This is a genomic window from Candidatus Pantoea symbiotica (assembly GCF_056491525.1).
In genome coordinates, this window is the sequence record NZ_JBSZHR010000002.1 from 1,779,938 (window position 1) to 1,836,976 (window position 57,039).

At 54.0% G+C, this 57,039-nt stretch carries 55 protein-coding genes (2 of these 55 only partly in view); 29 read left to right on the forward strand and 26 right to left on the reverse strand.

Going from position 1 to position 57,039, the window contains the following annotated elements; translation table 11 throughout:
• Positions 1-262, reverse strand: partial view of an HPP family protein gene (locus ACXIZX_RS08860; protein WP_479403989.1) — the 5' end (the start) only. Its footprint begins 476 nt before the window's first position; 262 of the gene's 738 nt are visible here — the first part of the coding sequence; the start codon lies at positions 260-262; its stop codon lies beyond the left edge, outside the window.
• Positions 263-441: 179 nt separating this feature from the next.
• On the opposite strand from ACXIZX_RS08860, the gene rluF reads away from it, so the two are divergent.
• Positions 442-1,320 (forward strand): 23S rRNA pseudouridine(2604) synthase RluF, encoded by an 879-nt coding sequence (gene rluF / locus ACXIZX_RS08865; RefSeq protein WP_008104077.1) that lies wholly within the window; start codon positions 442-444, stop codon positions 1,318-1,320.
• A gap of 38 nt (positions 1,321-1,358) precedes the next feature.
• Here rluF and ACXIZX_RS08870 read toward each other — a convergent pair whose 3' ends face one another.
• The 3 genes from ACXIZX_RS08870 to ACXIZX_RS08880 all read right to left on the reverse strand — a co-directional run bounded on the left by ACXIZX_RS08870 (position 1,359) and on the right by ACXIZX_RS08880 (position 4,173).
• A complete protein-coding gene (locus ACXIZX_RS08870) occupies positions 1,359-2,099 on the reverse strand; it encodes a nitroreductase family protein (RefSeq protein ID WP_179450928.1) in 741 nt (246 codons plus the stop codon).
• A gap of 141 nt (positions 2,100-2,240) precedes the next feature.
• Positions 2,241-3,005: a hypothetical protein gene (locus ACXIZX_RS08875; protein ID WP_179450926.1), complete on the reverse strand. Its 765-nt coding sequence runs from the start codon at positions 3,003-3,005 to the stop codon at positions 2,241-2,243.
• 142 nt (positions 3,006-3,147) lie between these two features.
• Entirely contained in the window at positions 3,148-4,173 is a 1,026-nt protein-coding gene (locus tag ACXIZX_RS08880) for an NADP-dependent oxidoreductase (protein ID WP_179450924.1), read from the reverse strand.
• Here ACXIZX_RS08880 and ACXIZX_RS08885 point away from each other — a divergent pair.
• The 4 genes from ACXIZX_RS08885 to ACXIZX_RS08900 all read left to right on the forward strand — a co-directional run bounded on the left by ACXIZX_RS08885 (position 4,077) and on the right by ACXIZX_RS08900 (position 9,101).
• The gene (locus tag ACXIZX_RS08885; RefSeq protein WP_479403990.1) at positions 4,077-4,571 is read left to right on the forward strand and encodes a helix-turn-helix domain-containing protein; all 495 of its coding nucleotides are present in this window, start codon (positions 4,077-4,079) and stop codon (positions 4,569-4,571) included. The two genes, ACXIZX_RS08880 and ACXIZX_RS08885, sit on opposite strands and share 97 nt — an antisense overlap.
• A 728-nt stretch (positions 4,572-5,299) precedes the next feature.
• Entirely contained in the window at positions 5,300-6,652 is a 1,353-nt protein-coding gene (locus ACXIZX_RS08890) for an MFS transporter (RefSeq protein WP_479403991.1), read from the forward strand.
• On the forward strand, positions 6,630-7,973 hold the full coding sequence (locus ACXIZX_RS08895; RefSeq protein ID WP_479403992.1) for an enolase C-terminal domain-like protein: 1,344 nt from the start codon (positions 6,630-6,632) through the stop codon (positions 7,971-7,973). Before ACXIZX_RS08890 ends, ACXIZX_RS08895 begins: the two co-directional genes overlap by 23 nt.
• Before the next feature lie 9 nt (positions 7,974-7,982).
• A complete protein-coding gene (locus tag ACXIZX_RS08900; RefSeq protein ID WP_479403993.1) occupies positions 7,983-9,101 on the forward strand; it encodes a lactonase family protein in 1,119 nt (372 codons plus the stop codon).
• A gap of 46 nt (positions 9,102-9,147) precedes the next feature.
• Here ACXIZX_RS08900 and ACXIZX_RS08905 read toward each other — a convergent pair whose 3' ends face one another.
• The 4 genes from ACXIZX_RS08905 to ACXIZX_RS08920 form a co-directional block, all read right to left on the reverse strand.
• Complete coding sequence (locus tag ACXIZX_RS08905) at positions 9,148-9,552, reverse strand: cupin domain-containing protein (RefSeq protein ID WP_154156110.1); 405 nt, start codon at positions 9,550-9,552, stop codon at positions 9,148-9,150.
• A 123-nt stretch (positions 9,553-9,675) separates the two neighbouring features.
• The gene (locus ACXIZX_RS08910; RefSeq protein WP_479403994.1) at positions 9,676-11,103 is read right to left on the reverse strand and encodes a purine-cytosine permease family protein; all 1,428 of its coding nucleotides are present in this window, start codon (positions 11,101-11,103) and stop codon (positions 9,676-9,678) included.
• A 217-nt stretch (positions 11,104-11,320) separates the two neighbouring features.
• On the reverse strand, positions 11,321-11,788 hold the full coding sequence (locus tag ACXIZX_RS08915; RefSeq protein WP_179450914.1) for a DoxX family protein: 468 nt from the start codon (positions 11,786-11,788) through the stop codon (positions 11,321-11,323).
• Positions 11,789-11,951: 163 nt separating this feature from the next.
• Complete coding sequence (locus ACXIZX_RS08920; RefSeq protein WP_479403995.1) at positions 11,952-12,233, reverse strand: VF530 family protein; 282 nt, start codon at positions 12,231-12,233, stop codon at positions 11,952-11,954.
• Between the two features lie 125 nt (positions 12,234-12,358).
• Here ACXIZX_RS08920 and ACXIZX_RS08925 point away from each other — a divergent pair, with 125 nt between their 5' ends.
• Both ACXIZX_RS08925 and ACXIZX_RS08930 read left to right on the forward strand, forming a co-directional pair.
• Complete coding sequence (locus ACXIZX_RS08925; protein WP_061718882.1) at positions 12,359-12,667, forward strand: hypothetical protein; 309 nt, start codon at positions 12,359-12,361, stop codon at positions 12,665-12,667.
• Positions 12,668-12,926: 259 nt separating this feature from the next.
• Positions 12,927-14,267 carry an ISNCY family transposase gene (locus ACXIZX_RS08930; protein ID WP_479404860.1) on the forward strand — a complete coding sequence of 447 codons (1,341 nt, stop codon included), beginning with the start codon at positions 12,927-12,929 and terminating at the stop codon, positions 14,265-14,267.
• A 339-nt stretch (positions 14,268-14,606) separates the two neighbouring features.
• Here ACXIZX_RS08930 and ACXIZX_RS08935 read toward each other — a convergent pair whose 3' ends face one another.
• The 4 genes from ACXIZX_RS08935 to ACXIZX_RS08950 all read right to left on the reverse strand — a co-directional run bounded on the left by ACXIZX_RS08935 (position 14,607) and on the right by ACXIZX_RS08950 (position 19,873).
• Positions 14,607-15,380: an autotransporter outer membrane beta-barrel domain-containing protein gene (locus ACXIZX_RS08935; RefSeq protein WP_479404861.1), complete on the reverse strand. Its 774-nt coding sequence runs from the start codon at positions 15,378-15,380 to the stop codon at positions 14,607-14,609.
• Positions 15,377-17,593: an autotransporter outer membrane beta-barrel domain-containing protein gene (locus ACXIZX_RS08940; protein ID WP_479403996.1), complete on the reverse strand. Its 2,217-nt coding sequence runs from the start codon at positions 17,591-17,593 to the stop codon at positions 15,377-15,379. The genes ACXIZX_RS08935 and ACXIZX_RS08940 overlap by 4 nt, the downstream gene beginning before the upstream one ends.
• Positions 17,594-17,829: 236 nt before the next feature.
• On the reverse strand, positions 17,830-19,083 hold the full coding sequence (locus ACXIZX_RS08945) for an enolase C-terminal domain-like protein (RefSeq protein WP_008104104.1): 1,254 nt from the start codon (positions 19,081-19,083) through the stop codon (positions 17,830-17,832).
• A gap of 88 nt (positions 19,084-19,171) precedes the next feature.
• Positions 19,172-19,873: a FadR/GntR family transcriptional regulator gene (locus ACXIZX_RS08950; protein WP_008104106.1), complete on the reverse strand. Its 702-nt coding sequence runs from the start codon at positions 19,871-19,873 to the stop codon at positions 19,172-19,174.
• 286 nt (positions 19,874-20,159) lie between these two features.
• Between ACXIZX_RS08950 and ACXIZX_RS08955 the strand changes: the two genes are divergently transcribed.
• The 4 genes from ACXIZX_RS08955 to idnD all read left to right on the forward strand — a co-directional run bounded on the left by ACXIZX_RS08955 (position 20,160) and on the right by idnD (position 24,708).
• Positions 20,160-20,927 carry an SDR family oxidoreductase gene (locus ACXIZX_RS08955; protein WP_479403997.1) on the forward strand — a complete coding sequence of 256 codons (768 nt, stop codon included), beginning with the start codon at positions 20,160-20,162 and terminating at the stop codon, positions 20,925-20,927.
• 63 nt (positions 20,928-20,990) lie between these two features.
• A complete protein-coding gene (locus ACXIZX_RS08960) occupies positions 20,991-22,280 on the forward strand; it encodes an MFS transporter (RefSeq protein ID WP_479403998.1) in 1,290 nt (429 codons plus the stop codon).
• A 20-nt stretch (positions 22,281-22,300) separates the two neighbouring features.
• Complete coding sequence (locus ACXIZX_RS08965; protein ID WP_479404862.1) at positions 22,301-23,656, forward strand: MFS transporter; 1,356 nt, start codon at positions 22,301-22,303, stop codon at positions 23,654-23,656.
• 11 nt (positions 23,657-23,667) lie between these two features.
• Positions 23,668-24,708, forward strand: coding sequence for an L-idonate 5-dehydrogenase (gene idnD / locus ACXIZX_RS08970; protein ID WP_479403999.1), 1,041 nt, complete (start codon positions 23,668-23,670; stop codon positions 24,706-24,708).
• A gap of 60 nt (positions 24,709-24,768) precedes the next feature.
• Here the strand turns inward: idnD and ACXIZX_RS08975 are convergent, their stop codons facing one another.
• Positions 24,769-27,129 (reverse strand): membrane-bound PQQ-dependent dehydrogenase, glucose/quinate/shikimate family, encoded by a 2,361-nt coding sequence (locus tag ACXIZX_RS08975; RefSeq protein ID WP_479404000.1) that lies wholly within the window; start codon positions 27,127-27,129, stop codon positions 24,769-24,771.
• Between the two features lie 367 nt (positions 27,130-27,496).
• On the opposite strand from ACXIZX_RS08975, the gene ACXIZX_RS08980 reads away from it, so the two are divergent.
• The 4 genes from ACXIZX_RS08980 (at position 27,497) to ACXIZX_RS08995 (ending at position 30,968) form a co-directional block, all read left to right on the forward strand.
• Entirely contained in the window at positions 27,497-28,024 is a 528-nt protein-coding gene (locus tag ACXIZX_RS08980) for an ABC transporter substrate-binding protein (protein ID WP_479404001.1), read from the forward strand.
• Positions 28,025-28,426, forward strand: coding sequence for a type 2 periplasmic-binding domain-containing protein (locus ACXIZX_RS08985; RefSeq protein WP_479404002.1), 402 nt, complete (start codon positions 28,025-28,027; stop codon positions 28,424-28,426).
• Entirely contained in the window at positions 28,423-29,745 is a 1,323-nt protein-coding gene (locus ACXIZX_RS08990; protein WP_479404003.1) for an LLM class flavin-dependent oxidoreductase, read from the forward strand. Before ACXIZX_RS08985 ends, ACXIZX_RS08990 begins: the two co-directional genes overlap by 4 nt.
• A 257-nt stretch (positions 29,746-30,002) precedes the next feature.
• Complete coding sequence (locus ACXIZX_RS08995; protein WP_479404863.1) at positions 30,003-30,968, forward strand: GT-D fold domain-containing glycosyltransferase; 966 nt, start codon at positions 30,003-30,005, stop codon at positions 30,966-30,968.
• A 58-nt stretch (positions 30,969-31,026) separates the two neighbouring features.
• Here ACXIZX_RS08995 and ACXIZX_RS09000 read toward each other — a convergent pair whose 3' ends face one another.
• The gene (locus ACXIZX_RS09000) at positions 31,027-32,325 is read right to left on the reverse strand and encodes a Fic family protein (RefSeq protein ID WP_479404004.1); all 1,299 of its coding nucleotides are present in this window, start codon (positions 32,323-32,325) and stop codon (positions 31,027-31,029) included.
• A 77-nt stretch (positions 32,326-32,402) separates the two neighbouring features.
• Positions 32,403-33,035 (reverse strand): DapH/DapD/GlmU-related protein, encoded by a 633-nt coding sequence (locus tag ACXIZX_RS09005; RefSeq protein ID WP_479404005.1) that lies wholly within the window; start codon positions 33,033-33,035, stop codon positions 32,403-32,405.
• 132 nt (positions 33,036-33,167) lie between these two features.
• Between ACXIZX_RS09005 and ACXIZX_RS09010 the strand changes: the two genes are divergently transcribed.
• Positions 33,168-34,070 carry a ParB/Srx family N-terminal domain-containing protein gene (locus ACXIZX_RS09010; RefSeq protein WP_061720088.1) on the forward strand — a complete coding sequence of 301 codons (903 nt, stop codon included), beginning with the start codon at positions 33,168-33,170 and terminating at the stop codon, positions 34,068-34,070.
• 26 nt (positions 34,071-34,096) lie between these two features.
• Here the strand turns inward: ACXIZX_RS09010 and ACXIZX_RS09015 are convergent, their stop codons facing one another.
• On the reverse strand, positions 34,097-34,231 hold the full coding sequence (locus ACXIZX_RS09015; protein ID WP_479404006.1) for a hypothetical protein: 135 nt from the start codon (positions 34,229-34,231) through the stop codon (positions 34,097-34,099).
• A 17-nt stretch (positions 34,232-34,248) separates the two neighbouring features.
• Here ACXIZX_RS09015 and ACXIZX_RS09020 point away from each other — a divergent pair, with 17 nt between their 5' ends.
• Positions 34,249-34,944, forward strand: coding sequence for an ADP-ribose pyrophosphatase (locus ACXIZX_RS09020; RefSeq protein ID WP_479404007.1), 696 nt, complete (start codon positions 34,249-34,251; stop codon positions 34,942-34,944).
• Between the two features lie 49 nt (positions 34,945-34,993).
• Here ACXIZX_RS09020 and ACXIZX_RS09025 read toward each other — a convergent pair whose 3' ends face one another.
• The 6 genes from ACXIZX_RS09025 to ACXIZX_RS09050 form a co-directional block, all read right to left on the reverse strand.
• Entirely contained in the window at positions 34,994-35,749 is a 756-nt protein-coding gene (locus tag ACXIZX_RS09025; protein ID WP_479404864.1) for a YoaK family protein, read from the reverse strand.
• A gap of 200 nt (positions 35,750-35,949) precedes the next feature.
• Positions 35,950-36,810: a DeoR/GlpR family DNA-binding transcription regulator gene (locus ACXIZX_RS09030; RefSeq protein WP_008104138.1), complete on the reverse strand. Its 861-nt coding sequence runs from the start codon at positions 36,808-36,810 to the stop codon at positions 35,950-35,952.
• Between the two features lie 152 nt (positions 36,811-36,962).
• A complete protein-coding gene (locus ACXIZX_RS09035; protein ID WP_007888383.1) occupies positions 36,963-37,910 on the reverse strand; it encodes a D-ribose ABC transporter substrate-binding protein in 948 nt (315 codons plus the stop codon).
• A 73-nt stretch (positions 37,911-37,983) separates the two neighbouring features.
• A complete protein-coding gene (locus tag ACXIZX_RS09040; RefSeq protein ID WP_479404008.1) occupies positions 37,984-39,039 on the reverse strand; it encodes an ABC transporter permease in 1,056 nt (351 codons plus the stop codon).
• Between the two features lie 22 nt (positions 39,040-39,061).
• The gene (locus ACXIZX_RS09045; RefSeq protein WP_479404009.1) at positions 39,062-40,600 is read right to left on the reverse strand and encodes a sugar ABC transporter ATP-binding protein; all 1,539 of its coding nucleotides are present in this window, start codon (positions 40,598-40,600) and stop codon (positions 39,062-39,064) included.
• Positions 40,597-41,250, reverse strand: a complete 654-nt coding sequence (locus ACXIZX_RS09050) for a DUF2291 domain-containing protein (protein ID WP_479404010.1) — start codon at positions 41,248-41,250, stop codon at positions 40,597-40,599. Before ACXIZX_RS09050 ends, ACXIZX_RS09045 begins: the two co-directional genes overlap by 4 nt.
• A 424-nt stretch (positions 41,251-41,674) precedes the next feature.
• On the opposite strand from ACXIZX_RS09050, the gene ACXIZX_RS09055 reads away from it, so the two are divergent.
• The 6 genes from ACXIZX_RS09055 (at position 41,675) to ACXIZX_RS09080 (ending at position 48,427) form a co-directional block, all read left to right on the forward strand.
• A complete protein-coding gene (locus ACXIZX_RS09055; protein ID WP_479404011.1) occupies positions 41,675-43,222 on the forward strand; it encodes an FGGY family carbohydrate kinase in 1,548 nt (515 codons plus the stop codon).
• Positions 43,223-43,232: 10 nt separating this feature from the next.
• Complete coding sequence (locus ACXIZX_RS09060) at positions 43,233-44,759, forward strand: glycerol-3-phosphate dehydrogenase (protein ID WP_479404012.1); 1,527 nt, start codon at positions 43,233-43,235, stop codon at positions 44,757-44,759.
• A 10-nt stretch (positions 44,760-44,769) separates the two neighbouring features.
• On the forward strand, positions 44,770-45,708 hold the full coding sequence (locus tag ACXIZX_RS09065; protein WP_479404013.1) for a sugar phosphate isomerase/epimerase family protein: 939 nt from the start codon (positions 44,770-44,772) through the stop codon (positions 45,706-45,708).
• Between the two features lie 15 nt (positions 45,709-45,723).
• On the forward strand, positions 45,724-46,677 hold the full coding sequence (locus ACXIZX_RS09070) for a sugar-binding transcriptional regulator (RefSeq protein WP_479404014.1): 954 nt from the start codon (positions 45,724-45,726) through the stop codon (positions 46,675-46,677).
• A 165-nt stretch (positions 46,678-46,842) separates the two neighbouring features.
• Positions 46,843-47,190, forward strand: a complete 348-nt coding sequence (locus ACXIZX_RS09075; RefSeq protein ID WP_479404015.1) for a helix-turn-helix domain-containing protein — start codon at positions 46,843-46,845, stop codon at positions 47,188-47,190.
• Positions 47,180-48,427 carry a type II toxin-antitoxin system HipA family toxin gene (locus ACXIZX_RS09080; protein ID WP_479404016.1) on the forward strand — a complete coding sequence of 416 codons (1,248 nt, stop codon included), beginning with the start codon at positions 47,180-47,182 and terminating at the stop codon, positions 48,425-48,427. Before ACXIZX_RS09075 ends, ACXIZX_RS09080 begins: the two co-directional genes overlap by 11 nt.
• A gap of 13 nt (positions 48,428-48,440) precedes the next feature.
• Here the strand turns inward: ACXIZX_RS09080 and ACXIZX_RS09085 are convergent, their stop codons facing one another.
• The 4 genes from ACXIZX_RS09085 to ACXIZX_RS09100 form a co-directional block, all read right to left on the reverse strand.
• Positions 48,441-49,181, reverse strand: a complete 741-nt coding sequence (locus ACXIZX_RS09085) for a DeoR/GlpR family DNA-binding transcription regulator (RefSeq protein ID WP_061718867.1) — start codon at positions 49,179-49,181, stop codon at positions 48,441-48,443.
• 42 nt (positions 49,182-49,223) lie between these two features.
• Positions 49,224-50,486, reverse strand: a complete 1,263-nt coding sequence (locus tag ACXIZX_RS09090) for a DUF1479 domain-containing protein (protein WP_479404017.1) — start codon at positions 50,484-50,486, stop codon at positions 49,224-49,226.
• A 178-nt stretch (positions 50,487-50,664) separates the two neighbouring features.
• Positions 50,665-51,177: a P-loop nucleotide/nucleoside kinase family protein gene (locus ACXIZX_RS09095; protein ID WP_179450818.1), complete on the reverse strand. Its 513-nt coding sequence runs from the start codon at positions 51,175-51,177 to the stop codon at positions 50,665-50,667.
• A 32-nt stretch (positions 51,178-51,209) separates the two neighbouring features.
• A complete protein-coding gene (locus ACXIZX_RS09100) occupies positions 51,210-51,605 on the reverse strand; it encodes a VOC family protein (RefSeq protein WP_179450816.1) in 396 nt (131 codons plus the stop codon).
• A 217-nt stretch (positions 51,606-51,822) separates the two neighbouring features.
• Between ACXIZX_RS09100 and ACXIZX_RS09105 the strand changes: the two genes are divergently transcribed.
• From ACXIZX_RS09105 to ACXIZX_RS09130, 6 genes are all read left to right on the forward strand, one after another.
• Entirely contained in the window at positions 51,823-53,577 is a 1,755-nt protein-coding gene (locus ACXIZX_RS09105) for a glycerol-3-phosphate dehydrogenase/oxidase (RefSeq protein WP_479404018.1), read from the forward strand.
• The gene (locus ACXIZX_RS09110; RefSeq protein ID WP_061718863.1) at positions 53,561-54,400 is read left to right on the forward strand and encodes a class I fructose-bisphosphate aldolase; all 840 of its coding nucleotides are present in this window, start codon (positions 53,561-53,563) and stop codon (positions 54,398-54,400) included. The genes ACXIZX_RS09105 and ACXIZX_RS09110 overlap by 17 nt, the downstream gene beginning before the upstream one ends.
• A 60-nt stretch (positions 54,401-54,460) precedes the next feature.
• Positions 54,461-55,945 (forward strand): FGGY-family carbohydrate kinase, encoded by a 1,485-nt coding sequence (locus ACXIZX_RS09115; RefSeq protein ID WP_479404019.1) that lies wholly within the window; start codon positions 54,461-54,463, stop codon positions 55,943-55,945.
• 65 nt (positions 55,946-56,010) lie between these two features.
• A complete protein-coding gene (locus tag ACXIZX_RS09120; RefSeq protein ID WP_179450810.1) occupies positions 56,011-56,340 on the forward strand; it encodes a DHCW motif cupin fold protein in 330 nt (109 codons plus the stop codon).
• Between the two features lie 103 nt (positions 56,341-56,443).
• The gene (locus ACXIZX_RS09125) at positions 56,444-56,926 is read left to right on the forward strand and encodes an antitoxin Xre/MbcA/ParS toxin-binding domain-containing protein (RefSeq protein WP_154193487.1); all 483 of its coding nucleotides are present in this window, start codon (positions 56,444-56,446) and stop codon (positions 56,924-56,926) included.
• Positions 56,926-57,039: the 5' end (the start) of an RES family NAD+ phosphorylase gene (locus tag ACXIZX_RS09130; RefSeq protein WP_179450809.1), read on the forward strand. Its footprint extends 387 nt past the window's final position; only the first 114 of its 501 coding nucleotides appear in the window; its start codon is at positions 56,926-56,928; its stop codon lies beyond the right edge, outside the window. Before ACXIZX_RS09125 ends, ACXIZX_RS09130 begins: the two co-directional genes overlap by 1 nt.

Genomic DNA, 57,039 nt, shown 5'->3' on the forward strand with positions numbered 1-57,039 from the left:
CGACAATTGACCACGGCTGCGCCAGCGGACTGTTCGGCAAACCAAACAGCAACACCGCCGAAGCGCCCATTGGCGCGACAAACCACAGATTCACTTCGCCCAGCAGCCAGTGACTGGTCAGGCTGGTTATCATTAAACCCAATCCCGCGCCAACACTGGCGATGACCATCTGCTTTTTGCCTCCCGGTAACGGATGAGGCCAAAGGCGGGCCAGAAAGGTGCGCACGGAGGTTATCCACGTCACCAATGGCTGATTTGTCATGAGGGAATCACTCTGTCATAAGAAAAAACGATGGGTGCGAATTGTCGCTGATCGATCCGCTGACAACAACCACATTGTTAGTGTGCTGTTATATCGTGGTGAGAGAAATGCTGATGATTGTCGCGATGCTTAACCAACGCCTAAGGTTGCTGTATAGTCCGTTTTTTTTCGGAGGAACCATGCTGCCTAACTCATCCACACGCCTGAACAAATACATCAGCGAGAGCGGTATCTGCTCACGCCGCGATGCCGATCGTTACATCGAGCAAGGCAACGTTTTCATTAACGGTAAACGCGCTGCCGTCGGTGCGCAGGTGTTTGCGGGGGATGAAGTCAAAGTGAACGGGCAGCTGATTGAGCCGCGTGACGAAGAAGATTTAGTGCTGATTGCGCTGAACAAACCGGTTGGCATCATCACCACCATGGAAGAGGGTGAGCGTGACAACATTGGTGATTTCGTCAATCACAGTAAACGCGTGTTCCCGATTGGTCGTCTGGATAAAGATTCGCAGGGACTGATTTTTCTCACCAACCACGGCGATCTGGTGAATAAAATCCTGCGTGCCGGTAATAACCACGAAAAAGAGTATGTAGTTACCGTCGATAAGCCGATCACCGATGAATTTATTGCCGGAATGGGCGCGGGCGTGCCGATGCTCGGCACCGTCACCAAAAAGTGCAAAGTTAAAAAAGAGTCGACCTTTGTCTTCCGCATTATTCTGGTTCAGGGGCTGAATCGTCAGATTCGTCGTATGACCAAGCACTTCGGCTTTGAAGTCACCAAGCTTGAACGTACGCGCATCATGAACGTCAGTTTGAAAGGGATTCCGCTCGGCGAATGGCGTGATTTAACCGATGACGAGCTGATCGACCTGTTCAAACTGATTGAAGACTCTTCATCGGAAGATCAAAAAACGCAGAAGACGCAGGCGAAGAAGAAACCGGCCAGCCCCGCGAAAAAGCCCGCTGCCGGAGCTAAGCCGGGTGAGAAAGCGGGTGCAAAACCAGCGAATCGCCAGCGTTTCGCGCAGCCGGGTCGTAAGAAGAAAGGGCGTTAATTTTTCATTCCCCGCGCAGAGTGCGCGGGGAAAAGCCGTTACTTGTCGTTACCAAATCCTTGCTTCTTCAGCGCGTCCAGCACGTGCGGGAAGTAAATCTTGTGATAATAACCGCTGACGCTTTCGCTCCAGCTCTCGCCATCATCACGACCGGTATTTTTCCAGTGCTGCACCATCTCCTGATTGTAGGCGGCGATGTGCTGCTCCAGTCCATCACGCTGATAGCGCTCTTCATGACGGAAGGTTGCCAGCGGCAGACGCGGCTTCTGATGCGCAGGCTGATCGACATGGCCAATCACCACGCCCGCCACCGGGAAAGTGTATTCCGGCAAATCCAACAAGCTAATTAACGCCTGTGGATCGCGACGAATACCGCCAATCGGCACAATGCCCAAACCTTCTGCGCGCGCCGCTGCCATGATCGAACCCAGCGCAATACCGACGTCGGTTGAGCCCGACACAATGCTTTCGATGCTCTGCTGGGCGATTTGCTCGCGGTCGATCGCATTCATCGCCAGGCGCGATTTATGCATATCCAGCACCAGGGTAATAAACACCGGCGCTTTGGCAATCCACGGTTGGCCGCCGGCAATCTGTGAGATTTGTGCGCGTTTCTCAGCATCGCGCGTCACCACCAAAGAGACCTGCTGCGAGTTCACCGAGGTTGGCGCGCGATACGCGGCCGAAATGATGCGATCCAGCACCGCATCCTCAACGGGAAGGTCGGTAAAATTGCGATCGCTTTTATGACTGGTGAAAATATCGATTAATGAACTCATGGATCCTCCTGATTGGGAGGCGAGAGCGTAACAGAAGAGGGATAGATCGGACTTAACCGTTGTTGCCTTGGCTAACTACTTCTTTTGAATAAGCAAAGTGCGGAATGCGATAAACGGTGAGACCGGTGCATAATGCACCGGCTAAGCAACTTTGGCTGCAGCGACAGCCGGATGAATGCTGCGATCTGGCCCGCTGAGCATCACCGGTTTACCGGAACGTAATCCGCGCTGGAATTGGGTCATGCGTTCTTGGCTGATTCCGGCACCGCACCACAGCAGGTGATGATCGTGACGGCTTTCTGATCCGTACAGCATCGGTTGTGAGGTTTGATCGACATCAACGCAGAATCCTTGTCCGCTAAGGCGAATGGCTTCCAGCCACACTTCAGTTTCATCGCCGGTGCTGACCACTTCAAGCAACAGTGGCATCTGCTGCTGACGGGCTGACGCGCGTTTTACGCAGTCGCTATGATGCACGATCGCCTCATGGAAGCGCGTTAACCGACGCGATGCGCCACGACGTGTATCATCACGCAGCCAGCGATTAAGCGGTTTCATCAGCACGTTGACGAAATCATCGCTGCTATAATCGCCCGCCAGATTGCGCACGGTACGCGCCAGTTCGCGGTCAGAACCTAGCTCCAGTTGTCGTAACAGATCGCCACGGCGTGCCACCCAGCCAGACGAAGAGTACTCAAGCCCGCAGTGTCTGCCTTGATAGATTTGCCACAGCGTGGCGCCACCGGCGGTCAATGCCATCATGGCGAGCACTTCATCAACCTGATGTCGGCTCCAATCCTTATTGACGTGATTCTCAGAAATTAATCCACCGCGCAACCAGCGACGAAGATTGGCGCGGTTGGCACCGGTAATGGCGCAAACGGTTTCAGTTGAGTAAAAGTACATAACGTGCCCTCAGATTGAGGGTGAATTGCCGTGGGTGCTAATCCAGGATGAGCGACCATCCTGAACCTTATCTGTATAAATTACCAGTATCTTTACTTAACTCGTCATAAACGGGCGAAGATCGCTTTCGCCACGAAAAGCGTTAACTGACTTTAACCACGGTTTTACCGAAGTTTTTGCCTTTCAGCATATCGAAAAACGCCTGAGGTGCGTTTTCCAGCCCGTCGATCATGTGCTCGCGGTAGTGGATTTTTTGCTGCTCCACCAGCGGCGTCATCGCTTTGAGGAATTCAGGGTAACGATCACCGTAATCCTGGAAGATGATAAAGCCCTGCATGCGAATACGACGTTTGAGAATGCCGCCCATGATTTGCGGGGTGCGATCCGGGCCCGGCGGTAATTCGCGGCTGCTGTAGCCAGAAACCAGACCACATACCGGCACGCGCGCAGCAGTATTCAGCAGCGGGAATACGGCATCAAACACCTTGCCGCCGACGTTTTCGAAGTAGATATCAATGCCGTCCGGGCAGGCCGCCGCAAGCTGTTCTGCAAAGTCGTCACGATGGTGATCGATACAGGCAGAGAAACCGAGTTTCTCAATCGCATAGCGGCATTTCTCTTCGCCACCGGCGACACCCACAACATGGCAGCCTTGAAGTTTGCCAAGCTGACCCACCGTGGCACCGACCGGGCCGGTAGCTGCTGCAACCACTAAGGTTTCGCCCTGTTTCGGCTGGCCGATATCCATCAAGCCCATATAGGCGGTAAAGCCCGGCATCCCGAGAATGCCCAGCGCCCAGGAAGGATGGGGCAGATCGCCCAGTTTCGCCACGCCGTTTCCGTCCGAAACCGCATAGCTTTGCCAGCCGCTCTGCGCGAGGACCACATCGCCTTGTTTGAAATCCGCATGTTGAGATTCAACCACTTCGCTCACCGTGCCGCCGACCATCGGTTGGTCGAGTTCTGCTGGCGCAGCATAGGATTTGCTGTCATCCATGCGCCCGCGCATATACGGGTCGAGCGACAAATAGAGCGTGCGCAGCAGGATTTGGCCATCCTTCACCTCAGGAATTGGCTGCTCCACAAGGCGAAAGTTCTCTTTTACCGGTTCGCCATGCGGGCGTGAGGCTAATAGCCAAGCTTGATTACGTTGATTTGATTGCGACATTTTTACCTCTATTAGCGTTTTCACGTGAGGCAAGTGTAGACGAGGAAAAGATAATGGATCGCTTATGCAGAAGTGAAATGTTGCTATATACTCACATTTTAGTGAAAATACAGAAATTGTTATTATATACCAACAATGGAGGTTTTATGTTGCCTGGTTTGCAAGCAATAGGAGCCAAATGCCAGGAAAGGCGGAAGGCTAACCGTTGGACTCAAGCCGACGCCGCGACACGTGCAGGTATTCATCGCACGGTTATTTCACAGATTGAAAACGGCCATTACGCGGGATCATTGAAAGCATTTACTCTTTATTTGACGTCACTGGGATTGAAACTTTCAGCCGTTGATTTCTCATTTCCCCAGCTTGAAGAACTGGACAATTTATTTATTGAGGATTGACCTCATCCTTCTATGAATTTCCAATATGTAGTTTTTGAAGTTACGTGCTTTATCGTGGCAGATTTGTCCCTCAAGTAAATCAATTATTTACATCATCTTAGTTTTTCATAGCCGTCATTACTCAAATAGCTTCAAACAACAACGCCTGAAAAAGCCCATTATGAAAATTCGACCATTGATGTGCCAGGTCACCATAAATGGCGACCCTACAGGATTAATAGCGATAGGGAGCCGGGAAAATGCATTGTTGCTGAAGCGGGGGTGTTGAGGCGACATCCCAAACCGCTGAGGGAATGAGGGATTCCAGGATGAGCCGCATGGATGCGGCGAGAGGCGGCGCTGAGCAGGAGCGAATCGCCGCCGGTCCGTCAGGAATCGTGAATGAGTGAGGGTACCGCAAAGCGGCGGGTTGGGCTGGCGCAAGGCCCGGGAGTGCAGAGGGCGCGGCCAGGCGCCCTTTGCTCGGTCGCCGCACGGCAAAACTGAAACAATCTGATCTTATGGCGAACGAAAGTTGCTCAATTTGAAATAAGGTGTGCTCAGGCACGGGGCTCGTCGTGAGCCAGCGCACAAACCAAGCGTAAACTTTTCGACGCGAATTAATATAACACCATGAATTTTAACATTCATAGGGCATTTGCCTAAGCGGTCTCGGGCAATGCCACATACACCAGAGCCAACTCTGCTGCGTATACCTATAGCGATGCTTTTCTCCCTACAGGTGACGCATGACACAACAACAATACGCACTATCGCCCGATCATGACGCTCATATCGCCTCAGCCATCGGCAAGTTCTTCCGCCGCATCATTCCAATGCTGGCGCTGATGTTAGTTGTGAACCAGATTGACCGGGCAAACATTGGCTTCGTTAAAGCCGAACTGCAAACGGATGCGGGCATCAGCGCCGCCGCCTTCGGTTTAGGCGCGGGCCTGTTCTTTATCGGTTATGCGCTGTTTGAAGTGCCGAGCAATATGATGCTGAAGAAACTCGGCGCACGCGTGTGGCTGACCCGCATCATGATTACGTGGGGCATGGTGGTGGTGCTTACCGGTTTTGTCAGCACGCCGCTGCATTTCTATCTGCTGCGTTTCCTGCTCGGCGTGGCGGAAGCCGGCTTCTTCCCAGGCGTGCTGTTCTATTTCCGTCAATGGGTGCCGAACGCCTGGCGAGGACGCGCCACCGCGATGGTGTTGAGCGCCACCGCCAGCGCCTTTCTGTTCTCCGGTCCGCTCACCGGCGCGATTTTGATGATGCATGATGTTGGCGGCATCGCGGGCTGGAAATGGGTGATGTTTATGGAAGGTGGCGGATCGATTGTGATCGGTTTGCTGGCTGCCTTTGTGTTGGTATCCAAACCGGAAGGCGCAAAGTGGCTCAGCGACGCGGAGAAACAGGCGCTGGCGCAGCAGTTAGCGCTGGAAGATGACGCTCGCGAAGAGCACGCGGTGACACACGGTCGCTGGGGCTTGATCACCGATCGCAGCCTTTTATCTTACTGCCTGATCTTCTTCACCATGACCATGACCGGCTACACATTAGTGTTTTGGCTTCCGCAGATCATTCAGCGTATTCAGGGCTTCAACAGTTTTGAAACCGGATTGCTGACCGCCGTTCCGTGGTTGTTCGCCATTGTCGCGCTATTTCTGCTCGGCAAAGCCACCGACCGTTATCGCGATAAGCTGGATAGAGGGCTCGGCATCGCCATGCTGATCGCTGCGTGCGGCACCTTTATGGCCACGCTGGGTACGCCGTGGTTTGGATTTGTGGCGATGATTGTGGCCTGTATCGGCTCCAAAGTCAGTGCGGCATTCTTCTGGCCGATGCCACAAAGTGAATTACCGGCCTCGATTGCCGCACCCGGCATTGCGCTGATCAACTCGATTGGCAACCTGGGCGGCTTCTTTGCGCCTACGGTATTCGGCTACCTCGAAATGCACACCGGCAGCACCACCGGCGGACTTTACGCGCTGACCAGCGTGTCCGTGGTTACCGGACTCTATTTGCTGCTGCGTCACAAGCCTGTTCCACCCGCATTCGGTCACACGGAGAGAAACCATGTCAGACAGTCCAGTCATTAAATCGATGCGCATCGTGCCGGTTGCCGGTTACGACAGCATGTTATTGAACATTGGCGGCGCCCATAACTGCTACTTCACGCGCATCATCGTGATATTGACCGATTCGGCCGGGCATACCGGCGTCGGCGAAACGCCGTGTCATGCGTCCACCTTGCAGCTGCTGGAGCAGTTTCGTCCGCTGATCGAAGGCAGTTCGCTGCTGCGCCTCAACGCGATGCTAAGCCAGTTGTTTAGCAGCGAGGCACGTCAGCAACAAACTTCGCACACCAATGACATTCATATCCCGCAGATGAATCCGGAAAAGTTCTACAACGCCGCCGCCGCGATTGAAGCGGCGCTTCTGGATCTGCAAGGCAAGCTTTTCAATCTGCCGGTAGCGGATCTGCTCGCCAGCGGCAAACAGCGCGACCGCATTCCGGTGCTCGGCTATTTGTTCTACATCGCCGATCGCCAGCGCACCAATATGAACTATCGATCGGGAGAGCATGAGCAAGATGGTTGGTTCCGTCTGCGTCATGAAGCGGCGATGGACAGCGATGCTGTGGTGCGGCTCGCCGAAGCGGCGGTTGAGCAATACGGCTTCCGCGATTTCAAGCTAAAAGGCGGCGTGCAGCCAGGCGAAGTGGAAGTGGCAACGGTTGAAGCGCTGCTGGCACGATTCCCTGACGCGCGCGTCACCGTCGATCCTAATGCCAGCTGGTCGCTGGATGAGGCGATTCGCTTTGGTAAGCAGCTGGCCGGGAAAGTGCCGTATCTGGAAGATCCTTGCGGCGCTGAACAGGGCTATTCCGGCCGGGAAACGCTGGCCGAGTTTCGCCGCGCCACCGGCGTGCTGGTCGCGACTAACATGATCGCCAACGACTGGCGCCAGCTGCATCATGCGCTGCAGCTGAATGCTATCGATATCCCGCTCGCCGATCCGCACTTCTGGACGATGCGTAACGCCAACGTGGTGGCGCAGTTGTGCAACGAATGGGGGCTGACAACCGGCTGCCACTCCAATAATCATTTTGATGTTTCGCTGGCGATGGTCGCGCACCTTGGCGCCGCGGCACCGGGCGATCGTCAAACCGCTTTTGATACGCACTGGATTTGGCAGGATGGTCAGCAGCTTACGCGTCAACCGCCGCAGATCCGTGACGGCTATCTGGAGTTGCCGCCGGGACCAGGATTGGGCATTGAGCTGGATATGGATCGCGTCGAACAAGCGCATGCGCTCTACAACGCGCTGCCAGATAAAAATCGCAACGATGCGCTGGGGATGCAGTTTTTGATCGATAACTGGCGCTATGACGCCAAACGTCCGTCATTGGTACGCTAAGGAAGCAGCATGAAAAAGATATTACGCGCGGCGACGCTGTTAGCGTCGTTAGCCGCCAGCGCGCCGTTACTGGCGCAAACTTTTGTCTACGTTTCAGAAGCCGATGATGGCACCATCGCGCGCTACGCGCTGAACGAGCAAACCGGTGCGCTACAACTGTTGGGACGCACGCAAGCCGGTGGCAAAGTGATGCCGATGGCGTTAAGCGCCGATCATAAACATCTGTACGCCGCAATTCGCAGCAAACCGCTGCAACTTGTCAGCTGGAATATCGACAGCAAATCGGGCGATCTCAGCCCATTGAACGCCGTATCCGCTGCGGCCAGTTATCCCTACATTCGCACGGACCCGCAAGGGCGTTTTCTGCTGGGCGCGTCCTATGATGGCGATGTGGTGCACGTTTACAAACTCAATAACGATGGCAAGCTTATTGCGCCTCCAGTCGGCAGCTACAAAACCGGACATGCCGCACACTCGGTGATTGTTGATACGAGCGGAAAACACGCTTATGTCGGCAATCTCGGCACCGATCGCGTGCTGCAATTGAAGCTGAGCGCCGAAGGCGAACTGTCGGGCTTAGGCAACGGCTATGTCAAAACGGCGACAGAAAATGGACCGCGCCATTCGGTGTTGTCGCCAGATAATCGCTATCTCTACAACATCGGTGAAATGGGCGGCATCATCACGCAGTTTCGGCGCGAAGCTAGCGGCGAGCTAGTGAAAGTGGCGGAGACGCCGAATGCTGTAGCGGAAAAATATAAACTGCAGCACGGCAAAGAGCGACCTCCGGGCTACAGCGACACCACACCGCGCATCTGGGCGGCCGATATTCGTCTGACGCCAGACGGCCGTTTTCTGTATGTTAGCGAGCGGACCAGCAGCACCATCAGCGGATACCGGATCAATAAAGATGACGGCAAACTGACGCTGATTGATAGCTGGCAAATCGAGAAGCAGCCGCGCGGTATCGCGATTACCGCTGACGGACGTTGGCTGATTGCCAGCGGCGAGAAGAGTGCGGTTACCGGCAGCTATGCCATTGATCAGGAAAGCGGGGCGCTGAAACGCGTTGGCGAGGCACCGGCCGGCGGAGACGCCAATTGGGTGACGGTAGTGAGTTACAAATAATCCCGTAGGGTCGCCATTCATGGCGACCGCTATCAAAATGCGCACCTTACAGTTGCTGATATTCCTCGTCAGAAACAGGTTCCAGCCACTCGTTAGAAGCACCTTCAGCCGGTACTGCGATAGCAATGTGTGCGAACCAGCTATCGGCCGACGCGCCATGCCAATGCTTCAATCCCGCCGGAATGTTTACAACATCGCCAGCTACTAACTGACGCGCCGGCTGATTCCACTCCTGATACCAACCGGTTCCGCCAGTCACCAGCAAAATCTGCCCGCCGCCATGATGGATATGCCAGTTATTACGGCAGCCGGGTTCAAACACCACGTTGCCGATGTTGACGCCTTCTGTCGTCAGCATGCTCAGATAGCTGGTACCGGTAAAGTATTGTGCAAAAGCGTCGTTTTTAGGCCCTTTCGGGAAGATACCATTGCCATCAAATTGGTCGTTCATCTTTATCTCCATGTAAGTGCAGCATGGTTAAAGTGTAGCGGCGGGATGGCTGAATGATAATGCGCTCAAAGCTGCAAGCACTTGTGAGCGCAATTCATTAATGCAGGGTGCGTGACATTGTCACTAATTGGGGTAAACAGATTGCGCTAACATTCCGCGACGATCGAACTTTCTTGCGGCTAACCACAGCAGCGCGGTGACAAACCAACCAATAATCCGCGAAACATCGTTACCGGCAAAAATCCAGGTTAACGAACCGTGATGCAGCGGATTATCAATGAACGGCAACTGAACCAGCACGCCGCAAAAGTAGACAACAATCCCCGCCCAGTTCCAGCGCCCGTAACGTCCGTTGGGTTGGGAAAGCGCCGGCACATCGACTTTACCTTTGGTGATCAGGTAGAAATCCGTCAAGCTGATGGCGCTCCAGGGCACAAAAAAGGCCAGTAAAAACAGCAGGAAATGGGTGAAAGATTTCAGGAACGCGGGTTCGCTAATCAGCGCAATCACACAGGAGATCGTCACCATCAACACCACAAACAGAATGCGGCCGCCACGGCTTAACGCGGTTTTCTGACGAAAACCAGAAACGATGGTGGTAAGCGACATAAAACTGCCGTAAGCATTCAGCGTGGTGAAGGTGATTTTGCCGAAGCAGATCGCGAAGTAAATCACCATCGCCATCGTGGCGCTGCTGCCTAAACTGACGATATAGCCAACCTCGTTGCCAGAAAAAGCCTTACCGGCAATCGCCGCGACAATCACACCCAATGTCATTGAAGCTTGTGTGCCTAAAACGGTACCGAAGAAAACGCAGTTAAAGAGTTTTTTCGCTGAGACGTTGGCCGGTAAATAGCGTGAGTAGTCAGAGACATACGGACAGAATGCAATCTGCCATGATGACGACAACGAAACGGCCAGCAGGAAGTTAGCGACGGTGAAATGCTGGTTTTGCCACACCGAAGAAAGGTCATGTGTTGAGAGCAGCGTGATAAACAGGTAAACAAAGGCGAGCACGCCAATCACGCTGGCCACTTTACCCAGCTTGTGAATCACGCGATATCCCAGCACCGCGATGACGACGATAATCGCGCTGAACAGAATCATGCCTGATGCATTGCTGGTATTGATCAGTTTGGCGAGCGCCTGGCCGGCCAACACCGTGCCGCTGGCAGAAAATCCGACATACATGATGCACACCAACACTAACGGAATCACCGCACCATAAACGCCAAACTGCATGCGGCTGGTGATCATTTGCGGCAATCCGAGGCGCGGTCCCTGAATCGCGTGCAGCGACATGATCGCCGCACCGACAACTTGCCCAACCAGCAATCCGATAATCGACCACACCACATCGCCGCCCAACACCACCGCCAGTGCGCCAGTCACGATAGCGGTGATCTGCAGATTGCCGCCAAACCATAAGGTGAACTGGCTAAAAGGGTGTCCGTGGCGTTCGCTCGGAGGAATGTAATCAATGGATCGCGTTTCTGACAGGCGCTGTTTCTCTGCGCCGGCGTAATCTGCTGCAGGTGATTCGGCTGACATAGTTTCCTCGCTGAAGCGTCTAAAGAGGGCGAATTATTGTTAGTATGATGTGAGTTATCTTGGCGCTACATGTATATACATGTATCGATATTGTCATGCAGAATGGAAACTTACAATACGATCGGTCATTGGAAAATGTGATGACGCGGGCAAGGTTGACAGGAAGTGAAAACTTAAAGAATAACGCTGGCTTTAGAAAAGCCAGCGGACAAAATGCTTACTGATGTGAACAGCGTTGAGCAATTAGACGATCAATTCCCCACGGGCCACAGCCCTGAACCATTAACATCACGCACATCAAAATGTAACTGGATTCAGGCAGATACAGCAGCCAGCTATACCAGGTTAATAAATTCAGGTCGGCGGGAATGTGATGCAGTCCAACGGTAAAAAGTGCCACAAGGCTTATCACCAGCAACACTAAAGCGCCTAAACGCGTAAATAAACCCAGCGCCAGAAGTAATCCAAACAGCGTTTCACAACTGGCGACAAACACCGACATGAACTCTGGAAAGGTAATGCCGGCTTCAGTGATGGTTTCCAGCATCAGCGCCTGATTAGCCGCAACAAACACTTTGTTAAAACCGGATGCGAAGAAGAACAAACCGAAAGCGACGCGCATGAGCGTCAACGGCAGGAAGCTAGCGCTTCCAGGGGATTGAAATAGAGTGAGGCATCGTGCCATCTGAAATCTCCTTAATAATTTAGGAGCGGTAGTATATCAGGATCGTCTGTTTTGATGCGGTCTTAAGGCTAATTTCGCTGACGACGCTACGTGAATTCTGTGAAAAGAGCAGGGTGGAAGTTAGCGAGAATTCACGTAGCACTGCCGATTTTATCGCCAGAAATTACTTATCTTTGCCCATGGTCCAGGGATTTGTCGCTGAATCATCCGGCTTATCCGCAGCAAAATCATCCAGTGAATCCAGATAAAGTGCTTCAACTTCAGCGCGCGCCCACGGTGTGCGGCGCAAAAACTTCAGGCTCGATTTGACGCTCGGATCGCTTTTGAAGCAGTTGATGTTGATAATCTTGCCCAGTTCAGCCCAGCCATAATGGGCGACCAGCGCATTAATTTGCATCTCAAGCGTCACGCCGTGCAAGGGATCTTTGGAGCGATGATCGTTCATAGGAAATCCTTAAAATGTTGACGGCAAAGGTTACAAGAAAGCCTCGCCAGCGGCAATGGTGCGATCTTCATTGCAGGTAAATGCGGTACACTTGTTGCCAGAAAATCACTATTGGACGGTACGCTATGAACGACAAGAAAATGATTTCCATCGATCAATTCAATCTCAATGAACGCGTTGCAGTAGAAGAAGCGTTTAAAGGATTGATGGAGAAGTATCGCCAGCGCACCGGCAAAGAGCCGGATGCAAAGAAAGAGAAAGAGTTCACGGCGGAAGCCCGGCAGCAAATCATGACGACGAAACTGGCCAAAGAGAAAGCGCTGGCTGACAAAGCAAAGAAAACGCCAACGCGCAGGAAGAAACCGGAGTCGTTGAAAGAGAGCGAGGTCAGTGATTTCAACTGGAAGGCGTCAGTGATCAAAGGGCGCAGATAACGGCATCGTGAGTTCAACAGTCCGTCGCCAGAGATATCGCTGGTTACGGATTGTTGGTGAATGTGGTGTTTGAAGACAGGTGATGGGCTGATGGCGATTTGAGTGCGCGCTTAGATACTTAATTTAACATAATATACATTATGCGCCCTTTGGTTGTGAGTGCTATTTGATAATGTCACTTTTTAGCTAGTTCATAATGTCACCCAGATATGGCGCTTTTGCCACCTTTTCTGGGAGATCTCTGCTGATGCTGGTGACCATGTCGAACAAAGAACTTCACCGCCTTCCCGTCATTCAGGCTGTCATCGAAAAGCGTCTGCGCCGTCGTGATGCGGCCTCCCAGCTTGATCTTACCGAGCGTCAGGTTCAGCGGCTCATGAACCGCTATCGCGAGTCCGGCGCTGTCGGGCTGACTAACGCGCGTCGCGGTCAACCAGGCACTCACCGGATTGATGATGCATTGCACTGCCAGATACTGACGCTGCTACGTGAAAATTACGTAGGTTTCGGGCCCACACTTGCCGTAGAAAAGCTTCAGGAGCGTCACGGGATCGCTGTCTCCGTTGAGACGCTGCGATGCTGGATGATTGCTGACGGACTCTGGATCCCGCACGCTCGCCGTCAGCCCCGGATTTATCAGCCACGCCAGCGGCGGGATTGTCTTGGCGAACTTATCCAGATCGACGGCTCTCACCATGACTGGTTCGAAGGCCGCGCACCAAAATGCTGTCTGCTGGTTTACATCGATGACGCGACCGGTCGTCTGATGCACCTGCGCTTCTGCCAGAGTGAATCGGCCTTTGATTACATGATGGCCACGCGCAATTACATCGACAAGCACGGCAAGCCGGTGGCGTTTTACAGTGATAAGCACGCGGTATTTCGCGTTAGCCAGGCAGAAACACGCCGTACCGGCATGACGCAGTTCGGACGTGCTTTGCACGACCTGAACATCGACCTTATCTGTGCCAACAGCTCGCAGGCTAAAGGCCGCGTCGAACGCGCCAATCTTACGCTTCAGGATCGGCTTGTTAAGGAGATGCGGCTCGAGAACATTTCCGGCATTGATAACGCGAATGCCTGGCTTGAGACATTCATCAGTGACTTCAACCGCCGCTTCGGCAGGCCGGCAACATATCCGAAAAACCTGCACCGCACCGTCTCGGAGAGCGGTCAGGAGCTGGACGATATCTTCGCCTGGCAGACGCTGCGTACGCTCTCAAAATCACTGACTTTTCAGTACGATAAAATTTTATATCTGGTTGAACCTACGGAGGAAAACTCACGTATTGCCGGGGAAAAAATCATTGCTTTTGATTACCCGGACGGTACGCTCGCATTCCGCCACGGCAGCAGAATTCTGGAATATCAGATGTTCGATAAGCTGGAGTGCATCAGCCAGGGGCGCATCGTTGACAATAAAAGGCTCGGCGCAGTGCTGAAGCTGGCGCAGGAAAAGCAGGATGAACTGGAAGCAGCAGGAAAAAGAAAACGCAGCCGTCATATGCCTAAAAGACGGGCGCAGGTTCAGGAACAACTTAGGGCAATCAATCCGGTTCTGGCTGATCCGTCACTTTTCAAATCCAGCCTGAAAAAATGAGCTCGCTGCCCTTTTCTCTTCATTGGCAAACAACAAAAAGTGACATTTAAAAATGGGAAATCAGGGTGACATTATCAATATGGATAGACATTGGTTGTTACTCCAAAGCGCTAATGTCGTGCGCAACAACTCACAGATGTCGTCTCTGAACTAGCCTTAAATCTCCACAGGCTCAGCTCAGGATGCAGACTTTATGTTGGTGACTATGACAGATAAAGATCTTTACCGGCTCGGCATCATTCAGCGCGTTTCATTAACATAAATGCCTGTTTCTTCTCTATTTTGTTGGACTCAAAAAATGCCGGGCGTGATACCCGGCTCAAGAATATGTGCCCGCTGTCAGAAGCTGATCTTCACACCCAGCATCGCATTGCTGTCGCGGTAATGATTACCGCTCATCTGTTGACCGACGCTCCCCCACAAATTGACGCTTGAAGGTAACTTACTCTCAACGCCAACTCGCATTTCCGCGATATTTTTTTGGCCCTGGCTTGTCAGGCTGACATCATTCAGGTTGCTGCCAAAGTTCTTGGTATTGTTAATCCAGTTAGCTTCAATATAAGGCTGATATATAGCCTTCTGCGGTTCGTTTGCCGTTTTAAGTGAAGCGCGTAAACCCAATCGAGATTGCAGATTACCGTTACCCTGGCTGCTGACACGTGTGCCGTTTGCTTCGATAACATTATCCGTTTTTACATTCATCCAGATAAATTGCGCATTAGGTTCGATGAAGTAACTGTTCCTCGCCCTGTCCTCTCCCAATTTCCAGCTATAGCCACTTTCCAGTGAGGCGGTGAAGCCGTTCGATTTGTAACGTTCTGCAGGTAGGTGATCGCCATTTACGCTGTTATTAAACCAGCTGTACTGCAACCAACTGTCCACGTATGCGCCGGTCTGCTGCTGTGCTTGCTGATACCAGGTGCCATACACGCCAACATTATATCCGGTAGTGTGGCCCTGAGAACGATATCCGGTTACAGTTGAGTCACTATTACTACGTGCATTGCCATATCCCGCCATGGCGCCGAAGTGCAAGCTGTCGGTACCGTTCAGGCTACCGGTTGCGAGGTCGCCACCCAGTTGGAGTACATAACGGTTAGTCTCAGTTTTTATCTTTCACTATTGTCACGCACCTGCTGATGACCACCGAGATTACGCATCCACAAACTGGTAGTTTTCTTCTCACCCGTCAGTGCGTCAACGTACTGCGTTTCACCACCGCGATCCTGCAGACGAATGTTGAACAACGTATTAGCGGCCGCGATGTTAGCGATGTAGTTCCCCACCTCAGGACGCACAATCATCTTCACCGGTTGCTGCGGACCAGATTCCCCTCCCGTACCCTCAACAGGATCGACGACAGGATCTACACCAGGAGCTCCCGGTGTGACTGGTGTGACTGGTGTGACTGGTGTGACTGGTTTCACCGTATTCACGTCACTGGTGAGATACCAGTTTTTATTGTCCGCACCCTCGCCACGAGCCAGGTGATAGTCATAGGCTCCTGCAACAATACGGCCTTGTTGAGTGAAGACGCCGTCTGAACTGCCGTCCACGCTAATTAACTCAATACCGTGCAATGTCTGTGCACCGCTGCCGCCGGCATTATTGATTACTACGTCAGTGCTACCGTTGGTATTGCCAGTGACGTGAAGTTTATCGGTATCTGAATCATCTCCCGCCAGTACGGTGTTCATCACCAAGGTACCTCCGGTGCCATTGAAATCACCATTCACTGTTAGCGTGGATGAACGTCCGTTGCTGTGATCAAAACTCAGTGTGCTGCCATTCAGCGTCAGCGTATTCAGGCTAGAGCTGTCAGCCATATTCCACAGACTGCCGTTCTCCAACGTCAACGTCTGCAGGTTGACTGCGCTGCCAGTCCACTGCGAATCGTTTAACGCAATGCTGCTCGCTGTTGTAGCGGCCGGATCAACATTAACATCGCCTGTCATTACCGAACCATTGCTGGCAGAAACTTGTGCGCTGGTACCCGTGGCTGAAGCATCAAGCAGAGTTACACCCACTAATGCAGATCCATCCAAAGAAAGGTTAAGCGCGGAACCGTTCTGCAGTGTAATTGCACTACCCTCTACTGCGCTCAACTGCGTGTTGGTCAGTGTCAGCTTATTGTTACCGTTGATGCTGTTAATGCCAATCGCACCGTTGCCTGTCACGTTGAGCGAAGAATCGGCCAAAGTTACGCTGTTTGCAGCGCCGGCCATGCCATCGAAGGCCACCAGGTTTCCGCCATCAGCCACCTTGCCCTGAATGGAAATTCCACTAATATTGGCGCCGGATACTGCGGATATCGCCGTTGCTCCTGCTTCTGCGTTTAGCGTGATATTGCGCGCATCTAGCGTTGATGCACCGCTGGCAGAAAGAGCCGCACCACTGCTGTTAATGGATAAGTTATCCGCGTTAATCCGGCTGCCCCCATTGGCAAAAATGCCTGCCGCATTTGCGCCAGTGGTAGTAATTGTCCCGCCGGTTATAATGAGATTTCCCGTTGTGCCGGTGGCATAAACCGCATGCGCATCAATGCCAGAGGTCATCACATCGTTCTGTTCAGACACTAAAGTGCCGCTATATGCATACAAGCCATTCGAATAATCACCTAACGTCGTGACCTGACTGTTTTTAAGGCTGATGTTACCCGCTGCTGCATTGGAATAGACAGCGTGGCCATTGCGACCGCTGGTATTAACAATTAAGCGATCACCGTTGATGGTTGCTCCGTTAGCATAAATCCCCAGGCCCACGGCATTAATGGTGGAGTCGCTGGCTGTCATGACTGAGCGTCCCCCTGCCACCAGGCCGCGACTACCACTGGTTACGCTGCCGTTGGTGAAAGTCACAGTACTGTTGGTTTCAGCGTATACACCATAGCCCGTGCCGCTGTTAACGGTTACGTTATCGGCAGTTAGTGATGCATTACGCGGCACATAAATGGCATGGGTGCCCGCACCACTCGCGCTGACTTGCGTTCCACTGATATTGACGCTGCCCTGATCAGAAGCGACTACGGCGTAGGCAGTTGTACCACTGGTGCTGATGCTACCACCGGTGAAAGTCATTTCACCCCCCGCATTAACACCCTGAATACCGTAATCACCTGCGGCGCTGGTAACGATATCCTGACCGCTATAGCTTTGGCTAACGCCATTGGCTATCAGCCCGGCATTTGCTACTCCCATGCTGCTGGTCAAAATCAAGGCAACCATATTGCGAACCCGGCGGGATTTACACTTTCCTTTGGCAAATTCAGAAGCAACAACAAACTGCCCTGTTACGTTATTCCAGACAATGCGGTAGATGATATTCATTAGACTCTCTCACTCAACAAACCCAGGCGACTTATGGAGCACAAGAGTAAGGATGTGAGTGACAGCGTTAAATCATACCGTTCCTATAGGTTTGTAGGACGCTTCTGAAGACACGAGAAATGTCTTGGATTTAAGGCAAAAAAGATCCTAATGAAAGTACTCACCTCGGGACGTTATGAAAACTAAGTCAATAAAAGAGGAACCGTTCATTGGTTCCTCTCGAATCACAAATACGCTTACGGACGTGCAGCCGTGCCATCTGGCAGACGCGCATTGGTCCAGTCCGGAATCCCACCCGATACCGGATATTTCGCTGCCTCTTTCAGATCGATATCCACGCCCAACCCCGGACGATCGCTAAGGTACGCATAACCGCGATCAATCTCCGGACAACCTGGGAACACCTCCTGCAGCGCCTCGTTGACCGGCGTGTACTCCTGAATGCCAAGGTTGGTGATGCTCAGATCGATATGCAGGTTTGCCGCAACGCCAATCGGTGAGATATCACCCGGACCATGCCACGCGGTGCGCACGCCAAACAATTCGGCAAAGGTCGCCAGTTTCTTCGCTGGCGTGATGCCGCCAATGGTGCTGACGTGGCAGCGAATATAATCGATCAGCTGGTTTTGAATTAACGGCTTCCACTCGTTGATTTGCGTAAACAGCTCGCCCATGGCAATCGGCGTGCTGCTTTGGCTGCGTAACTTGCTTAGCCAATCGATATTCTCCGGCGCAACCGGATCCTCGAGGAAAAACAGCTGATACGGTTCGAGTGATTTCGCCAACTGAATCGAAGCGATTGGCGTGATGCGCTCGTGTACATCATGAATAAACTCCACGCCAAAGCCGAGTTTATTGCGCAGATGATCAAACAGGCGGGGTACGGCGCGCGCATAGGCATCCGGATCGAAATAGATGCCGTGCGTAGGATTACGCGGTGATACTTTCGGCTGAATATTGCGGGCCTTGGCCAGCTTGCCGGCAATCAGGCGTAAATCATCGGTACCCGCGCCGCCATACATGCCCATCTGACAGCGCACATATTGATAGCCCTCCTCCATGCGCGCGCGAATGTTATCTTCAACTTCAATCTCATCTGCGCCGTCGCAGTGACGATAAAGCGGCACGCCATCACGACATTTTCCGCCAAGCAGTTCATATACCGGCAAGTCGGCGACTTTGCCCTTCAGATCCCACAGTGCCATATCAACGCCGGAGAGCGCATTATTCATCACCGGACCATTACGCCAGTAACCGCTCACCGCCGCCGATTGCCAGATATCTTCGATACGCGCCGGGTCTTTACCGATCAAAAACGGCTTCATGTAGTTTTCGATGGCTGCGGCGACCGCATAGATACGCTGAGTAAAAGTGGCGCAGCCTAAACCGTATAAACCGGGTTCGCTGGTTTCGATTTTTACCACCACCAAATCAATGCCGCCTGGCGCGGTAAGGATGGTTTTTACATCGGTAATTTTCAGGTTACTCATCATGATCCTCACGGGAGCTGGATAACATGCTGTATGATGTCCTACATGTTATGTGTATTAAAAAGCCCTGTTCAGGGCTTTTGGTTATTCAGTTATGGCGTACATCTTCAATTGCGTGCACGTTGTGTGTCATCGCACTATTAAGCGTCTCGGCCGCCAGCGCCGCATCGCGGTTTTTCAACGCCATAAAGACTTTGATATGGGCTTCAACGCTTTCCAGCGTGATGCCTAACACCCGATTTAACTCTTCCAGGTAATGCACATAAATTCCTTTCAGCGATTCCATTACGTGGATGAACACCTTGTTGTGCGAGGCTTTCACAATCGCCAGATGGAAATCGTAGTCCGCCAGCGAGTACTTTTTGTAGTCATCTTTACTCACCAGCATGCGATTCAAGGCGCTTTCCAGCACTTTGACATCTTCATCAGTGGCGTTCTGAACTGCCAGCTCCATACATTTGAACTCGACGGTCTGACGGAAAACCCGCATATCATCAAACTCTTCCTGCGACAGATGCAGAATGGGCTGGTTATCACTGAACGATCCGTAGCGCGCCACTTCGCGGGTAACATATGTGCCCTTCCCCTGATGCGTCACCACTACGCCAAGGTCACGCAGCTTCTGCACGGCACTCCTGACGCTGACGCGGCTCACCTGAAAGGTTGCGGTCAGTTCCGCTTCAGAAGGCAACTTACAGCCCGGCTCCCACAGACCATCCTGAATGTTCTGCTTCATCTGTTCGTAGATGACATCAACCACATTATGTTTTTGGATACTTTCCAGCGCCACGGCGTTACTCACTTGTCCTACATGTCTACCGCTTTTTAACGTGTCACTGCTTGCAACACAAGCAGCAATTTTTCGCGCAGCAAAAGCGATACTGCAAAACCCCGAAATTTAACTATTACTTTCATTAGGTTAATCATAAAAAGAAGATAATTACCTTCTGACGATGACATTAAAAATTTGTGAGATATCTTACAAATCTCTCGCCTGCCAATTGCTGCCTTTCTGCGCATAACGTAAAAGTAACTCATCCAACTTGTTAGTCATGTTACATGAAGGACGTTTTGTTATGCAGACCTTATTTAACCTCTCCGGGAAAACCGCCCTGATCACCGGCTCAACGCGCGGTTTGGGATTCGCTTATGCACAAGGCCTGGCGCAAGCCGGCGCCAAAGTGCTGCTGAATGGCACGCGTCAGGAGCATATGGATACGGCGTTGGAACAATTACAGAAGCAGGGATTTGACGCTCGAGGCTTTCTGTTCAATGTGGCAGATGAAGCCGCGATTGAAGCGGTATTCCAGCAGCTCGACGAAGAGAGTATTCACGTCGACATTGTGATCAACAACGCAGGTATTCAGTTCCGCAAACCGATGCTGGAACTAGCATTGAGCGACTGGCAGCGCGTGCTGGATGTCAATCTCACCAGCGCGTTCCTTGTTTCGCGTGCGGCAGCCAAACGCATGGTTGAACGCCAGCGCGGTGGGAAAATTATCAATATCGGATCGCTGACCAGCGAAGCCGCGCGCCCTACGGTTGCGCCTTACACTGCGGCGAAAGGCGGTATCAAACTGCTGACTAAATCGATGGCGGCTGAATGGGCGCCGTTCAATATCCAGACCAACGGCATCGGGCCAGGCTACATCCTCACCGATATGAACGAAGCGCTGGTCGAAAACGAAGAGTTCAATAAATGGGTCTGCAGCAGCAATCCGTCTGGCCGCTGGGGAAAACCCGACGAACTAGTGGGTACCGCCATCTATCTGGCGTCCTCTGCTTCCGATTACGTCAATGGCCAGATGATTTACGTGGATGGCGGCTGGCTCGCCACCTTGTAACAGCGACCTAAGCTGGGCATCAAGACTCAGCTGTATCCTACTCAAGCGACCTGAGGTCATACCATGAACCAGAATATTGCAGGGATTTTACCGGCCAGTCGGTGGGGAAAACTCATCCCGATTGCCTTTATTACCTATAGCCTCGCCTACCTCGATCGTGCCAACTACGGTTTCGGTGCCGCCGCAGGTCTGGCTGAAGATCTCAATATCACGCCCGCCATTTCGGCGTTACTTGGCGCACTGTTTTTCCTTGGTTACTTCTGTTTTCAGGTGCCGGGCGGTATTTACGCTGAAAAGCACTCGGCGAAGAAGCTGATTTTCTGGAGCCTGATCCTGTGGGGCGCATTGGCTACCGCCACCGGCATGGTGCACAGCGTGGCGCTGCTGGCGGTGATTCGCTTCCTGCTCGGCGTGGCGGAAAGTGTGGTGATGCCGGCGATGCTGATCTTCCTCAGCCACTGGTTCACGCGCGCGGAACGTTCCAAAGCCAATACTTTTCTGTTCCTCGGCAATCCGATTACCGTGTTATGGATGTCGATCCTCTCCGGCTATCTGGTGAATTCCTTTGGCTGGCGCGGCATGTTCATTATTGAAGGTGTGCCCGCCATTTTGTGGGCATTTATCTGGTGGAAAATTTATGCCGACCGACCGCGCGATGCCAAATGGCTGAGCGAAGCGGAAAAGCGTGCAGTAGTAAACGCGCTGGCGGCAGAGCAGCAATCGATCAAACCGGTTAAGAATTACCGTGAAGCCTTCCGCTCGCCTAAGGTGCTGGCGCTGGCCTTTATCCACTTCTTTTGGAATATCGGCATGTACGGTTTCATCATGTGGCTACCTTCAATGCTGAAGAGCGCGTCCGGCATGGGCATCGTCGCGACCGGTTGGCTCTCTGCCGCGCCCTATCTGCTCGCCGTGCCGCTGATGCTGACCGCATCCTGGTTCTCCGATAAATATCAGCAGCGTAAAAACATCGTGCTGCTTTTCCTTGGGCTGGGCGCGGTGTGCTTCATTGCTTCCTTTACGCTCGGTGCGACCCACTTCTGGCTCTCATGGGTGCTGTTGGTGATTGCTGGCGGTGCGATGTACACGCCGTATGGTCCGTTCTTCGCGGCGATTCCTGAGATGCTGCCACGCAACGTGGTGGCGGGCGCGATGTCCTTCGTGGTCTGTTTCGGTGCGCTCGGTTCGTTCGTCGGCGCGTGGATTGTGGGCTATCTCAATGGCCTGACCGGCAGCCCGGCGGCATCTTACGTATTTATGGGTGGGTCGCTGGTTGTCGCGGTATTACTCACCGCGCTCACCACCTTTAGCAGCCTGAGCACGCCAACGGCACAAACCCGCTCTGCATACTAATAGAGAATGAAGTCATGACCATGAAACCCACGCGCACGCGTTTAAGCGTTTTATTCATGCTGTTTATTGTCACCGCGATTAATTACATGGATCGCGCTAACCTGGCGGTGGCCGGTTCCCATATTCAGGGCGAGTTTTTCTTATCCGCCACCCAACTCGGTTTGCTGTTTTCGATGTTTACCTGGTTTTATGCCCTGAGCCAGATTCCGGTCGGCTATCTGCTTGACCGGATTGGTTCGCGCTGGCTGTACGGCGGCGCGATTGTGCTGTGGAGCCTGTTTACCCTGCTGATGGGATTGGCATCGCATCACTTTTTCACCACCGCCACTGCGTCATTTATGATGCTGTTGGTGTGCCGCGCGCTGATTGGTGTGGCGGAAGCGCCCTCTTTTCCCTCCAACACCAAAATCATCGCCACCTGGTTTCCCGACCATGAACGTGCGCGTGCAACGGCAACCTACTCCAGCGCGCAATATATTGGCCTGGCGCTGCTGACGCCGGTGCTGTCGTTTATCGTCAGCCAATGGGGCTGGGAAATGTCGTTTTATCTCTCTGGCCTGGTTGGGATTGTGTTCGGTATTTACTGGCTGATTGTCTATCGCGATCCGCAGCACAGCAGCAAAGTGAATGATGCGGAACTCGATATTATCCGCAAAGGCGGCGGTCACGGTTCGGTAAATCAGCAAACCGGCAACGGCAAAGTTAACTGGCAGTCGGTGAAATACATCCTGCGTCAGCGCACCACATGGGGTTTGTTTATTGCGCAGTTTGCGGCTTCATCGACGCTCTACTTTTTCCTGACCTGGTTTATTGTCTATCTGGAAAAAGGGCTGCATCTGTCGATCGATAAAGCGGGGATTGGCGCGATGTTCCCTTATCTGATGGCGATGGCGGGCGTGCTGTGTGGCGGGACGCTGAGTGATTTCCTGCTAAAGCGTGGCCGCAGCCGCACTTTTGCGCGCAAGCTGCCGGTGATGCTGGGCATGTTGCTCACCTGCTCGATTGCGCTGGTGAATTTCTTCCAGGACAGCCCGGTAATTGCCATCGCCATTCTCTCTATCGCTTTCTTCGCCAACGCCTTCTCTAATCTCGGCTGGGTGGTGTGCAGCGATGTGATTCCGCGCCACTTAATCGGCACCATCGGCGGCTTTCTGAACATTTTTGGCAATCTTTCCGGCATTGTCAGCCCGATCATCATTGGCGTTATTTTGCAGCGCACCCACAACTTCCAGTATGCCATGTGGTACATCGCTGCCGTCGCGCTGATGGGCTTTTTGGCCTACCTGCTGCTGGTTGGCAAAATTGAAGTGATGACGCCGCCCGGCGAAGAACACGCTGACAATAAAAAGAAATTCGAAACCCCTTCAAACGCATAGAGAGAAGCATAATGCAGCAGAAAACAGTGAACGCGGTGATCGTCAATGCCGCACATGATGTGCGCTGTGAGTCGCGGGAAATTGAGTGGAACACGCAACAAGTGTTGGTCAAAGTTGAGCGTGGCGGGATTTGTGGCTCGGATATTCACTATTTCCAGCATGGACGCGCGGGCATGTCAGTGCTGAAAGCGCCGATGATTTTAGGCCATGAGTTTGTTGGCATCATCGAGCAAGTGCCAGAAAACAGCGACCTGAAAGTTGGCCAGCGCGTGGCGATCAACCCTTCCCAACCCTGCCAGTTGTGTGCGCTGTGTCAGGAAGGAAAACAGAACCTTTGCCGCTCAATGCGCTTTATGGGCAGCGCGCAGTTTTTTCCGCATGTTAACGGTGGATTTGCCCAATATGTGGCGGTGAATCCCTTGCAGTGCGTGCCGTACAGCGATAGCGCGGATGCTAAAGTGATGGCCTTCGCCGAACCGCTGGCAGTGTGCATTCATGCGGTGCGTCAGGCGGGTGATTTAACCGGCAAGCGCGTGCTGGTCACCGGTGCCGGGCCGATCGGTTGTCTGGTGATAGCGGCGGCACTGGCTTCCGGTGCCACCGAAGTGGTGGCCACCGACATCAGCGAACGTTGCTGTCAGTTGGCGAACGAGATGGGCGCCAGCGCGGCGATCGATCCGCGTGACGAACAGCAAACTGCACTCTTAGCGGAAAATGGCGGCTGTTTTGATGTCTGTTTTGAAGCTTCTGGTGCAGGCGCGGCGGTGGCTTCGCTGGTTGCCTTTACCCGTCCGGGCGGCATTATCGTGCAGCTCGGCATGGGCGCGGCTGAAGTGAACTATCCTATCGGACCGTTGCTGGTCAAAGAGATACAGCTGCGTGGCTCCTTCCGCTTCACCAGCGAGTTCACCACTGCGGTACGCTGGCTCGAGCAAGGCAAAATCAATCCGCTGCCGCTGCTATCAGCCGAAATGCCCATGCAGGATGCGGCACTTGCGCTGGAACTGGCTGCGGATAAAGATCGAGCCGCCAAAGTACAGTTGGTTTTCTAAGCGTAAAAAAACGGCTGATGCGATGCACCAGCCGTTGTCATACATTTTCGCACTATTCGGTTACTTCAAACGGAATGCCACAACGCTGTCACCCGCCTGGGTGCCGAGCGAACCGTGACCGCCTGCTGCAATCACCACGTACTGCTTACCGTCTTTGCCCATAAAGGTAGACGGTGTGGCTTGCGCACCGGCACTCAGCTCGGTTTGCCACAGCAGTTCGCCGGTGGTGCTGTCGTAAGCGCGGAAGAAGTTATCCGCGGTTGCACCGTGGAACACCAGATCACCTGCGGTCAGCAATGGACCACCGTGCGCCACCATGCCCATCGGGAAACCGATTGGGAAACGGCCTGGCAGGAAGCTGGTCTTCAGGTTTTTGGTGACGCCGACGCGACGCAGCCATTCGGTTTTACCGGTCTTCAGATCCACGCCCACCATGCGGCCCCAAGGTGGCGCAACGCATGGAATGCCGAGGCCAGACGCCATCTGCTGGATATGAATCGCGTAATCACCGTGGAAGTTTTCGTTCCAGTATGGCGTGCCATCTTTGGTGAACAGGCGCTCGGTGGCGGTCTGCTCGCTACGCTTGATCAGGTTGTATTTGTAAGCCAGACGCACTGGCGCGGCAATCAGCATTTGACGCTGCGGATCGACGGCAACAGAACCCCAGTTGAACACACCAATGTTGCCAGGGAAGATCAGCGAACCACCTTCAGTTGCTGGCGTCCACGGATTGCCGTCATAGCGCAGGCTACGGAAATCCATGCGGCATGACATCTGGTCAAACGGCGTGATGCCCCACATTGACTTCTCAGTCAACGGCTGCGGGATGAAGTTCAGGCTGGAAACCGGCTGGGTTGCCGCAAATTTCTCGCCTGCGACGCCACCTTCAGTGGAGACCTTCACCTGATTTACCGGATACACCGGCTGGCCGGTAAGACGGTTCAGCACAAACAGGTTGCCGGTTTTGGTCGGCAGGATCACCACAGGCTGCTTCTGGCCCTGATAATCGATGTCCACCAGCGAAGGCTGTGACGGATTATCGCGGTCCCACAGATCGTGGTTGGAGCTCTGATAGCGCCATTTGAACGCACCGGTTTGCAGATCCAGCGCCACCAGCGCATCGCGGAACTTCTCGGTGTTGCTGTTCGGATCGCGTTCAATGCCCACTTCATCCGGTGAAGCGTTACCAAACGGTACGTATACTACGCCGTTTTTCAGGTCAGCACTCAGCGTGCCCCACGCTACTGGCGTGTCCTGCGGGTAGTTTTGACCAGCAGCGATTGGTGCGGTGTTTTCCGGGTTGGCCGGATCAAAGTTCCACATCAGACGACCGCTTTGCACATCGTACGCACGAATCACGCCTGACGGGTTGCCGCTGTTGAAGCCGTTATCCATCACGGAACCGCCAACGATCACCAGCTTGCCCGCGACCAGCGGTGCTGCGGTTTGCATCAGCGCATGTGGACGCACTTCACCCATGTTGGCGTGCAGATCAACCACACCGTTCTGACCGAAATCAGCGCACGGTTTACCGGTATCGGCATCCAGCGCAATTAGCTGCGCATCGGTGGTGGCGTTAAAGATACGCTTACGGCAGATAGCCGGATTCGCTGCGCTATCCTGCGCGGCAACCGGGGTTTCTTCGTAGTAGCTTACGCCGCGACAGGTTTGATGCTGCTGCAGGTAAGAGCGATCTTTATTCGGCGTGAATTTCCATTTCACCGCGCCGGTTTCCGGATCAAGCGCGTGCACTTCGTTATGCGGCGTACAGAAGTACAGCATGCCGTTGGCTTTCAGCGGCGTGGCTTCGAAGGTGTATTCGCTGGCATCCGCATCCTGGCGCAGATCGCCAGTGTGATAAGTCCAGGCAACTTCGAGGTTTTTGACGTTCTCTTTGCTGATTTGATTCAGCGATGAGAAACGCAGGCCGTCAGACGAACCACCGTACGCAGTCCAGTCGTTAGCAGCGCCCTGCTCGCTGTTCTGTTCGCGGGCATTGCTGATGGTGCCTTGCTGCGGAACCGGATCGTAGAAGCACAGACCAATCACCACCACAATCATGATAATCACGGTGCCGCCGAGGAAGCCGTGGAAACGGCGTTCACCGCGATACAGCGGTTTCACCACCCACGGCATCGCCAGCCACAGGCCGATCACACCGAACAGGTCACCGCGTGGGATCCACTGCCATTTATCAAAGCCCACTTCCCAGATAATCCAGGCGAGCGTAATCCACATCAGCACCGCATACAGCGCCAGCGCGCTGCGCTGGTTGCGGAACAGTAAAATTGCGGTAATAAGTAAGCCCACCGCCATCAGTGCATAGAAGGCGCTGCCGCCCAGCATTAACAGCTTGCCGCCCATGTACAGCAAGGCAATCGCCAGAATCGCGAGCACGATACTGGTTAGTTTGTTAACCATGCTAATCCCTCAACCATTTTCATCGAAAAACCTCAAAAATAACCCCACATAAAATCAACAGAATTTTAACGTACGTTACCGTTTAGTAAAAACCCGTTGCGAGGTGTGTCGTTAGCTCCGCTAATGAATGTAGTTTGGCTAATGGCTGCCAGCTACCGCCTCGCTCAATGTGTGACTGAAATCACGTTTCATTTTCGTTGAGAGAATTAATCATTAGTGAGGAAAATTCGCATTTTTTGATAACGGTAAATGGCGAGAGTACGCGATTTGCTGGCTTTTGCGCCTGAGACATAACCTTGTGCGGATTTATTACTACGCCCGCTGTAGTTGAAAACTTACGCTGTTTTCTTTTTACCCGGGAAACGTTATGAAAATCACTTTATTAGCTTGCTCATTGTTGCTCCTCACGGTGACTTCACAGGCTGCCAGCAACGAACTGATCGTTGGCGATCAAAAAGGTAATGCTCGCGCAGTGATGTCCGCCGCCGGCGAGCTCAACAATGTGCCATATGAAATCAAATGGTATGAGTTCCCCAACGCTGCGCCGCTACTGGAGTCGCTCAACTCCCAGCATCTGGATGCCGGATTGGTCGGCGATGGTCCGCTGTCATTTGCCGTAGCGGCGGGCGCGCAGATCCGCGCCATTCAGGCATCGCAATATCTCGGCAATGCCATCGTGGTGAAAAAGGATAGCGCCCTGCACAGCATTGCCGACTTAAAAGGCAAAAAAGTGGCGACGGTAAAAGGTTCGGCCGGACAAAATATGGTGCTGAATGCGCTGCACGAAGCGGGTTTGCCAGACGACAGCGTCAGTTTTGTCTTTACTACGCCGTCGGAAGCAACGCTGGCGCTGGATAATGGCGCGGTGGATGCGGTGGCAACCTGGGAACCCTAAGTGTCGTTTGCCGTGGCCCAATCCGGCGATCGTATCGCCATCGACGGCAAAAACTCTCCGGTTTCAAACTATCTGGTGGCAACCGATAGCGCCATCGCCAGCAAGCGAGAGCAGCTCGCAGACTTCCGTCAGCGCCTGATCCGCGCACGCGCGTGGGGCGTGGCGCATCCACAAGCGTACGCCAGCGAGATCGCCAAACTGCTGCGTCTGCCAGATGCGGTGGCGCTGAGCAAAGTACAGCGTGAAAACAACGCGCCGGTAGAAGATTACGCCTTGGTGGAAAAACGCCAGCAGCTGGCGATTGATACCTTTACCCGCGGCGGCCTGATCAAACCCGGCTTAAAAGCCGACAAACTGGTGGATGCCTCCTTCTTTAACGCCAACGGAGCCGCCAAACCATGATGAATCTGGCGCTCTACCTCGACTCCGGTATTCATCAGGGCGGCTGGCGTCATCCCGATTCGGCCGCGACCGGCGGCAGTAATTGGCCGCTGTATCGCAAAATTGCCCAACGCGCCGAAGCCGCAAAGCTGGACATGATTTTTGTCGCTGACAAGCTGGCGATTGATGATGTTTATGGCGGTCATCTGACGCACACCGTGCAGCATCGTCAGGTTGGCTGGTCTGAACCCTTAACATTATTAGCCGCGCTGGCGGCGGTGACTGACCACATCGGACTTGGCGGCACGGTTTCCTCTTCCTATTCGGTGCCGTATACCACCGCGCGTCAGTTGGCCAACATCGACCACATCAGCGGCGGGCGCGCGGCGTGGAACGTGGTTACCTCGCTGAGCCACGCCGAAGCGCGCAACTTTGGTCGCAGCGAACACTTCAGCCATGAGGATCGCTATCGCCGCGCGGCCGAATTTATCGACGTAATGAAAGCGCTGTGGGACAGCTTTGAAGAGGACGCGCTGATTCTGGATAAAGCCCAGGCGCGCTTTGCCGACCCGGCACGCTTCCATCGACTTGATCATCCGGGTGAATCTTTCGACGTGCAGGGCCCGCTGAACCTGCCGCGCCCGCCGCAAGGGCATCCGGTGGTGATTCAGGCTGGCGTCTCGGAGGCCTTTATCGATCTGGCGGCGCAACAGGCGGAAGTGCTGTTTGTGGTGCAACCCAATCGGGAACGCGCGCAGCAGTTCTATCAAACCCTGAAACAGCGTGCGCAGCAGTATCAGCGTCAGCCCGATCAACTGCGCATTCTGCCTGGCATGGTGCCGATTGTCGGCACCACGCAGCGCGATGCCGAGGAGCGTGCGGCATACCTGAAATCATTGATTACTGTGGAATCGGGCCTGAGCTTTGTCTCGGCCAGCATGAATATCGATTTGTCGCAGTATCCGATTGACGGTCCGGTGCCGGATCTGCGTGAAAAGATCACCGGCAGCAAAGGCCGTTTCCAGTATGTGATTGCCAGCGCCATTGAGCAGAACCTGACGCTGGGTGAGATGGCGAAACGCTACGCGGAGAGCTTGTCGTTCCCTGCTCCGACCGGCACAGCGGATAGCATTGCGCAGCAGATGATTGACTGGTATCAGCATCAGGCCTGCGACGGTTTTGTCATTCTGCCCACCTACATTGATGAGAACGAAGATCGCTTCCTCGAACAGGTTGTACCGCGCCTGCAGGACGCGGGCGTCTTCCGCAGAGACTATCAGCCGGGCACGCTGCGCGATCGTTTAGGCTTAGTCAAGCCGGAAAATCGCTTTCACAGTTAGACATTAATTGAAATAACTTAATAGATTATAAAAGCACCGCTGCGATTATTCCTGGCAACGATTATCACAGCGGTGCGAATAAGCGCATTTTTATTACACTTTCATTTCCGCAGTCTTTATTTAAGATTTTTTGAATTGATTAACTATTGCGTCCCAATACCTTTTTGAGAGTTTCCTCAGCCTGTTATCCCCAATTGAGCGTGATATAAATCACATAACTGCTCTGCGGCAAGTCCGCTATAAAAAAGAAGGTTATGATGATTAGCGCAGATTTCTTTTATCGTAAATTACGTTTTCCTTTTAAACTCACACACGCTGCTTTTAAGTTTCCGGTTGCCAATGCGCATGCCCGGCAATATCAGGTGATGTCGCCTGAACAGACCATTGACCTGCTGCTCAATAACGACAAGCTCTCCGTAAGCCGCTATGGCGACGGCGAGCTGGAAATGACCTTGTTCAAGAATATCGGTTTTCAATCTTTCGATGAACGTCTCTCGATTCGCCTTAAAGAGATATTACGTCGCGGAAGCCAGCCGAAGAATACATGCTTATTGTGTTTGCCCGATGCCTTTCGCGGCACCTCGAATATGCGTTTTGGTTCGGCCCTATTCTGGTTTTTTCATAAAGCGTTTTATTTTCGCCATTATGAAGCGTTATTAAAGAAAGATTATCGCTATGGTAATACCTCTGTTACGCGTCCCTATCATGATTATAAGGATAAGCAACAGGCTGCTCGTGTGTTTAATAAGTTCAGGCAACTGTTCAGTGACAAAAAGATATTAATTGTGGAAGGTAGCGGCACGCGTCTCGGCATCGGCAACGATTTGCTCGGCGGCGCGCGGGAGATTAAACGCATCACCACACTCAATCGCAACGCTTTCTCGGTTTACAACGATCTCTACAGCGCCGTCCTGGCGCACGCACGCGATTACGATATGGTACTGATGTCGCTCGGCCCCACCGCAACGGTGCTGGCTTACGATCTCAGCCAGCATGGCATTCGCTGTATTGATACCGGCCACATTGATATCGAGTATGAATGGATGCGCAGTGCCGCGCGTGACAAGGTGCAGGTGGCTGGCAAGAACGTCAATGAAGTTGGCGTGTTGCTCAGCGACGACGCGCGCGACGCCGATGAGCATTATCGCCAGCAGATTTTGCTGCATGTCGGGCTGCCACAGGAAGCGGTGCTGTCGGCGATGGTGATGCATCCGCCGGTCTAATCCACATCGCAAGCAATCGCAAAAAAAGGGCATTTTGAGATTGCTTGCGATGGCGTTGTTACCCTTCGCGCTTTTTCAGCCACTCTTGCAGCTTGCGCAGTGAAACAGGCGCCTGATACACCGTTCCTTTTCCCTCCTTGAGTGGACGCAACAATCCCTGTTCGGTGAGATTTTTCAGGCGCGCACGCGCGGTGTTATCCGCAATGCCGAGCCGCGATTTAATTCCAGCAGAGCTGAGTAACGAACCCGGCGCATTCAGTGCGATAGCCATGATATCCAGCTCACCTTTGGCTAAGGTCATATTCTCTTCCACCCACGTCACCAGACGCTCCCGCTCTTTATGCAGCGTGGCGATTTGCTCGGTGAATGCATTAACCGCGCGCATTACCACTTCACACTGAAACTGCACGAAATAGGTTAGATCCATCTCATCGGTTTCGCTGTACAGATAGGAGATGCCGTACTTTACCGCTGCGGCTTTCAACAGCTTGCTAATAGAGATGTAGCGGAATGCGCTATAACCGTGACGAATCAGATGATGGTAGAACAGCCCGCGCGCGGTGCGACCGTTGCCATCATTAAAGGGATGAATGTAGCCGATGGCAAAGTGCATTACGCAGGCGACCAGCAACGGATGCGTGCCCTGCTGCTCCAGCCACGCAACTTCGGCGCATAACGCGTCCAGCAGGCTATTCAGCCGCTGATAATCCGGCGGCTGATGAATGATTTCGCCGTCTCGCCCGGCAACGAACACATCGTTATTGTCACGCACCGCACCGGGCCGATATTTGTCATCATTAATGCCAGCGCAGGCGATGTGATGAATTTCCAGAATATCGGCGCGTGTCAACGGCGCATCACCCAACGTGGCAATGTGCTGCATCAGCCGCCAATTGCCCATGATCATGCTTTCATCTTCGTTGCGCGGTGCACGCCCCACCGCCAGCAACTCCATTGCCACACGCGAGGTTGTCGCCGCGCCTTCCAACTGACTGGATGAGATCGCCTCTTCCATGATCAGCTGAGACATCAGATAGGAAGCTGCATCCTCATCCGTCGGTTCGCCATTGCGCGCAAAGGTCATGCGATCGACCATCGACATCGCCGCCGTGATTTTGGCCGTGAGGTTACAGGTCACGGTTTGATCGGCGATCACAAAGTGCTGCGCGCTGCTGCGGCGCTTGAATTTCAATGCGCTCCACAGTTTCTCACGCATCTGGCCATCACTGACTCGACGATACAATTCATCGAAATGCAGATAGCGCTCATCCCACTCGGCATGACTAGCGAGAAGCGAATTAATCTCACTGATACTCAACGAATCAATAAGTTGAGCAGGCGGACAACGCAGTTTCATCTCAAGCAATCTCAAAAACAGTGTATTTTGAGTTTACTTGAGATTAGCTGCGACGACAAATGGCGCTTACAGCGCGGTTAGCTGCCGTGTCGCTGGCAGAAGGCGCGGAGATCGGATGACTGGAAATCCGCCAGATTCGTCATCAATTTCTCCAGCGGCCAGTTCCACCAGGCAATTGCCTGCAGTTGTGCGGCAATATCCGCAGCGAAACGCGCACGGATCACTTTGGCTGGCACGCCACCGACAATGGTGTAAGGCGGTACATCTTTCGTCACCACCGCACCGGCCGCCAGCACCGCGCCATCCCCCACCGTTACGCCCGGCAGAACGATCACGCCATGCCCAATCCACACGTCATTACCAATAATCACGCGATCGGCGCGTCGCTCGGCAAAGAAGCCATTATCGCGCTCCGCCTGCCCATCGTAGTATTCCGGGCAGTAGGTGAAACGGTGCTGCGAAGCGCGGTCCATCGGATGATTGGGCGCGCCAATCCGCACATGATTGGCAATGGCGGTAAAGCGTCCAATCTGCGCATCGGCGACGCAGCAGTGCTCTCCCAGATAAGAGAAATCGCCGAGTTCGGTATATTCGATATAGGTTTCGGCCAGCACTTCACATTGCGCGCCAATCTGGGTTTCGCGCATACGCACGCTGGGATCGATAACGGTGTGTTGCAGTTTTGCCGGTTGCACAGCAGCGAGTGCCATAATCAAAGCTCCGTGTGGTCAGATGTCTGGATAAGCGGTTGCGACTGGGCAACCGCGAGCCATCACGCTACAGCGACAAGATGACAGAAATGCTATTGTGCGCATCTGCAATGGGCGATTTGAGGAAAGGGAATGAGAACACCGTGGTCAATACTGGCGCTGTTGTGGTCAGCCGGACAGGCATCTGCCGCGCTGCCCGCCGACATCAAAGCCGGTGATATTGTGCAAGTGCAGTTAGCGCAACTCCATCCGACGCAGGCCGCGATTGGCTATCGTCAGCTGGATTACAAACAACATCGTTATGAAGCCGAACCGAAAAAGCTGTTTGATGATTATTGCGAAAGCATGGGTCAGAAAGGCGTCGATAAATTTGATAGTAAATCACGTCTCTCGCAGCCCAGCAGCTTCAGTTGTAAAGCGCCGGTTGGCAGCGAACCTGGCCCGATGAAAACGGCGGTGATTGCACCGGATAATGTGCTGTACCTTACCGATGGTCATCATACTTTCAGTAATTTCGCCGATATCGCCGGTCTCAACACGCCGGTGCAGGTACGCATTACTAATGACTTCCGCAGCCTGAAAACCATGTCCGCCTTCTGGCAAAAAATGGAAGCGGCACATCTGGTGTGGCTGGACACGCCATCCGGCAAAATTAAACCGGATGCGCTGCCGAAAGAGCTGGGCCGCCAGCACATGCAGAATGATGAATATCGCTCGCTGGTCTATTTCGTGCGCGATATTGGCTTTGACAAAGAGCAAAATCCGCCGCCGTTCCTTGAATTCTACTGGGGCAAATGGCTGGAAACTCAGCTCCCACTGAAGAACTTTGATCTCAACAATCGCGGCGGTTACGCCAAAGCGCTGGAAACCATCGCTGAGAAGATGACCAGCGTGCCGAAAGACACGGTAATTGCGCACAGCGATAGCGGCGCGCTGACGGCGGATCGGTTAGGCGCACGCAAGAAAGTGAACGAGAAGAAGCTGGAAAAGCTGGTCTCCGACAACGGCAAATTGACGTGGGCCTTTGCGCAATAACCATACGGTCGCCATAAATGGCGACCCTACATTCGCATCGGCCAGTCGGGATTCGCCAGTGCGCTTTTGCCAATCGATACATAATCCGCGCCCTGCTCCAGCGCCTGCGCTGCCGAGCTGGCTCCGCGCGTGCTATTGAGATTGCCTTGCGAGATGCGCAACCGCAGCTGCTCGGCGTGTGGGCGCTGTTTCCCACCGCTCGCCATTTGCCAACGCGCGTCACGGTCTTTCTGCATGCCCTGAAACAGGCGATGGCGCGATAATTCAGAAAAAGCTAACGGTGATCGTGGTTATAGTTATTCACTCATTGAAATCACGGAGGCCAACAGTGAAACCTGAAATCCATACGCTTGCTTCAACTGAGATTTACCGTAACCGCTGGTTAACCTTGAAAGAGGATAAAATCCAGCGCGCCGATGGCAGCGAAGGCATCTATTCGGTGATTGAGAAGAATGATTTTGTGGTGATTTTGCCAGTCGAGGGTGATCACATCTATGTGGTTGAACAGTTCCGCTATCCGCTGGGTGAACGCACCATTGAACTGCCTCAGGGAAGCTGGGAACTTGCGCCCGATGCCGCGCCTGAAGATCTTGCCGCTGGCGAGTTATTAGAAGAAACAGGTCTGATTGCCGGGCAGCTTGAACACGTGGGATATCAAAAATTAGCGCAAGGCTATTCCGCGCAGGGCTATCACATTTATCTGGCGAGTAACCTGAGCTATCAGGGACAAAATCTGGATGCAGAAGAAGTAGGATTAACCGCGAGAAAAATCAAAACTGTCGAATTTCTTGAATTAATTCTGGCAGGCAAGATCACCGACGCAACGTCTGTGACCGCGTTTCTGCTGGCCAGAGCGAAAAATCTTATCGACTAATCTCGTCTTTAGCAGCCGCTTGATCAATGCGGCTGCTAAGGTTGCGGCCTTATTTGCTGGACGGTTTTAAGGCCAGTGAGCGGTTGTTCTTTACGCGCACCACCGTTCTCACCATCGCCAACGTGGCAACAATTAGTAGTATGCCGCCCACCATCGCCATGGCTTTAAAACCAAGATGTTTAAACATCATCAGGCCGACAATCCCGCCAATCAGGAAAGAGAAAATGGTGGTCAGATGCGTCCACAGCTGGCGTTTCTGGCCCGAGATCTGCTTTGACGGATCGCGGCGGAACAGCGCCGCTAATACTGATGCCAGAGAAATTCCGGCATCGGTTAAGGTACCGGTAATATGGGTTGAACGTACGCGACCATTGGATAACTGCGTTGAAGTTGAATTATGTACGCCCATCAGGAAGCCGAGAATAACAATAACTTCCCGGTTATTGGCCGATGAATAAAAGAACATTTCAAACAGCGATAACGCGATTAAGGCCAGCCCTTCAACCCACAGTATTTGGCAGAATATAATACGATTGCCGTTGGCTAATCCGCTGATCACCACCATTCTCGCCGTGACCGCACCACAAACAAAGGCAAACAGTATGGTGGCTAAAAAGGTGATATCGCGGAAATTAACGTTCGTTACTTCACTGGATAATTGTGAGGTATTACCTGACATGTGTGAGGGGAAAAAGCCAAACGCCCCCAAGGCGATCGCATTGAGCACGCCGGCTGCGGTGGCGAGCCACATTGCCAGATTCCTGTCCTCATCATGCGTTCGTGTGCGTTTAAGTTTAATCAGCATCAGATACCTCATTATTCTGAACCAGGGCCGAATAATAACCATAGAGCACTACGCTGCGTGCATGACCAGGAAATTGCCGAATAAGACGCTGAACGAATTAAAGAAAGTAAAAAAATCAACGAGGCGGGAATATATTTAAATTAATGTAAAGATTGGCATGCCATATAATCGTAGGGTCGCCATTAATGGTGACCCACTTTTCACGAATTAACCGAATGATTTATTTTCATCGGGGCGACCACCACATTTACTCCTAAATCCTGCATACGACGCAAAATAGGTACCGGCGTGCCCTGATTGACAATCACCACATCGAATTCACTCAGATGCGCAAAGCGGTGCAGCGCCCGACGTTCAAATTTGGTGTTATCCATCATCAGAATGCGCTTCTGCGCGGCGTCAAACATCGCGCGTTTGGTCTCTACCGTTTCAGCAGATTGATGGAACACCGCATCATCGATAATCGCTGACATGCTGACGAAAAACACGTCGGCACGCAGGCTGGCAATTTCATCCCGCGTCATACGGCCCATAAACGCATTGCACCAGTGATAGAACTGTCCGCCTAAGCCCATCAAGGTGATATCGCGGCCGTTGCGCAGCTCGTTCATTAAGGTGAGTGAATTGGTGATTACCGTTAGCGGCGCGCGTGCGGAGAGCAGTCGCGCCATCTGCAGCACGGTAGTTGAATCATCGAGGAAAATCGCCTGCCCCGGTTCGAGATAGGTGGCGGCGACATCGGCAATCGCCTGCTTCTCTTCCAGTTGACGCGTGGCGCGGTAGATATCGCTGGATTCAACCAGGCTGGTTGGAGTCGCGGATACCACGCCGCGCGATTTATGCAGCAGGCCGCGTTCTACCATCTCGTCAATATCGCGATGTGCGGTCATCAAACTGATGCCAAAGCGATCGGTGATATCTTCAATGCGGATCGCCCCTTCAGCCATTACCGCTTCGGCGATTAGCTGACGACGGGCGAGCTGGCGCGCCTGACGGCTATCGCTGGGTAAGGTTTCGGCCATAAATACGCCAAGGGAAGAGTCCTGCGGGTTGTGCGCCATATTTCATCCGGGAAAGTGAAGCGGAAAGCGGGTTCGGCACTCATTACAGCGTCTAATTGTGGTTTTGGCAAATGCTTGAGGTCGCCATAAATGACGACCCTACAGAAGATATCGCGTTATGTAGGGTCGCCATTTATGGCGACCTGGTTTATTTACTGCTTCAGAACAAACGGTGAAGCAAAGTTACCGGCGTTCTCTTTGGTAATCAGGATGCAGTCAAACAGTTGCTTCTCGGAGGCTGCTCCGGTTTTGCCGGTTTTCAGGAAGCTATCCGCCTGCTCTACCGCTTTCTGCGCGAACTGCGCCACTGGCTGCATCACGGTGTAAGCCAGCGTACCGGCTTTCACGGCATCGACCGCATCCGGTGAACCGTCAAAACCGCCGACTTTGATCTGATTCAGTTTGCCAGCTTCTTTCAGCGCAGCGATCGCGCCCAGCGCCATTTCATCATTACCGCTGATCACGCCTTTGATGTTGGGATTGGCCTGCAGCAGCGACTGCATTTTGTTGAAGCCCTGGGTGCGATCCCAGTTAGCCACTTCCTGGCCTACTTTCTTCAGCGTGGGATATTGCGTCAGCACGGTATCAAAACCATTGGCGCGGGTGGCGGCGTTATTATCTGACGGCGGGCCAACCAGCTCGACATAGTTGGCGGTATCGCCAACCTGCTTCACCCACTCCATCGCGCCAACCGCCGCGCCCTGCGCGTTGTTAGAAACCAACTGCGCTTTGGCGAGGCCGCTCTGGTTCAGTTCGGCGTTGATGATAAACACCGGAATATTAGCGGCGATGGCTTTTTTCACCGAGCCGACCGAGCCATCGGCGTTAGCCGGGTCGAGAATAATCGCTTTCGATTTATTAGTGATCGCCGTATCAATCAGCTGGCTTTCGGTATTGGTATCGCCTTTGTGTGCACTGACTTTGGCGCTGTAGCCCAGCTTTTCAGCGGCTTTCTGCGCCACCTGACCTTCCGTCAGCCAGTAAGGGTTGGAAGGATCGTTAACGATAATCGTCATTAACCCGTTATCTGCCCAGGTGGGTGCAGCAAAAGTGGTGATGGCCATAGCTGCGGCCGCGATGAAGAGACGTTTAGTGAACATAGTTGGTGCTCCGTTATTATTTGGGGTACAGGTTTTACGGATATCCGCGCGCTGCTGAAACAGCGCGCGTGAGTTAGCGAGCGCGCCGTCCGTATTGCAGGGTGTTGAGCAATACCGCCAGCACGATCACGGCACCAGTGAACACCGTCTGCCAGTAAGCAGAGACGCCGATAATCACCAGGCCATCAGAGAGAAAACCAATCACAAACGCGCCAAGTAACGTACCGCGCACGTTGCCGCGTCCACCGGTCAGCGCCGCGCCACCGATCACCACCGCCGCAATGGCGGTCAGTTCATAGGTGGTACCGGCGGTTGGGCCCGCCGAGGTGAGCTGTGAGGAGAGCACCAGCCCGGCGAGTGCGGCGCAGACGCCAGACAACACATAGACGCTGATTTTGATGCGTTTCACCGGCACACCCGACAGATCGGCCGCGCGTTCGTTACCACCCGAAGCGTAGAGCCAGCGACCAAACGCCGAGCGGCTGAGCAGGAAACCACATGCCAGCGCCACCACGCCCAGCACCAGCACGCCAACCGGGATATTGAAGATGCGATTAAAGCCGAGCCAGTCGAAGCCGGTATTTCCCAGCGCTTCGCTGCCTGAGAGTTTGTTGTAGGTCAGGCCGTTGGTGATCAGCAGCGCAATGCCGCGCGCCACATACATGGTGCCGAGCGTGGCGACGAATGCCGGAACGCGGAACCAGGCAATAAGTACGCCGTTGACTAATCCCACCAGCGCGCCGACCACCAGCGTCAAAATCGCCACCGCCCACACCGGCAGATAGAGCACCACGCCGAGCGCTTCCAGGTTGATGCCCTGCATCATAAATCCGGCCATTACACCGGCGAGACCGAGCGTAGAGCCCACCGATAAATCAATGCCGCCGTTGAGGATCACCAACAGCATGCCGATCGCCGGCAGACCGAAAATCGCCACGTGCGATGCCATGGTGAGGAAGTTGGCGCCGGTAAAGTAGTTGGGCGATAACATTGAGAAGGTAGCGATAATCACCAGCAGCGCGATGAACGCGCGCCCTTCCAGCAGCAGCCGCGCCACATTCAGCTGCTTGTCGTTTTTTTTCTTGTTTACCACCGGCGGCGTGTCCAGCGTTTGTGTTCTGTCAGTCATACCTTTTGCTCCACTTTTCATGTCATGCCACCAGAGACTCGCCTGAAGCGGCCATAATGCGTTCTTTACTGACGCTTGCGTCGAAGATGGCGGAGATGCGCCCTTTGCTCATCACCACAATGCGATGGGCAATACTCAGACATTCGCCCACTTCCGAGGTGGTATACACCACCGCCAGCCCCTTTTTGGCGTTCTCCGCCAGCAGGCGAAACACTTCCGCTTTTGCGCCGATATCGATGCCACGGCTCGGCTCATCCAGCAGAATCACTTTGGGACGGGTGGCGAGCATTTTGCCGATCACCACTTTTTGCTGATTGCCGCCGGAGAGCGAGCCAATCGCCGCATCGCCACCGGCGGTCTTCACCGTCACGTTGCGAATGCTGTCGTTAACCAGCTGTTTTTCCCGGCTTCTGGAGAGCACCAGCCCGCGCACAAAGTCGCCGATGCTGGCGAGCGACAGGTTTTCCCCCACCGACATGGTTTGTACCAGGCCATCGCGCTGCCGATCTTCTGGCACCAGCGCCAGTCCAATTTGAATGCGTTGGGAAATGGTCAGCGCGGAGATATCGGTGTCCTGCAGCAGAATATGGCCGCTGCTTTGATGCAGACGTCCGGCGATGCACTCCAGTAGCTCGGTGCGCCCCGCGCCCATCAGCCCGTAAATGCAGACGATCTCGCCGGCTTGCACCGACAGCGAGAGGTTGTCCACCAGCCGAATGCCGGTTTTGCTTTTCAGCGTCAGATCTTTCACCGTCAGCGCCGGCAGCCCGAAGTTGTAACCCTGCGGTGGCGATCCCAGATCAAAGTGATCGCCGACCATGTTGCGCACGATCCATTCGAGATCGATCTCATCGCGTTTGGCGTAGGCGGTCATCACGCCATCGCGCAGCACCACCGCGCGATCGGTAATCTCCAGCGCCTCTTCCAGATGATGCGAGATATAGACAATCGCCACGCCCTGGCTGGTTAAATCACGGATCACCTGGAACAGCACCGCCACTTCTGCTGCGCTGAGTGCCGAGGTGGGTTCATCCATGATCAGAATCTGCGAATTGACCGACAGCGCGCGCGCAATCTCCACAATCTGCTGTTGGCCCAGACGCAGGTTCTCCACTGGCGTTAGCGGATCAATCTCCTCCTCCAGCGCTGCCATCAGGTGCGCCGTCACGCGCGCCTCTTCGGCATAATCAACGCCGCCCGGCTTCATGATTTCGCGCCCCATAAAGATGTTGTCGCGCACGTTCATATTTGGCGCGAGATTCAACTCCTGATGGATAATCGAGATGCCGCAGTCACGCGCTTCGGTGGCGGATCGAAAGGTCTTCTCCTCGCCGTGTAATAAGATTTCCCCGGTTGTTGGCGTAATCACGCCAGACAAAATTTTCATCAGCGTCGATTTACCCGCGCCGTTTTCACCAAACAGCGTGGTCACTTCGCCACGACGAATTTCGAAATTGACGCCCTTCAGCGCGTGCGTGGAGCCGTACACTTTGCTGACGTTGCGCGCCTGCAGAATCACTTCGCCTTTCAGCAAGGCGGGATTGAGGTTGAACGGTTTCATTTCACCTCCATGCTGACCGGCGTCACCATCCAGTTTTTTGCGTTGAGCAAGCGGAACACGCCAACTACCTGCACGGTTTTGCCCGGCAACGCATCGCGATCCAGCTTGTCGAGCACCGCGCTTTTCATCGCACGATTGATCGCCGAACCGGCATTTTGATACTCGATTTGGTTAGTGAAATCGCCGAACTGAATCTTGCCATTGGCGTCACGCAGATCGGTGCCGGTAATCGCCGGACCGGTTTGCAGCCGCACCTGCATATCTGTCGGCAATCCGTCGATTTTCAGCGGAAAGATGCCCATCTGCCCGGCTTGCACCACGCCGGAGAATTTAACGGCGAACACCGGCAGCGGCGCGCCAACGCCATACTTCTGCACCGCTTCCTGCTGATTAGCCTGCAGCGCATCAACTAACGTTTTGGCCTCTACCGCGCGTGATTCAACATCCTGCTGAATGGTTGGGAAGGTCTTCTGGCCGTAACTGTCCGGCGAGAACCCCTGCTCCTGCGCGTCATCGGCGGAGCCAATTTTTACCACCTTGGTGTCAAGCGCCATCGCCGCGATAACCGCGATCACCACTGCGCCGATGGCGGCATAGCGTCGGACGCGCTTGCGGGAAATTTGCTGGGCCTGAATTGAGACATCGGACATAACGTGACCTCTCACTGACATCAGCTGCGATAATCGCGCCGATAATGTTATAAATGTGATAACTTGTGTGATGAGAATTGTGCTGATGTGACTAAATTGTCAACAGGTGGCGCGCAATTTTTTCAGGAGAGCGATCTGGATCGCTTATTTGATGTCGGCCTCGTCACAAAGCGCACTAAACCCCGCCCTATAAGCCTTTTCGCCGTGATATCTCATTTCTTCCTGTGAGGTTTTACCACCTAATCCGTGATCTGCTTCGCTATCCGAAATGAAATTTATTGGTTTTATCGAAAAATAATACAGATGATATGTTATCTCAGTGAGAAGTGGTGTAAGACATTATTTAGCAAATTCATCACAGCCCATTAACACCTTTCCGGTGATCACGGCGATGAACAGAACTCTTCTTCTTTCGGAGGTGTACGTGGATAGTGGCGATATCATTCTGGGTCTGGATTCCGGCACCTCGGTGGTTAAAGCGGTGGCGTTTGATCTGGAAGGCACGCAACTGGCATGCGCATCGGTGCGTAACAGTTATTACCGCAGCGAAGGCGGCGCGGCGCAGCAGTCAATGAGCCAAACCTGGCAGGATGCGGTCACCGCGATACGTAAACTGGGCGAGCGCGTCGACAATCTCGCCGTGCGGGTTGTTGCAGTGGCCGTTACCGCACAAGGCGACGGCAGCTGGCTGGTGGGTGCCAATAATCAACCGGTCGGCGATGCGTGGATCTGGTTAGATGCGCGCGCGGCACCGACGGTTGAAAAACTCAATCAACATCCGTTAGCTGCCGCACGCTTTAGCGCCACCGGCACCGGACTCAACACCTGTCAGCAGGGATCGCAGCTGGCGCACATGGATCACTTCTTTCCCGAGCTGTTAGCCAACAGCGAAGTGGCGCTACACTGCAAAGATTGGCTTTACCTCAATCTCACTGGTATTCGCGCCACCGATCCTTCCGAGGCAAGCTTTACCTTTGGCAACTTCCGCCACCAGCGTTATGACGATCAGGTGATTGCCGCGCTGGGGCTGGAACAGCGTCGTCATCTGCTGCCGGAAATTATCGAAGGTACGGAAACCACCCATCCATTAACCGTTGAAGCCGCGCAGGCCACCGGTTTACGGGCCGGCACGCCAATCTGTCTCGGCTATGTCGATATGGCGATGACCGCGCTTGGCGCTGGCGTGCATACCGGCGAAGCCAATACCGCTTGCTCGATTGTCGGATCGACCGGCGTACATCTGCGCAGCGTCACCATCGATGAAGTGTGGCTGAATCCGGCGCAAACCGGCTACGTGATTCCGCTGCCGTGGCCGGGCTATGTCACCCAGGTGCAAACCAATATGGCATCGACACTCAATCTCGACTGGTTGCTGAATCTCGCCAGCGATCTGCTCAACAGCTTTGGTTGTGAAATCGATCATGCCCGCTTGGTGGGACATATCGATCGCTGGCTCAACGCGGCCAAGCCCGGCAGCCTGCTCTATCACCCTTATATCTCGATTGCCGGTGAGCGCGGACCGTTTGTTAATGCCGAAGCGCGCGCCAGCTTTACCGGCCTGAGTTACACCCACAACTTTGGCGATCTGGTGCGGGCGGTAATCGAAGGCATCGGTTTTGCCGCGCGCGATTGCTATCAGGCGATGGGCAGTTTGCCGGGCGAAATCCGTTTAACCGGCGGCGCGGTGCGTTCGCAGCAGTTACGCCAGATTTTATCTGCCTGCATTGGTGCGCCGGTGCGCATCAGCCAGCGCGACGAAGCCGGAGCGGCCGGTGCCGCGATGATGGCGGCGGTAGCGATTGGCGCCTATCCGTCGATGGAGAGCTGTGTCAAAACCTGGGTGATGCCGCTGCTGGATGCGCCCGAAGCGCCAGCCAACGAACTGATGCAGCGCTACAACCAGCTGTTCCCCACCTATCAGCAGATGCGTAACGATCTTCCTGCCGCCTGGCACGCGCTAAAACAGTTTTAAGGAGTAAATCATGAGTGAACACATGCTGGATCTGTTTGTGATTGGCGGCGGTATCAACGGTGCGGGTATCGCACGTGACGCCGCCGGTCGCGGCTTGTCGGTGATGATGTGTGAGAAAGATGACCTCGCGCAGGGCACCTCATCGCGCTCCGGCAAACTGGTGCACGGCGGGCTGCGTTATCTGGAGTATTACGAGTTTCGTCTGGTGCGTGAGGCGTTAATCGAGCGCGAAGTGCTGCTCAACGCCGCGCCGCATATCATCTGGCCGATGCGGTTTGTGTTGCCGCACAGCCCAACCGATCGCCCGGCGTGGCTGGTACGTCTCGGCCTGTTTCTCTATGACCATCTTGGCGGCCGTCAAAAGCTGCCGGGCACGCGTTCGCTGGATTTATCGCGCGATCCCGAAGGTGCGCCGCTGCTGGACACTTACAGCAAAGGATTCGAGTACTCCGATTGCTGGGTGGATGATGCACGGCTGGTGACGTTGAATGCGCTGGATGCCGCCGAGCGTGGTGCCACCATTCTGCCGCGCACCCGCTGCGTGGCGGCGACGCGTCATAACGGTAAGTGGGAAATCACCCTGCAGGATGCCAGCGGCACCTCGCGCACCGTGTTTGCCAAAGTGTTGGTCAACGCTGCCGGGCCATGGGTGCTGGATATCGTTAATCAGGTGACGCACACCAAAAGCAGTCGCAACGTGCGGCTGGTCAAAGGCTCGCACATCATCGTGCCGAAATTCTGGGAAGGTCAGCAGGCGTATCTGGTGCAGAACACCGACAAGCGGGTGATTTTTATCAATCCGTATGAGGGCGATAAAGCGCTGATCGGCACCACCGATATTCCGTGGCAAGGCAAAGCGGAAGCGGTCACCGCCGACGACAGCGAACAGCAATATCTGATCGACGTGGTAAATCGCTACTTCAAGGTGAAACTGCGCGCCAGCGATGTGATCACGCGCTTTTCCGGCGTGCGTCCGCTGTTTGATGACGGCAAAGGCAATCCATCGGCGGTGACCCGTGATTACGTGTTTGACCTCGACGATCAGCAAAACGCCCCACTGCTGCATGTGTTTGGCGGCAAGATCACCACCTTCCGCAAGCTGGCTGAACACGCCATTCAGAAGCTGGCACCGTTCTTCCCCAACATGGGCGCGGACTGGACGCGTGGCGCCACCTTACCGGGCGGCGATATGCCACACGCTGATTTCGACAGTTTCTTAGAGCAGGTTAAAGCGCGCTGGCCGTGGCTGCCGCAGCCGCTGCGTAAACACTATGCGCGGCTGTATGGCACGCGTATCGATAAGTTGATCGGTCATGCCAATGCGCTGGGCGATCTTGGCCGTCATTTTGGTGGGCAACTGTATGAAGCCGAAGTGCGTTATCTGGTGGAAAATGAGTGGGCGCAACAGGCTGAGGATGTGCTGTGGCGTCGTACCAAGCATAAATTGCACCTCGATGACGCGCAGCAACAGGCTTTCACTCAGTGGTTCAACGCCACCTTTGCTGCTCCCGCGCCGCTGCGTGCGCATGCCGGATAAGAGGTGAAACATGCCGTTAACGCTGTCACTGAATACCAATCCGCTGGTGAATCGCTTTGCCGATCCGCAGGATTTGATTAACACCGTGGCGCAGCAGATCCGCATTCGTGATGTGCAGCTCACCCATGAATTCATCAATCCCGGCTGGCCCGCTGCGACCATCACGCGCATGACGCGCCTGATGCAACAGGCGCTGCGCGCCACCGGCGTGCGCGTCACCTCCGGCATGACTGGGCCGTATGGTCGACTCAACCATTTTGGCCATCCTGATGTTGAAGTGCGCCGCTATTACGTCGACTGGTTTAAAACCTTCGCCGATATCACCGCCGAACTGGGTGGCGACTCGGTGGGATCGCAGTTCGCCATCTTTACCCAGCAGGATTTCAACGATGTTGCACGCCGCGAAGCACTGATCGATATCGCCATTGATTGCTGGGCGGACGTTGCCGAACACGCCAAAGCCGCCGGACTGAAATACCTGTTTTGGGAGCCGATGAGCGTGGGCCGCGAGTTTGGTGAAACCATTCCTGCCTGTTTAGCGCTGCAGCAGCGTTTGAGCGAAGCCTCGATGGCGCTGCCGATGTGGATGATGGCGGATATCGATCACGGTGATGTTACCTCCGCCGATCCGCGCGATTACGATCCCTATGCGTGGGCGGAAGCGGTGCCGCGTTATTCTCCGATTATCCATATTAAACAGAGCATGCTGGATAAAGGCGGACACAGACCTTTTACATTGCAGTACAATGCCGGCGGCCGCATTCAGCCCCAGCCGCTGCTGGACGCGCTGGCGCGCGGCGGCGCGCAGGATAATGAGATCTGCCTTGAACTGAGCTTTAAAGAGCGCGAGCCAACCGACAGCAATGTGGTGGCCGAGATCGCCGAAAGCGTCGCCTTCTGGGCCGGACATATTGATACCGGCGTGCAGGATCTGCATTTGTCTAATTAACAGGACGTATAAATAATGAAACCGGCACCAACCTCGAGTGAACGCGACGAATCTCTGGCGCTGCGCGCCGCCTGGCTGCACTACGTCGGCGGTTTAACGCAGGCGGAAGTGGCGAAACGACTTGGGCTGCCGTCGGTGAAAACGCACCGCATGATTGCGCGCATGGTGGCGGAAGGCGCGGTGAAGGTGTCTATCGATGGCGATATCGTAGCCTGCGTCGCATTAGAAGATCGGCTGCGAGCAAAATTCGCGCTTAACTTCTGTCATGTCGCGCCTGACCTTGGTGAAGAAGGTTTGCCGGTACGTGTGCTGGGTATGGCGGGCGCGGATTACCTGCGTAACCTGCTCACCGCGTCGCCTTCTACCACGCTAGGTTTGGGACACGGCCGCACCCTTTCCGCCGCCATCCACCAATTGCCGCGTATTGATGCCCCGCATATGCGCTTTGTCTCGCTGCTCGGCTGTTTAACCCGCAACTACGCGCTCAATCCCCACGACGTCATGCATCGTATCGCCGAGAAAACCGGTGCGCAGGCTTACATGATGCCTGTGCCTTTCTTTGCGAATACTCAGGAAGATCGTGAAGTGTTGCTGGCGCAGCGCGGTGTGAGCGAGGTGTTTGCCATGGCGGCGCAGAGTGAAGTCAAACTGGTGGGCATTGGCACCGTCGAACCCGCCGCTCAGCTGGTTGAAGCCGGTATGATTGATGAAGCGGAGATCAATGATATCTCCTCATCCGGAGCGGTCGGCGAACTGCTGGGCCACTTCTTCGATGCCAACGGACAGATGATTCACACCAACCTGACGGCACGCACCTTGTCGGTAGATCTCGATCTTTCGCATCGCGCAGAGATTGTCGCCCTGGCAGGCGGCGCCAGTAAAGTTGCTGCGATTCGCGCCGTGCTGGCCAGCGGTCTGGTGACCGGTTTGATTACGGATGAAGTGACGGCGCAGGCGTTGGTGGGTTAAAGCAGAATGGTTAAATGTTCTCTGTATGGCACCAATAAGTATCATTGGTACCATACAGAGAACATCCATGGCGGTTTACAACATTGATAAAATCCTTCACATCAGGCTATGATGTTCCATATATTGTACATATAACGCTTATTGGTACCGTGTATGGAACAAATCATGACTTCTCTTACTTCACCAACCTCACGCTATGCGCAGGAAGCGATTGCCCTATTAGCTTCCTTGATTCGTGCTGAACGGATCGAGAAGCAAATTCCGGTATCCGAGTTGGCTGAAAGAGCCGGCATTTCGCGCGGGACTTTGCATCGTATTGAGCAAGGCGATGTGAAATGTCAGATTGGCAGTTATTTCGAGATTGCGGCCATCCTGGGCATTCCCCTGTTTGATACAGAGGTGAGTTTGCCCTCATTGGTCAGCCATCGAAACCGTGTTGAGGAAAAGCTAAAGCTGTTACCTAAACACACCAGCAAAAAAAAGAGCAGCAGGAAGGTGAAGGATGACTTCTGAAGCGCGTTTAAGAGACGCTTACGTATGGATATGGCTACCAGGTGAAACATCGCCAGTGGTGGCGGGCAGGCTAGAGGCTGAAGGCGATACGCTGTTTTTCAACTATGGTCGTAGTTATCTGCAGCGAGAAAACTGCATTCCGCTCAATCCCAATGAACTTCCTCTGCAGACTGGCGTTATTTCGCCGCTGAATGGGTTAACGATTGCGGGCTGTATTCGTGATAGCGCGCCTGATGCCTGGGGACGTCGTGTCATTATCAACCGTCGAATGGGACGTAAAGGCGCTAATGTCGATACCGGAATACTCGATGAGCTGACATATCTCATCGAGTCCGGTTCAGATCGTATTGGTGCGCTTGATTTCCAGCACTCGGCAACGGAGTACGTTCCGCGATCGGCTGCGAATGTCACCCTTCCTGAATTAATGGAGTCTGCTGATCGGGTCGAAAAAGGCGTACCGCTAACACCTGAATTGGATCAGGCGCTTTTTCATGGGACGTCGATCGGTGGCGCGCGGCCCAAAGCGCTGATCGAGGCCGAGGGAAAAAAATACATTGCTAAGTTTTCTGCCAGTACGGATATCTGGAATGTGGTGAAAGGCGAATTCCTGGCGATGCGATTGGCGCAGTTGGCAGGTTTGCATGTCGCTCCGGTCAAGTTAGTCAAAGCAGCCGGACGCGATGTCATCATGATTGAGCGTTTCGACCGCGAACAAAAAGCCGATGGATGGACACGAAAAGTGATGCTTTCGGCGCTGACCTTGTTTGAACTCGACGATATGCTGGCGCGCTATGCCAGTTACGAAACACTCGCTGAAATTATTCGTCAGCGATTTGCCTCGCCCAAAGAGACTTTGCTGGAACTGTATAAACGGCTTTGCTTCAATATTCTCTGCGGCAATACCGATGACCATGCCCGCAATCATGCTGCATTCTGGGACGGCAACAGCTTCAGTCTTACGCCTGCTTATGATATTTGCCCGCAGGGCCGCGCTGGCAACGAAGCCTCGCAGGCGATGCTGATTAGCGGCAACAATAATTTGAGTCGCATGAGCAGTTGTCTGGATGCCGCTCATCATTTTGCTTTGAGTCGCGCTGACGCTCATACGCATTTCATGATGTTAAAAACGGCTATCGAAACCTATTGGCATCATGTTTGTGATGAAGCCGAACTGAGCCATGTGGATCGGGAAAGTCTGTGGAACAGGCAATTCATCAATCCTTTTTCACTTGAATAACTGACCGCTTAAGTTAAACCACACTCACTTCCACGCCCTTCTCGCGCAGCGTTTTTAGATAGCTTGCCTCCAGTTCAGCATCGGTGATCAGCTGTTTAAACGGCTGAAGCGGTGCCAGCGCAAAAGGATGAATCTGGCCAAACTTTGAGGAATCCGTCAACGCGATGGTGTGCGTGGGTTTTTCCATGATGGCGTTAACTACGTCACAGCGCAGCATATCGCGGCCGGTAAAGCCAGTGACCGCATCCCAGCCATCAATGCCGATAAACGCCTTGTGGAAATTGAGGTGCTGAATACACAAACGCGTCAGCGGCCCCACCACCGATTCACTGCTTTTCTGGAACAGGCCGCCAAGGATGATCACATCGCCGCCCTTTTCGCGCAGCAATCCGGCGATGTAATGGCTCACGGTAATGATGGTGATGTCGTTGCGTTCACTCAGTTCACGCGCCAGCAAGGCGTTGGTGCTGCCGCCTTCGATGAACACCGTTTCACCGCTGTTCACTAGCGACGCCGCGTATTCGGCCAATCGCTTTTTCACCGCGAAGCGGGTTTGCATACGCGCGCCGACGTCATCACTTTCTGGCGCCACGGCAGAACCGTGCACGCGGCGCAGAAAGCCGCCTTTCTCGAGGAGATTGAGATCCTGACGCACCGTCACTTCCGAGACGCCGGTGGTGTGCGCCAGCTCATTTACGCTGACGCTGCCGCGCTCGCTAACCAGTTGGATAATCTGCTGATGACGTGCGTTCATAACACCCGCTGCTGTGAAATTTTTGCCAAGCTTACCAGAAATTTAGCCTAATCCCAGACTGCGGCGACCATGGGCATTTAACGCATCGAGGGAGAAGCGATCGCGCCACTGCGTTTCATAATCCTCCTGCGGGAAATCGCCTGGCGATGCACCGGTGGCCAGCGCTTGCGCCACTTTGGTCGCGTAGGCGGCATTTTTCTCGCACAGTGGTGCGGCGGGAATGTACATCACATTGCCCCAGCCTTGCTGATTCTCTACTGGCGCGACCGAATGGATCACATCGCAGTGCCACCATACCGAATCGCCGGCCTGCAGTGCGGGAATCGAACATAAGCCTTCAATCAGTTCCGGATGCCACTGCGCTGATACCGGCAACACTTTGCCCGGCGCAACGCCGCACAACTCATCTTCCGGTACATCTTTCAACAACGGACGCAGTAACAAATAGGCCATCGCTTCCGGCACCGGCACCACGTGCAGCAAGCCCTGACCAATCTGCATATCCGACAACGCAGTCCAACCCTGGAAGGTCCGGAATACCGAACACTTGGTGGTGGTGCCCGATTGATACTCATTCACTTCGGTGCGATGCGCCGCATCCCAGGGATCGTATTGATCAAACTGGTTGGTGAAAATTTTGCTGAACACTTGCTGATACGCCGGCAATAACCAACGCTCCAGCGCGCCTGAATCGGTGTGCGCACCGAGGCCTTTGGAGGTGGTGCCAGGCAAGCGGCGGCGAATACGATCGGGATAAATAATGCTGACGTCGGGTTCAAACCAACGTGTGCCGCGTGACTCAAACCTCCACAAGCGATTGAGGAATGATTGCGTTTGGGCCATGGCATCGCTTTGGCGCGCTGACATCTGCGCATCGCTCCAGTAAATCGGATAGATTTCCGGGCGTGACGCATCCAGATTGCCGAAGAAGTTATCGCCCGGCCCTTGATAGACGTTGTCGAAATCGTTGTCATCGAGGTACTTGAGCATCGACTCATCCCACGCCAGCGCCTGTTCGCGCGGGAAAGTCTGCTTCACCACCACACAACCGCGTCGACGGATATGATCCTCCACCTCATCGCTAATACGTCCCGCCGCAATATCCTGCTGACTGACCTGCGGCCACGCGCTGCCGTTTTGCGCCTCTTCTGCACGAGTGGCGGCAATTTCGCTGACGATTTTGCTTCTGACTTGTTCAAACAGACCTTCGACATCACCGATCTGCTCTCTCAGCACGCCTTTCATCAGACGAACGTTTTGTTTGAAATCATCAGGTTGTTGCAATGAAGTGAAAGTATTATTCATGACATGCTCCGATTCGTTAACTTGTATGTTTCATTCGAAACTAAATTGCACTTCATTCATAACAAATGCGCAGCAATAAACAATGCCATAAGCGCCGAATCCGGAGATTGATCACATTAAGGTTGAAAAATAGCTTTCAGGTGAAAGTGGCGACGCGTTGAACGCCACCACTGAAAGATCAGGATTTTGACGTTTTCGGTAGCGCTTGCAGAATGACATCCACGCACTGCTGCGCCGAGAGCATTGCGCTATCAAGCTGCAAATGGTCGCGCTCCCAGGCTTGATATTCGCGCTGTTCAACTGCCTGCCAATCCGGCAGCTTCAAACCTTTAATATCGGACGCGCGATTTTCGACACGAAAGCGATGTTTGTTACGATCGGAACAGATCACTTCGACTTCCAGCAGCGGCGAGCCGCTTAACAAGGCGATATCGCGATAAGCATTGCGGATCAGTTGCAGGTCGTTAACCGAGTCGGTAATAACGGTGGAACCAAGCAGCAAATTATCGCGCGCCAATCCGTAGATGACGAAATACCCTTCCGGGCCGATGGCTTTCTCGCTCTCTTGACCCGATCGCAGCGCTTGTTCGATGGTATCGACGCGTAAATACGCCGCGCCGAGCTGCTGCGCTAATAACCGCGCAATGGTGCTTTTGCCAGTGCCGGGTAATCCGCTAAAAGTGATGAGCATTCATTAATTCCTTGTCACATCGGTCGTTATGATTATTTATTCTGATAAAGATCCCAGCGGTTACCGTATATATCTTCGAACACGACCACTGTGCCGTATTCTTCTTCGCGCGGCTCTTCACTGAAAGTAACGCCATTAGCTTTCATCTGGTTATAGTCACGCCAGAAGTCATCGGTTTGTAAAAACAGAAATACGCGGCCACCGCATTGATTTCCGATAGATTCTTTCTGTCGATCATTGGAAGCCTGAGCGAGTAATAGATTGCAATCACTTTGCGGATTAGGGTTCACGACAACCCATCGCTTACCGGGTTGAGGTGTATCTTCAATTAAATGGAATCCCAGCTTCTGAGTGTAATATTCAATGGCGCGGTCATAATCATCCACGACAATTGCCACATATCCCATACAGCGCTTTTGCGTTCTCATGCTATTACTCCTTAGTAAAATACGGCCATGCTCTGATAAGTATTTTTTTGCATTTAAACCTTTCACACACTTCAAATCCCGCCGTCTATTAAACACCATTTAAGTGAACGAAATCACAACTACGACTCATCGAATTAACAATTCCTTCACCTTTCATCCTTCAGCACAGCTCCAGCGACTACGATCTCATCCTGGCGTACTGGAACTGGAGCATCTCATGGATAACATTAAAACCCGCGAACAACGCCTGAGCACGCTGCGCTTGCGGTCGTCGACACCGGTGTTGATTGTCGGCGGCGGCATCAACGGTATCAGTACGTTTCGCGAGCTGGCGTTGCAGGGCATTCCGGCGATTCTGGTGGAAAAAGGCGACTGGTGCCAAGCCGCCAGCGGTGCGCTGTCGCGCATGATCCATGGCGGTTTACGTTATTTGGAAACCGGTGAGTTCACGCTGGTCAAAGAGTCGGTCACCGAGCGCGACCGGCTGCTGAAAAATGCCTCGCATTATGTGTTTCCCTTACGTACCACGGTGCCGATCGATAATCTCGCTGGTGGCTTAGTGAATGCCACGCGCCGTTTTCTGCGCCTGAGCGATAAGCCAACGCGACGTGGCGCGCTGCTGATTAAAACCGGGCTCAGCCTGTATGACATCTACACCCGCCAATACGGATCGATGCCGAAGCATCAGGTGCGCAATGAGGCCGCCACGCGCGATCGCTGGCCGGGATTCGCGTCCTGGGTGAAATACAGCGCCAGCTACTACGATGCCTGGATCAGCGCGCCAGAACGACTGGGATTTGAGTTGATTGATGATGCCGAAAAAGCCTGCCCAGAGGCGCTGGCGCTCAATTATTTACAGCTGGTCAGCGCCGAGGGCGAAACGGTTATTTTGCAGGATGCGTTGAGCGGCGAGCGCTTCAGCCTGCAACCGCATGTGCTGGTGAATGCTGGTGGCGCCTGGATCGACCAGCTTAACCAACGCATCACCTCCAGCCGCGATCTGCCAAAGCTAATTGGCGGCACCAAAGGTTCGCATCTGATCCTCGATCATCCCGAATTGCTGCATATGCTGGATGGCGAAATGGTCTATTTCGAGAACCAGGAAGGCCGTGTCTGCATCATGTTCCCATGGTTTGGCAAGGTGCTGGTGGGTTCAACCGATATCCGCGTGGACGATCCTGACGCGGTGGTGTGCGAAGAAGAGGAAAAGGATTACATCCTTGAGTCACTGCGTTTCGTCTTTCCGCATATCGAGGTGGCGGATTCCGCCATCGTGTATACCTTCTGCGGCGTACGTCCGCTGCCCGCTAGCGAGGCCAAACTTAACGGCCAAATCTCACGTAATCACTCATTAGTGGTGCTGCCAGCTGACGCGAATCGCGCCTGGAGCACGCTCTGTTTAGTCGGTGGCAAATGGACCACCTTCCGTCAGTTCGGTGAAGAAGCGGCGGATCGTGTACTGCGCCTGCTCGGTGAAAAACGTCATGTATCCAGCGGCGATGTGCCGATTGGCGGCGGGCGTGACTTCCCCAAACCTTCAGGACAAACCGTGTGGCTGGCGCAACTGGCGCAACGTTATAGCGTGCCGCTGCCGCGCGTGATGCAGCTCGCCAAACGTTACGGCAGCCGCGCCCTGCCGCTGCTGGCGCTGATCCAACAGCACGGCGAGCAAATGTTGCAGCATCATTCCGCCTACAGCGATGTCGAGTTACGTTATCTGATAGAGCATGAACAGGTTTGTCAGCTGGAGGATTTGCTGGTACGCCGCACCTCGCTGGCGATTTGCGGTGAACTTAGCGCGCCGCTGGTGCAGGAGATCGCCGAAATCATGGCCACGACGCTCGGCTGGAGCGATAGCGAACGCGCGCAGCAGCTGCAGCGCGGCTGCGCCAATCTGGCGCGTTTGCACGGACTTACCGGCCTTTACCCCACGGTTTTTCAGGAGGAAACACGACATGTTAGTAACCAATAAAGTGCGCATGCAGCGCCTGTTTCAGCACGGCAAATGTCTGGATGTCGCCATCGATCACGGCATCGCCAACGAGCCCGATTTTCTCATCGGCCTGGAGAATATTGCAGATGTGATGGATAACCTGATCGCCGCGCAGCCGGATGCGATTCAGGTCAACTACGGTCAGGCCGATCTGCTGCAGCGTGTGGCGGGACGTAAACCGGCGCTGGTGATGCGCACCGATGTGGGCAATGCCTACAACGCGGCGCGTCACCGGGAAATGTGGGCGGTACTGCACAATCCTGATGAGCCGATTCTTGCTGCGTTACAGATGGACGCTGCCGCGGTGGTGGTTAATCTCTATCTGATCCCTGATGAACCGGGCATTTTCCGCATGTGCGTTGAAAACATTGGCCGCCTGCGTCAGGCCTGCGATCGCTACGCCATGCCGCTGATGATTGAACCGCTGGTGATGGCTCCCGCCGGGCAAGGCGCAGCTTACGGCTCGCTGGGCGATGTGGAGAAGATTGTGCCGCTGGTACGGCTGGCGCGCGAGTTGGGTGCCGATATTATCAAAGCCGATCCCACTGAGAACGTGGAGGATTTTCATCGCGTAGTGGAAGCGGCGCGCTGTCCCACGCTGGTGCGCGGCGGCGGCAAAGGTGAACTGGCGGGCGTGCTGACGAAAAGTGCCGCGCTAATGGCGCAAGGCGCCAGCGGCATGGTGTATGGCCGCAATGTGTATCAGCACGATAATCCGTCACGCGTGGTGAAAGCGCTGATGGCGATTATTCATCAGGGTGCCAGCGGCCCGGACGCATTGGAAATCTATCAGCAGGGTTGAGCCTTACCTGCACCGGCGCTTAAGCGGTGCGCCGTCTTCGCCAGTTGCACGGAGTCGGATATGAAGATAGTCGGTATTGATGCCGGAAACACCATGATCAAAGCGGTGCTGTTTGATCTCAGCGGTCGCGTATTGTCGGTGGCCGAGTGCGCGGGAGAAACCCATCGTCCGCAGGAAGGATACGCCGAACGGCCGGTGGCGGATATCTGGCATGGCGTTAGTGATGCGGTGAGCCGTTGCCTGCAACAGGCGGGAACGCCAGCCAGCGATGTGATTGCGGTTGGCGCGGCCGGTCACGGCAACGGATTGTATGCGCTGGATAAGCATCAGCAGCCGCTGTTTGGTATTCAGTCTATCGATCATCGCGCTTGTGATACGGTGCACGCGCTGGAAATCAGCGGCGAGGATAAGTGCATCTACCAGATTTCGCTGCAAAAACCCTGGCCAGCGGCAACGCCAGTGTTGATCAGTTGGATCAAACAACATCAACCCGAACGTTGGTCGCAAATCGGCCATTTACTGTTAGCGAAAGACGTTATCGCCCATTTTCTCAGTGGTGCAATCAGCGCTGATTTTTCGGATGCCGCCGGGGCTGGATTGATTGATTATCGCGCGCGCGGCTACAGCCGTGAATTGATGGCGCTGTACGGGGTAGAAGAGGCGCTCACCCTGCTGCCCGCACTGCGTGAATCTTGCGAGGTGGTTGGCCATGTCACAGAACATGCTGCACAGCTCACCGGATTACCGGCGGGCATTCCGGTGGTGGCGGGCATCTTTGATGTGGTGGCCAGCGCCGTCGGTTCTGGCGTGGTGAACACGGGACAAGCCTCGATTGTCGCCGGGACGTGGAGCATCAATCAGGTGGTAGTGGATAAACCCGATTATCTGCGCCCGGTATTTATGAACTCCATTATTGAGTCAGATCGTTACATGGCGATTGAGGCCAGCGCCACCTCGGCGGCGAATCTCGACTGGTTCCTGCGCGAATTTGACGACGGTCGCGGCGGTCAAGGCGCGGCGCGCAGCAGCGATAGCGTGGCGCATGTGCAACCCAATGCGCAGTTGCCGCTTTATCACCCTTACCTCTATTCCGGACGTAAATCGGAACCAGCCAAAGCCGGGTTTTATGGCTTAGGCGGCTGGCATACGCGCGCCGATATGCTGTTCGCGCTGTTTGAAGGCGTGACCTTTGCCCATCGGGCGCATATCGATCGCTTGCGTGCGGCGGGCATCCCTTTTACGCAGGCCATTTTGTCGGGCGGCGCGGCGCGCAGTTGCGTCTGGCCGCAGATGTTTGCTGACGTGTTAGACATACCGATCCGCGTTGCGGAGTGCAAAGAAACCGGTGCGCTCGGCGCAGCATTGTGTGCCGGTGTGGGCGTCGGCGCGTGGCGTAATCTCGCCGATGCCGCGCAGCAGGCGGTGCAGATCAATCCCGGCGCGCTGTTGCCACGACCAGATCGCTTTACGTTTCACGATACGCGTTATCGCGTGTTTAAGAAGCTGGAGCTGGCGATGCGCGAGATGTGGCAGGAAGCCGGTTGATTTTACTGGCTTAATTGCCCTCTCGCTGCTAATCATGGCTGTCTTATCTACTCAAGGGCATCCGTATGCAGATCAATCAGCTTCCTTTTGGCATCACTACCTGGAACGACATCGCACCTGAAAAGCATCCCGGCGATGAAGGCTTTGCTTTGTGGCGCACCCAACGCTTCGGTGATATTCGGGTCAGGATGGTGGAGTATTCACCCGGTTATCTGGCGGATCACTGGTGCAGCAAAGGCCATATTCTGCTTTGCCTCGAAGGTGAAATGGTGACGGAACTGGAAGATGGTCGCACCTTCACGTTAACGCCAGGCGTGAGTTATCAGGTCGCAGACAATGCAGAAGCGCACCGCTCCTCAACCGTCAGCGGTGCAAAGCTGTTTATTGTTGATTAACAATGCATTAGTTTTATGATCGTACAAAAAATGACAACCTCTGCGCAGTGATGTACACTTGAACTATCAAAATGTTCAAATGAACATTGTTCAGGAGGTTGTTATGACAACTGCATCCCCATTCAATCACGGCAATGCCGCACGCGTCTTCGACCCGACGCTGATTCAGCACGCTCAGCAATCTTTTATGGATCAAATGGGCTTGCCGCGTAATCCGCTGAAAGCACATCAGTTGATCACCGAAGGTCTGGACGTTGGCATCGTTGAGCGCGCTGCCACGGTGCTGAAAGCAACGCCGCTGGATGTGGCCCAGATGGTCTCGATCGATCGCAATACCTATCGCCGCCGTGAGAAGGCCGGATCGCAACTCTCGGTGGAGCAAGGTGCTCGCGTGTATCAGGTATTCGAAATTCTGGATGCCGTATTGCAATTATTTGCCGGTGACGTTGACGCTGCCATGCACTGGATGTATCAACCTGCGTTGGCACTGGATGATGCCTTGCCAATGGAGATGCTGAGCACGCCTGCGGGCTGCGATGCGGTGTTAACGCTGATTGGTCGCCTGGAACACGGAGTGATTGTGTAATGACGCAACGGAAGGAACCGGATGCTCCCTATCGACTGTTTTATCGTTTAGTGAAAGAAGAATATGCCAGCGAGGCATTTAGCGGCGCTGGCGCTGAAAAATGGGGCGGACGC

What these genes read in the sequence shown, in the direction of transcription:
- rluF (WP_008104077.1), top strand. Translation starts at nt 442, where the DNA reads ATGCTGCCTAACTCATCCACACGCCTGAACAAATACATCAGCGAGAGC.
- ACXIZX_RS08870 (WP_179450928.1), bottom strand. Translation starts at nt 2,099, where the DNA reads ATGAGTTCATTAATCGATATTTTCACCAGTCATAAAAGCGATCGCAAT.
- ACXIZX_RS08875 (WP_179450926.1), bottom strand. Translation starts at nt 3,005, where the DNA reads ATGTACTTTTACTCAACTGAAACCGTTTGCGCCATTACCGGTGCCAAC.
- ACXIZX_RS08880 (WP_179450924.1), bottom strand. Translation starts at nt 4,173, where the DNA reads ATGTCGCAATCAAATCAACGTAATCAAGCTTGGCTATTAGCCTCACGC.
- ACXIZX_RS08890 (WP_479403991.1), top strand. Translation starts at nt 5,300, where the DNA reads ATGACACAACAACAATACGCACTATCGCCCGATCATGACGCTCATATC.
- ACXIZX_RS08895 (WP_479403992.1), top strand. Translation starts at nt 6,630, where the DNA reads ATGTCAGACAGTCCAGTCATTAAATCGATGCGCATCGTGCCGGTTGCC.
- ACXIZX_RS08900 (WP_479403993.1), top strand. Translation starts at nt 7,983, where the DNA reads ATGAAAAAGATATTACGCGCGGCGACGCTGTTAGCGTCGTTAGCCGCC.
- ACXIZX_RS08905 (WP_154156110.1), bottom strand. Translation starts at nt 9,552, where the DNA reads ATGAACGACCAATTTGATGGCAATGGTATCTTCCCGAAAGGGCCTAAA.
- ACXIZX_RS08910 (WP_479403994.1), bottom strand. Translation starts at nt 11,103, where the DNA reads ATGTCAGCCGAATCACCTGCAGCAGATTACGCCGGCGCAGAGAAACAG.
- ACXIZX_RS08915 (WP_179450914.1), bottom strand. Translation starts at nt 11,788, where the DNA reads ATGGCACGATGCCTCACTCTATTTCAATCCCCTGGAAGCGCTAGCTTC.
- ACXIZX_RS08920 (WP_479403995.1), bottom strand. Translation starts at nt 12,233, where the DNA reads ATGAACGATCATCGCTCCAAAGATCCCTTGCACGGCGTGACGCTTGAG.
- ACXIZX_RS08925 (WP_061718882.1), top strand. Translation starts at nt 12,359, where the DNA reads ATGAACGACAAGAAAATGATTTCCATCGATCAATTCAATCTCAATGAA.
- ACXIZX_RS08930 (WP_479404860.1), top strand. Translation starts at nt 12,927, where the DNA reads ATGTCGAACAAAGAACTTCACCGCCTTCCCGTCATTCAGGCTGTCATC.
- ACXIZX_RS08940 (WP_479403996.1), bottom strand. Translation starts at nt 17,593, where the DNA reads ATGAATATCATCTACCGCATTGTCTGGAATAACGTAACAGGGCAGTTT.
- ACXIZX_RS08945 (WP_008104104.1), bottom strand. Translation starts at nt 19,083, where the DNA reads ATGAGTAACCTGAAAATTACCGATGTAAAAACCATCCTTACCGCGCCA.
- ACXIZX_RS08955 (WP_479403997.1), top strand. Translation starts at nt 20,160, where the DNA reads ATGCAGACCTTATTTAACCTCTCCGGGAAAACCGCCCTGATCACCGGC.
- ACXIZX_RS08960 (WP_479403998.1), top strand. Translation starts at nt 20,991, where the DNA reads ATGAACCAGAATATTGCAGGGATTTTACCGGCCAGTCGGTGGGGAAAA.
- ACXIZX_RS08965 (WP_479404862.1), top strand. Translation starts at nt 22,301, where the DNA reads ATGAAACCCACGCGCACGCGTTTAAGCGTTTTATTCATGCTGTTTATT.
- idnD (WP_479403999.1), top strand. Translation starts at nt 23,668, where the DNA reads ATGCAGCAGAAAACAGTGAACGCGGTGATCGTCAATGCCGCACATGAT.
- ACXIZX_RS08975 (WP_479404000.1), bottom strand. Translation starts at nt 27,129, where the DNA reads ATGGTTAACAAACTAACCAGTATCGTGCTCGCGATTCTGGCGATTGCC.
- ACXIZX_RS08980 (WP_479404001.1), top strand. Translation starts at nt 27,497, where the DNA reads ATGAAAATCACTTTATTAGCTTGCTCATTGTTGCTCCTCACGGTGACT.
- ACXIZX_RS08990 (WP_479404003.1), top strand. Translation starts at nt 28,423, where the DNA reads ATGATGAATCTGGCGCTCTACCTCGACTCCGGTATTCATCAGGGCGGC.
- ACXIZX_RS08995 (WP_479404863.1), top strand. Translation starts at nt 30,003, where the DNA reads ATGATTAGCGCAGATTTCTTTTATCGTAAATTACGTTTTCCTTTTAAA.
- ACXIZX_RS09000 (WP_479404004.1), bottom strand. Translation starts at nt 32,325, where the DNA reads ATGAAACTGCGTTGTCCGCCTGCTCAACTTATTGATTCGTTGAGTATC.
- ACXIZX_RS09005 (WP_479404005.1), bottom strand. Translation starts at nt 33,035, where the DNA reads ATGGCACTCGCTGCTGTGCAACCGGCAAAACTGCAACACACCGTTATC.
- ACXIZX_RS09010 (WP_061720088.1), top strand. Translation starts at nt 33,168, where the DNA reads ATGAGAACACCGTGGTCAATACTGGCGCTGTTGTGGTCAGCCGGACAG.
- ACXIZX_RS09025 (WP_479404864.1), bottom strand. Translation starts at nt 35,749, where the DNA reads ATGCTGATTAAACTTAAACGCACACGAACGCATGATGAGGACAGGAAT.
- ACXIZX_RS09030 (WP_008104138.1), bottom strand. Translation starts at nt 36,810, where the DNA reads ATGGCGCACAACCCGCAGGACTCTTCCCTTGGCGTATTTATGGCCGAA.
- ACXIZX_RS09035 (WP_007888383.1), bottom strand. Translation starts at nt 37,910, where the DNA reads ATGTTCACTAAACGTCTCTTCATCGCGGCCGCAGCTATGGCCATCACC.
- ACXIZX_RS09040 (WP_479404008.1), bottom strand. Translation starts at nt 39,039, where the DNA reads ATGACTGACAGAACACAAACGCTGGACACGCCGCCGGTGGTAAACAAG.
- ACXIZX_RS09045 (WP_479404009.1), bottom strand. Translation starts at nt 40,600, where the DNA reads ATGAAACCGTTCAACCTCAATCCCGCCTTGCTGAAAGGCGAAGTGATT.
- ACXIZX_RS09050 (WP_479404010.1), bottom strand. Translation starts at nt 41,250, where the DNA reads ATGTCCGATGTCTCAATTCAGGCCCAGCAAATTTCCCGCAAGCGCGTC.
- ACXIZX_RS09060 (WP_479404012.1), top strand. Translation starts at nt 43,233, where the DNA reads ATGAGTGAACACATGCTGGATCTGTTTGTGATTGGCGGCGGTATCAAC.
- ACXIZX_RS09065 (WP_479404013.1), top strand. Translation starts at nt 44,770, where the DNA reads ATGCCGTTAACGCTGTCACTGAATACCAATCCGCTGGTGAATCGCTTT.
- ACXIZX_RS09070 (WP_479404014.1), top strand. Translation starts at nt 45,724, where the DNA reads ATGAAACCGGCACCAACCTCGAGTGAACGCGACGAATCTCTGGCGCTG.
- ACXIZX_RS09075 (WP_479404015.1), top strand. Translation starts at nt 46,843, where the DNA reads ATGACTTCTCTTACTTCACCAACCTCACGCTATGCGCAGGAAGCGATT.
- ACXIZX_RS09080 (WP_479404016.1), top strand. Translation starts at nt 47,180, where the DNA reads ATGACTTCTGAAGCGCGTTTAAGAGACGCTTACGTATGGATATGGCTA.
- ACXIZX_RS09085 (WP_061718867.1), bottom strand. Translation starts at nt 49,181, where the DNA reads ATGAACGCACGTCATCAGCAGATTATCCAACTGGTTAGCGAGCGCGGC.
- ACXIZX_RS09090 (WP_479404017.1), bottom strand. Translation starts at nt 50,486, where the DNA reads ATGAATAATACTTTCACTTCATTGCAACAACCTGATGATTTCAAACAA.
- ACXIZX_RS09095 (WP_179450818.1), bottom strand. Translation starts at nt 51,177, where the DNA reads ATGCTCATCACTTTTAGCGGATTACCCGGCACTGGCAAAAGCACCATT.
- ACXIZX_RS09100 (WP_179450816.1), bottom strand. Translation starts at nt 51,605, where the DNA reads ATGAGAACGCAAAAGCGCTGTATGGGATATGTGGCAATTGTCGTGGAT.
- ACXIZX_RS09105 (WP_479404018.1), top strand. Translation starts at nt 51,823, where the DNA reads ATGGATAACATTAAAACCCGCGAACAACGCCTGAGCACGCTGCGCTTG.
- ACXIZX_RS09110 (WP_061718863.1), top strand. Translation starts at nt 53,561, where the DNA reads ATGTTAGTAACCAATAAAGTGCGCATGCAGCGCCTGTTTCAGCACGGC.
- ACXIZX_RS09115 (WP_479404019.1), top strand. Translation starts at nt 54,461, where the DNA reads ATGAAGATAGTCGGTATTGATGCCGGAAACACCATGATCAAAGCGGTG.
- ACXIZX_RS09120 (WP_179450810.1), top strand. Translation starts at nt 56,011, where the DNA reads ATGCAGATCAATCAGCTTCCTTTTGGCATCACTACCTGGAACGACATC.
- ACXIZX_RS09125 (WP_154193487.1), top strand. Translation starts at nt 56,444, where the DNA reads ATGACAACTGCATCCCCATTCAATCACGGCAATGCCGCACGCGTCTTC.